This window comes from Azospirillum oleiclasticum (genome assembly GCF_013423485.1).
In the GTDB taxonomy this organism is placed as follows: domain Bacteria; phylum Pseudomonadota; class Alphaproteobacteria; order Azospirillales; family Azospirillaceae; genus Azospirillum; species Azospirillum oleiclasticum.
Genome location: NZ_JABFFR010000001.1, coordinates 844,865 through 899,055, shown reverse-complemented (window position 1 = coordinate 899,055; position 54,191 = coordinate 844,865). Strand labels below are relative to the sequence as shown.

Here is a 54,191-nt window from a genome sequence, read left to right as displayed (position 1 = left end):
CCAGGACGCGGCCCTGCTCGTCCACCAGCCGCAAGGCGAAGTCGCTGCCGATCAGCGCGCGCTTGCCGTCGGGCGACACGTCGGCGCTGAGCGCGCGCTCGGCGTCTTCCAGCCGCACCGGCTTGCCGTTCACCTTGGGCGTCGTGCTGTTCCGCCAGTCCGTCACCTTGAACGGCCCGACCGCCTCCCGCGGGCCGAGGATGCCGCTGTCGGCCGGTGGTTCCGCCGTCAGTTCACGCTGCATCACGTCGAAGCGGAAGGGGCGGAGGCCGTTCGGTTCCATCCCGAACTCCACCGTCAGCCCGTCCGCCGACACGCCGAACCGGCCGCGGTAGATGTCGCGGAAGTCGGCGACCATCGAACGGCGGTTCAACACCGGCTGTCCGCTCGCGTCGAGTCGCCCCCACACCGGATCGGCCGCAGCGAACAGCAGTCCGCCGTCCCCGTCGGCGCGCAGATGGGTGATCAGGTTGCGGCTGACCGGCACGTCGCGGAAGGCACCGCGCCCGCCGTCCGCCCACAGCCGCAGCAGCGGCTGCTTGCCGTCGGCGCTGGCCGTGCCACCGGCCGCCAGCGCCTCCGTCGGGCCACGGCCCAGCCACGCGACGGCGCTGAGGCCGCCCTTGGCGAGGCCGTTCGTCTTCACGCCATACAGCTTCTTCAGGTCGGAGGCGGTCAGCACGTCCACCTGGAGCGCCTCGGTGTAGCCGACCGCCAGCCGGCTGCCGTCGGCGGAAAAGGCCACCGAGGACGGCAGGCGCCCCTTCGGTGCCATCGCCGCCTTGCGGACGAGCTGAAACCGCTCATCGTAGAGTCGGACCTGCCCGTCGTCCGACACCGTGGCGAGCCGCCCCTGCGGGTCGAACGCCAGCCCCGTGGCGCGCGCGCCGTAGGCCTGGTCCTCTGCCACCAGGCTGAACTTCCGCCCGTCATAGACGCGCAGACCCGCCGTGCCGCCGAACACCGCGGCCACATGTTTCCCGTCCGGCGAGAAGGCGAGGTCGTAGACGACGTTCGGCTGGCCCGGCAGCCGGCCGACCATCCGCTGCCGGCGCACGTCGAAGACGTAGAGCGCGACGGTGCCTTCCCAGGATGCCGCCGTGTAGCCGGCCGCCACCGCCATGGCGCCGTCGGGCGACAGGGCCACGGCGTAGAGCCGCCCCTCCTCCCCCCGGTCGATGGGGATGCGCAGCACCCCCACCGGCTCCCCGCTGTCGCGCGACCACAGCCGCACCGTCTTGTCGTGCGACACCGTGGCGACGAGACGGCCGCTGGCGTCGGTGGCGATGCGGTTGATGCGGGCCGTGTGCTGCCCCGTCTCGATCCGCAGGAAGGGCGCGGCGGGCGCCTCCTGCCCCGGTCCTCCCTGCGCCTGCGCCGCGGCCGGCGGAGCGCCCCCGAGGGTCACGGCGACGACGACGAGGAAGGTCAGCACGGCCTGGAGCATCGGAACGTTCCGCCAGCAACGGGACAGGACAGGGACGTGGGCGCGGGTCAGCCGGAGATGACGGCCTCACCCTCCAGCCCGGCGACCGTCTGGGTCTGGGTGTTGATCAGTTCCTTCTGGACGGTGTTGGACATGGTCTGGTCCAGCATCGCCGTCTCGGTGTTCTTCGTCGGCTTGGGCGCCGTCGGCTTCTTGGTCGCCGCGGCGGCCGTCTTGATGCGCTGGGAGGAACCCGGCTTCACCTGATCGGCGGCGAACAGGTATTCCTCGTTGCGCTTGGTGACGTTCTGGTTGATGGCGGAGGCGATCTCGTAATCCTTCTTCACCTGGGTCCGGATCACCGCCATGCGCGCCTCCGCCTCCTCACGCGCGATCCGCTTGGCCTTGTAGTCGGCCTTGACCGTGTTGATCTCGGCCCGGCGGCAGTTGATCAGCTGGTCGAGAGCCGCCTGCGTCTTCTTCAGGTTGTCGTTCTCGGTCTGCAGGTCGGCCAGCGTGCCGACGATGGCCTGATCACGGCCCTGCTGCATCTTGGCGTTCCAGTAGCCGCCCGCCGCCCCGACCGCGGCTCCGACCGCAGCACCGATCAACGCGCCGCGCAGATCGCCGCCGGCAAGCCCGCCGACCAGGGCGCCGCCGACCGCACCCACCGCCGCACCCTTCAGCATGTCCTCGGCGTAGTAGTTGCCGGTGCTGTCCAGCGCCACGCGGTAGGCGTAGCAACGGTCGGAGCCGTCATTCGCCCCGATGCGATCCTCCCGCGTGGTCACGCAACCCGGCAGCGCCAGGGATCCGACCGTGAGCACGACCACCGATAGCTTTCCGACCCGAGCGAACATGTAATCCTCCGCATGCCACCGCCGGTCCGGGTCTTCTGCCCGCCGGCGCCCCCGCAAGTTCGTGCCCACCGCCAAGGTCCAGGCGGTACCACTTAGGGTGACAATACGGGTTTCGCGTCACAAGGCAAGCGACCGGCGACGATGTCACGGACGGCGATGGAACCGGCGACGGGCTGCCCGGATAGGACGTTCCGGCCGTTCCGGCTATCCCATCGGCGCCAGTTCCGCCTGTTCCGCACCCATGGGCGTCAGGTAGCTCAACGGCTCCAGGCTGGCCGTGCCGACGATGCTGCCGATCCGGCGAAGCACCCGTCCGGACGCAACTTCGAGATGCTGCTCGAGAGCCTCCGCCGCTTGCGCGACAAGGCCGGCATCCAGCGCGCACACGACGGCAAGATGCTCCTCGATGAACGGGTCGGCGCCCGCCGGGCCGCTGGTCGATTCGTAAAGGAAGGCGTTGGCGACCAGAAGCGCGTGGTAGTGCTGCAGGGTCTCCAGCAGGGTGGCATGGTCGGCGAAGGACAGCAACTCCACATGCAGTTGCCGCTCCATCCGATCGAACGCCTCGGCGGGCACCAGCTCCGGCCGCTCACGGGCGTCCTCCAGTTCGGCCCGCATGCTGGTGAGCAGGGAACGCGGGACGGCGGCCGCGGCCTTGCGCAGGGCCATCGGCTCCAGCACCCGGCGCATCTCGTACAGCTCCCCCACCCGCTGCGGCGTCAGGGCCGGCAGGTACCAGCGGGACCGGCTGTCCTTGCGGATGATGCCGATGTGGTCCAGACGTCCCAGCACCTCCCGGGCGACGGTGCGGCTGACGCCGTAATGGGCGGCCAGCTCCGTCTCGGTGATGCGCCAGCTTCCGAAGGCGGCGCGCGCCACCGCCTTGCGCGACACGTCGCGGTAGATGCCCTCCCAGCTCGCCATGGCGCTGACCCTGGCGGGACCGGCCGCCGGCGCGTCGGCCAGCCGGAGCGGCGCCGCCCCGGCCGGGCGGGTGGCGACGACGTAGCTGCGGCGGTTGCCGGTGCGGGTCACCAGTCCCGATTGCTCGAGACGGTGCAGCGCACCGCGCACCGGCGCGCGGCTGATGCCGAACTCGTCGGCCAGGCTGATCTCCGACAGGGCGGTTCCCGGCCCGAGCAGCCCTGCGGCGATCCGTCGCTCGAGTTCGTTGGCGACCTGCTCGTTCAGCCGTGGTGCGCGACCGGCGGTGGTCCCGGCGGTGGTCATGGCGCGCGCTGCATGGTTGGCTGTGTCCTCCCCGGTCCCGGAGCGAACCGACGTCGGGGGCAAGCCTAACGCAGTTCGCTCCGCCATGCACCGGGAAGTTGCCCGTCACGACGCCCCGAAGATCAGGTCGGGGATGAACAGCACCAAACCCGGGAAGAAGACCAGCGCCAGAGTGACCAGCGCCACTGCCAGGAAGAAGGGCACCGATTCCCGCGTGTACACACCGACCGGGCAGCGCAGGATCGAGCAGACCGCGTACATGGCGGCACCCACCGGCGGGGTGAAGTTGCCGATGGTGGCGGCGATGATGAACACCATGCCGAAATGCACCGGATCGCCGCCCAGATCCTTCACCAGGGGCAGGAAGATGGGAGTCAGCATGATGATCAGCACGGTGCTGTCGATGAAGAACCCGGCGATCAGCAGCGCCAGCACGATCAGCAGCATCGCCCCGTTCAGCCCGCCGGTGACCGCCATGATCCACTCGGCCACCAGATCGGGCACGCTCTCCAGCACGATGCCGTAGGTGAATATGGCCGAGAGCGCGATCAGGAACATCACCGATCCGACATCCGCCAGGCTGCCCTCCAGCGCCTCCAGGAAGCTGGCGCGGCGCAGCTTGCGGTACACGAAGACGCCGATGAACATGGCGTAGACCACCGCGAAGGCGCCGATCTCCGACGGGGTGAACACCCCCATGCGCAGGCCCACCAGCAGGAACACCGGGAACAGCAGCGCCCACAGCCCGCCGCGCAGCGCGCTCCCCACCTCGCGCACCGGCATGCGCGCCGTCCGCTCCGCCGGGTAGCCGCGCCGCCGCGCGACGATCCACACCGTCATCCCAAGCGCCGCCCACAGCAGCAGCGCCGGCGCGAAGCCCGCGGCGAACAGCCGGCCGATGGAGACCTGCCCGATGGTGCCGTAGAGGATCATGCCCAATCCCGGGGGGATCACCGGCGTGAGCAGCGACCCGAAGGACAGGACGCCGGCCGCGAAACCCTTGGACATGCCGCGCTGGAGCATGCCGGCCCCCAGCATGCGCGCCTGCATCGCCGCGTCCGCGATGGCGGACCCCGACACCCCGCCCATCAACGCCGACAGCGCGATCGACACCTGCGCCAGCCCGCCCTTCCACCGCCCGGTCATCACGGAGGCGAGGTTGAGGAGCTGTTCGGTGATGCCGGACTTGTTCATGAAGTTGCCGGCCAGGATGAACAGCGGGACCGCCAGCAGGGCGAAGTTCTGCGTCATCGAGATCGTCACCTGCACCGGGATGGTGAAGGGCAGATCCGGGTTCTGCACGAAGAACAGCGCACCCGAGATGCCGATGGCGAAGGCAACCGGCATTCCGATGAGGATGAGTAGGAAGAAGGCGACGGACACGATCAGCATGGCGGTGCATCCTCTCGCCTCACAGCGCGTGGGCCCGGTGCGTCGCGCGCCCCCGGATCTCGTCGCGGATTTTCAGACAGGTGGTGGTGAGCAGGAGAAGGCCGCCGACCGGCAGGCTCATCGTCACCAGCGAATAGCTGACGCCGGGTATGCCCTGGAACGAGCGCGCACGGCTGACCCAGCTCAGCCAGAAGCCCGAGCCGATGACGAACAGCAGGAACAGCGCGATGATGACGAGGTTGACCAGCACAAGCAGCCGCTGCCGCGCAGGCGTCAGCCGCTCGGTGACCAGCTCGATCGACATCAGCGCGTCGCGCCGCCACGCCACGTCGGCACAGAAGAAGCAGGCCCAGGCGAACAGGCAGGTGGCGACGTCGGTCGTCCAGTTCAGCGGGACGTGCATCATGCGCGCCACCCCGCCCAGGAAGATCAGAGCCACCATCACGATCAGGAAGGACCCCGCGATGGCCGCCTCGGCCTTGCAGATCAGGTCGTAGACTCGTGTCATCGTCGAATTCCCGCGGGGCTGTCGGCGTTTGGCCGCCGGTCGGGCCGGCGCTGCCGCCTGACCCGACCCGCGAGCACCGCGTGGCTTACTTGCCGATGTCCTTGTAGACGGCGGCGCGCGCCTCGGTGAGGTTCAATGCCTGGTAGGCCTTCTCACCGGCCTTGCGGAAGGCGGCGAGGTCGATGTTCTCGGTGATGGTCATGCCGCGCTCCTTGAGCTGCGCCCTGACCTTCTCCTCCGACGCCAGGATCCTGGCCGAGGTCTCCTGCCCCGCCTTCTGGCACTCCTCGACCAGCGCCGTCTGGTAATCCTTGGGCAGCTTGTCGAAGAACTGGGCGCTGACCACCTCGAAGTTGATCAGCATGATGTGCTTGGTCTCGTTGGCGTATTTCAGCACTTCGTAGAAACGGCCACCGGGGATGTTGTTGTAGACAAGCTCCACACCGTCGATGGCCTTCTGCTGCAAGGCCGGGTACATGTCGCCGAAGGCCATGGCGACCGGGGCCGCTCCCAGCGCGCGGATGGATTCCTGCCAGATCGGGGCCGGCGGCGTGCGGATGCGCTGGCTCGCCAGATCCGCCGGCGTCGTTACCGGCTTGTTGGTGAAGAAGTTGCGGTAGCCCTGCACCCAGTCGAAGCACACCACGCGCAGGCCGCGGCTGGCCGCCAACTCGTCCATCCACTTCTTGACGGTTGGCGAGGAGGAGAGCCTCTTCACCTCGTCCAGCGTCTCCACGAAATAGGGACCGTTGATGACGGCGATGCCGGGGACGTAGCTGCCGAGCCGGGCGGCGTCGGTGTTCTGGCCGACATTGGCCCCCTGGCGCATCTGCTCGATGATGTCCTCCTCGACGCCGAGCTGGGCGCTGTGGAAGACGCGCATCTTCAGGCCGCCGTTGGTGCGCTCCTCCACCCGCTTGGCCCAGGTCTGGAAGCCCTCGTGGAAGGGCTCGCTGGGCGACAGCACGTGGTTGAAGCGCAGCGTGAAGGTCTCCGCCTGCGCGCCGCCGGCAACCGCCAGCAGGCCAGCCGCCGCGCACACGGACGTCAGCCGGCGCCCGAACGATCCCATGCGTGAAACCGCCTTCTTCATGATTGTCCTCCCCTTGGCACAGGGGACCGGCGCCCGATGCGCGGCCCCCGTCATGTTCTGGTTGAGCCCCGGCGGCCGCCGGATCAGGGCCACTCCACCCCATGGGCGGCGGCGAATCCGGCAAAGGCCTCCGCACTCGTCGGATCGACCGGGATGCCGTCGACGGCGCGGCGCTCGGCCTCCGCCCACTCGCGGTCTCCGGGCGCCATCACCACGCCCCCCTCCGTCGTGCGCGAGGCGCGCAGGGTATCGCGGTAGCGTTCCATCCCCTGCTGGAAGACCTCCACCGGCAGGAAGGCCGACGGCTTGATGGCGAGCACGAAGGCCCCCATCCCGCGCGGGGTGGACAGGTCCGGCCCGCCCATCGGCAGGATGTCGAAGCTGAGCTTCATGCCGGTCAGCACCGCGCTCAGGATCTCCGCCACCCCCGCCAGCCCGGCGCCCTTGAAGCCGAATTCCCCGCCCAGCGGGGCCAGCATCTCCACCCGACGGGCGTCGGTGGTGTCGACACCGTCGATGTCGGACGCGGTGCCCTCCGGCAGCGCGCGGCCCAGGCTCTTGTAGAGCTGGACGCGGTTGTAGGGGATGGCGCTGGTCGCCATGTCCAGCAGCCAGGGCCTCTGCCCCTCCACCGGGACGGCCAGGGACAGGGGGTTGGTGCCGTGGAAGCGCTCCGCCCCCTCGTGCAGCCGCACGAAGCTGTCGGAATTGCAGGTGGCGAAGCCGATGAAGCCGCGCTCCGCCGCCGCCATGGCAAAGGCGCCCGCCGGCCCGAAGTGGCTGCTGTTGCGGATGGCGACGGCGCCGATGCCGGCGCGGTCCGCCAGCTCCACCGCCTTGTCCATGCCGGTGTAGGCGGCGAGCGCGCCGTGCGCGTGGTCGGCGTCCAGCGTCGCCACCGCCCCCATCTCCGCCACGACCCGCAGGTCCGGGCGCTTGTTCACCCGGCCACCGTTGAAAACCGACACGTAGTGCGGCAGCAGCCGCACGCCGTGGCTGTCCACACCGTGGCGGGAAGCGTGCATCATCGCGCGCGTGGCGGCGTCCGCCGTCGCCCGGTCGCAGCCGATGGCCGTCAGCACCGCGTGCACGAAGCCTTCCAGCCGCGCAGCCTCGATCCGCAGGACGGGTGCCGCCTGCTCGCCCGTCCCGCTCATAGGGTCTGTCCCCCGTCGATCACCAGAACACTCCCGGTCATGAATCCCGACTCGTCGCTTGCCAGATAAACGGCGGCCGCCGCCATCTCCTCCACCGTACCCAGCCGGCCCATGGGCTGTCGCGCCACGAAGCGACGCCGCGCCTCCTCGGCGTCGCCGCTGGCCTGCATGCGGTCCTCCAGCGAGGGCGACAGGGTGGTGCCGGGGCACAGGGCGTTGCAGCGCACGCCCTGGCCGATGACGTCGCGCGCCACCGCCTTGGTCAGCCCGATCACCGCCGCCTTGCTGGTGCCGTAGGCCGCCCGGTTCGGCACGCCGGTCAGGCTGGAGGCCACCGACGCCACGTTGACGATGGAGCCCTTGCCGCGCGCCAGCATTCCCGGCAGCACGGCGCGGATGGTGTGGAACATGGAGGTGACGTTCTGGTCGAAGCTGCGCGACCAGTCCTCCAGCGTGCAGTCGAGGATCGTGCCGTCGTGGACCCAGCCGGCGCCGTTGACGAGGATGTCCACGTCACCGGCCTCTTCGAGGATGTGCGCCACCGCCACGCCGTCGGTGACGTCCAGCCCCATCGGGGTGATGGCCGGGAACCGCGCTGGCAGGTCGTGCATCTTGGACAGCGTCCGGCTGACGGCCACCACCGTGGCCCCTTCGGCGGCGAAGGCCAGCGCGATGGCGCGTCCGATCCCCTGCCCCGCCCCGGTCACGAACGCACGCCGCCCCGCGAGCCGCCCCGCCATCGCGCTCCACTCCCTGCCTGCGCCGGCCGTCGGATGCGCCGGCCGACCCTCGTTATTGTCTGTTGAATACAGTAGACATATCGACGCGGGGGAGCAACGGGAAAAGAGCCACGCGCTGCTGCGCGGGGCTCGTCCGATCCGCGTAGGAAAAAAGTATCGGAAAGGCGTCGCACGGACCGGCCAGCGTGCTGTCGGGGCTGCGGTCGCGTGGAGGGGGGCGGCGGGACGTGTCCTCGTCTGGTATCGCGAGGTCAACGCCCGCCGCCTGGAATGGTCGCAACTCCTCCCGATCCCAGAGGCGTCAGGACGCCTTGGCCCGCCACGGCAGCATGCGCTCCAGAACATGGTCCTTCAGGATGTACTGGTGGTACAGCGCCGCCACAGCGTGCAGGCCGGACAGGATCAGGATCAGGTTGCCGGCCACCTCGTGCAGGCCTTCCAGAACCTCCCCCAGCTCCTTGTCGGGGGCGAACAGGGTGGGCAACGTGAACAGGCCGAATACCGACACCGGCCGGTCGTTGAGCTGGCTCATCACGATGCCGACCAGCGGCACCAGGATCATCAGCAGGTAGAGCCCACCATGCCCGGCTCTGGCGGCCAGCCCCAGCAACGGCGACATGCCCGCGGGCAGGCCCGGCTGCGGCCGGACGGAGCGCCACGCGAGCCGCGCGACGACGAGCGCCAGCACGGAAACGCCGATGGACTTGTGCAACCCCATCATGGCGATGCGCTCCGGCCCGCGCGGCATGTCCTCCACGATCTGGACGATGGCGAAGGCGGCGACCACCAGCAGAGCGATGGCCCAGTGCATCACCTGCATGGGCAGGTCGTAACGGTCGGGTGACGGTTGGGACATGGTTCTTCTCCCGTTCGGTCCAGGGCAATTCACGCACACACCGTAGGGATATGTGGCTGAACCGGACCTGAACGGGAGCGTGGCGTGCGGCGCAGCAGGGCTGTGCCGGCGGAATGGCTAGGCCACCGCTTCCGCCGTGCGGCACTGCACCAGAAGCACATGCTCGCAGTACATCACCGTTTCGCCGCGCTGGTTGATCACCTCGCAGGCCTCCACGACCTTGCCGAATCCGGGGCGCTTGGGCTCGAGCGCCTTGTTCTTGATGGTGACGCGGGTGCGGATGGTGTCGTTGGCGAAGACCGGCTTGGGGAAGCGCAGCCGCTCGTAGCCGTAGGTGAAGGCGACCGGGTTGATCTGCGTCGCTGTCAGCCCGATGCCGATGGTGAAGGTCATGGTGCCGTGCGCGATCCGCTGACCGAAGGGCGTGCCCTTGGCGAACTCCGCGTCCATATGGTGCGGGAAGAAATCGCCGCTGTGGCCGGCGTGGAAAACGATGTCCGTCTCGGTGATGGTGCGCCCGGTGGTCGTGCGCTGCGCGCCGACCTCGTAATCCTCGAAATACTCCAGCTTTTCCATCTGCGGTGTCTCTTCTGTTCAGACGATGGGTTTGCCGCCGATGGCGGCGGTCAAGCGCCGGCTGGCGTCCTGCAGGACCGTCTTGACGTCGCTGGGGCTGATGCGGTCGCCGATGCGGGCCAGGAACGGCACCGTCATCGCCGCCACCGCGTGGCCGTGCGCGTCGAGCACGGGGAAGGCGAGGTTCACCACACCGTGGATCTGGTAGCTCGCCATCTCCTCGTAACCGCGCTGGCGGATGGCGTCGAGATGGGCCGACAGGTCCGCCGGCTCCGGCGTGCCGCTGTGGCGCGACCACGCGGCCAGCATGCGGTCGCGCTCGTCGGGTGCCTGGAAGGCCAGCAGGATGTGGCCCGACGCGGTGTTGAGGAGATCCACCTGGGCGCCGAGGCGGACCGCGAAGCCCATGCTGCTGGGCGCGTCGCTCTGCGCCACCACCACGATGCGGCCGTCGTTGGGCATCGCCAGATGGCAGGACTGCTCCAGCGCCGTCGCCACCTCCTGCAACAGGGGGCGCGCCTCGGCCACCAGCCGCTTGGTGGGCGGGTGGCGGTTCGCCATCTCGAACAGTTTCAGCGTCAGCACGTAGCGGTCGCCGCCCGGCGTCTGGCTGATGAAGCCGCAGCGTTCCAGCGTCGCCAGCACCCGGAAGATCTCGCTGACCGAGCGGCCCAGGCTGCGCCCCACCTCCGTCTTGGTCAGGCCGTTCGGCTGATCGGCGAACAGTTCCAGGATGGCGAGGCCCTTCTCCAGCGCAGGCGCGTGGTAGCGGCGCCCTTCCTCCTCCGCCTCGCGTGATTCCGTGTCGATGCTCATGCTTTGGCCGTGCGTTTCATTTTCATCTACAAAACTATCATGCTGCCTGCGAAATCGTAAACCAAATTGTTTCCGTGACGGCATTCCGGCGACACGGCGTACCATGCCCGATGCACGCCCCCGATGCCGCTTGACAGCCGAAATGTTTCGTTCGCATATTGCGCCTACCAAAACTGGTTTTCATCTGCGAAACCAAATTGGACGGGAAAGCACACCGATCATTCCGCGGCCCGAGCCATCGCAAGCGCTTGCCGCCGGACGCATCCGTGAAGGGGGAGGGATCATGTTCATCGCCAGACTAGCCTTGGCCGCAGGCCTCTGCATGGCCGCCGTTACCGCGCAGGCGCAGTCCTACAACCTGCGTTTCGCCACCTCGACCGCCAACCAGCAGGAACCGTCCTACAAGGCGATCCAGAACTTCGCGGCCTATGTGAAGGAGAAATCCGATGGCCGCATCCGCGTCACCATCTTCCCCGGCGAACAGCTCGGCGCCCAGAAGAAGGTGAACGAGATGATCATGGGCGGCGCCAACATGGTCAACATGACCGATTACGGTCAGCTCGGCCAGTTCGTGCCCGACCTCGGCATCGTCGCCGGCCCCTATGTCTATGGCGGCATGGACGACGCGAAGAAGCTCTTCGCGTCCGACCTGTTCAAGGGCATGACGGCCAAGCTGGAAGCCCAGGGCATCAAGGTGCTGATGGCCGACGGTCTGTTCGGCGTGCGCCACATGATCGCCGACCGGCCGATCCGCCACCCGCGCGACCTCAAGGACATGACGCTGCGCGTCCCGGCCTCCCCCATCATGCTGGAGACCTTCCGCACGCTGGGCGCCCGCCCGACCGAGATCACCTGGGGCGAGGTGTACAACGCGCTCCAGGCCAATGTGGTCACCGGGGCGGAGGCGCCCTTCGGCTCCATCGTCGGCTCCAAGCTGAACGAGGTGCGCAAGGTCGTCTCCAAGACCGGGCACCAGATCATGTTCACCGCCTGGGTGACCAGCACCTCCTTCTTCAACGGGCTGCCGCCCGACCTGCAGAAGGTGCTGCTGGACGCCGGCAAGGCCGCGTCGGAGGAGCTGGCCCGCACCACCCCGGCGGCCGACGACGCCTTCGCCGAGCAGCTCAGGAAGGAAGGCATCACGATCGTCGAGGATGTGGACATCGCCGCCTTCCGCGCCATGACCCAGCCCGCCTACACCGCCGTCCGCAACCTGACGCCCGGCCTTTACGAGCAGGTCCAGGCGGTGATGGCCGCCAAATAAGGGCCGACAATCCGGCCGCCCCCGCCGCCGTCGGCGGGGGCTCCCTTCACGTTCCAAGCTCTTTCGTCCGAAGCATGGGAGCCGCACATGGATGTGCCCCAGGACGTCCCCCTCATGCGCGCGGTCGCCGACCGGCTGGGGCGGGTCGATGAGTTCATCGCCATGGCGGCCCTGCTCGTCGTGGTCGGTTCGGTGGCGTGGGGCGTGGTGACCCGCTACCTGTTCCCGCAGCCGGCCGCCTGGAGCTACGAGGTGGCGACCATCGGCTTCGCCTGGATGGTGTTCTTCGGGGCCGCCGCCGGGGTGCGGCGCCGCGCCCACGCCGACATCGACGTGCTGGTGGTGATGCTGCCGCGCTCCATGCAGCGCGCCGTCGCCGTCTTCAACTGGTGGCTGCTCACCGGATTCTTCGCGCTGCTGACGGTGCTGTTCGCCTGGCAGGCCGTGGTCGCCCACCACGTCTACACCGTGGCGCTGGTGCTGCCGCGGTCCGTGATCTACGCGCCGCTGGCCGTCGCGTCGGCGCTGATGCTGATCCAGCATCTGGCCCTGGAACGTCCCTGGCGCGTCGGCGCGGGCGTGGAGGTTCGGGTATGAGCGCCGCCCTGATTCCCTGGCTGCCGTCGATCGTGATGGCGCTGCTCTTCGCGCTCCAGACCCCGATCACCTGGGCGATGGCGATTGCCGCGCTGAGCTTCTTCGCGCTCAATATCTCGGATGTGCCGCTCGCCACCTTCGCGCAGGAGATGACCGAGGGCACCCAGTCCATCTCGCTGCTGGCCCTGCCCTTCTTCGTGCTGGCCGGCTGCATCATGAACGCCTCGGGGATCACCCGGCGCCTGCTGAACCTGGCCGAGGTGCTGGTCGGCCACATGACCGGCGCGCTGGCACAGATGTGCACGGTGCTGGGCACGCTGCTGGGCGGGCTGACCGCGTCCGCCAACGCCGACGCCGCCATGCTCGCCAAGACGCTGGGCGTGCAGATGGTGGAGCGCGGCTACGGCCGGGCCTTCGCCGCCGTGATCACCTCGTCGGCCGCCATCATCACCAGCCTGATCCCGCCGTCGATCGGCCTGATCATCTACGGCTATCTGGCGGAAGCGTCGATCGGCCGGCTGTTTGCCGCCGGCGTGGTGCCGGGGCTGCTGCTGGCGCTGGGGCTGATGATCACCACCGGCATCATGGCGCACAAGCGCGGCTACAAGCCGCAGCGCACCACCCGCGCCAGCGGGCGCGAAGTGCTGGAGGCGCTGGTCGACGGGCTGTGGGCGCTGTCGATCCCGGTCGTCATCTTCGCCGGCACCCGCTACGGCATCTTCACCACCACGGAATCCGGCGCCGTCGTCGTGCTGTACGTGCTGCTGGTCGCCATGTTCGCCTACCGCGAATTCTCCTGGCGCGAGCTGCCGTCCGTGCTATCGGAGGCGGTGCTGGACAGCAGCACGGTCATGATCATGATCTGCGCCGCGTCCGCCTTCGGCTTCTATCTGGCGTGGGAGCAGGTGCCGCAGACCATGTCGGGCTGGCTGGAGACCGCCACCGGCAACCCGATCATGCTGCTGATCCTGATCAACGTGACGCTGGTCATCCTCGGCACCGCCATCGAGGGCTCCTCGGCGCTGATCATCCTGACGCCGATGCTGCTGCCGCTGATCGACCAGGCGCACATCGACAAGGTGCATTTCGGCATCGTGATGGTGACCAACCTGACCATCGCCGGCATCACGCCGCCGGTCGGCGGGCTGATGTACATCTCCTCGCAGGTGCTGCGGGTGCGCATGGGCGACTACGCCCGCGAGGTGCTGCCCTACCTCGGCATGATGTTCGTCCTGCTCGGCATCCTGACCTTCTTCCCGCAGCTCTCGCTGTGGCTCCCGAACCTGATCTACGGCACCGCCGCGGTCCATTGACCGGCCCCGTACCCCTACGCCAGGAAACCGACCGACATGAGCACGATCACCCTCCGGGGCATGACCTGGGACCACCCGCGCGGCTACGACCCGCTGGTGCGGGGGGCCCCCCTGTTCGAGGCCGCCAACCCCGGCATCCGCATCGAGTGGGAGAAGCGCAGCCTGCGCGAGTTCGGCGAGGCGCCGCTGGACCGCTACGCGGAGCGCTACGACCTCATCATCATCGACCACCCCTTCGCCGGCTTCGCCGCCTCCCACTCCTACCTGATCGACTGGTCGGCGCATCTGTCGGCCGAGGAGCAGGCCGCCTTCGCCGCCGACAGCGTCGGACGCAGCTGGGAGTCCTACCGCTACAAGGACCGCGTCTGGGCCCTGCCCATCGACGCGGCGACGCAGGTCTCCTCCTTCCGGCCGGACCTGATGGACCGGCTGGGGCAGGAGCCGCCGCGGACCTTCGAGGAGGTGCTGCATCTGGCCGAACGCGCGCGGGCCAAAGGGCTGGCGATCACCACCACCGCCTTCCCGACCGACGCGATCAGCACCGTCATCTCCATCGCCGCCAACCTCGGCCACGCCATCGTGGACGACACGCCCGTCTTCCTGCCGCCCACCATCGGGCGCGAGGTGCTGGCGCGCTTCCACGCCATCGTCGACGCCGCCCACCCGACCGCCACCTCATCCAACCCGATCACCGCCTACGAGCTGATGACCAGCGGCGACGAGATCGCCTACTGCGTCTACGGCTACGGCTACACCAACTATTCCCGCCCGGCGCCCGGCAAGCGGCGGCTGCGCTTCACCGACGTGCCGGCGCACGGGCCCAACGGCTGCGCCGGCACCCAGCTCGGCGGCACCGGGGTCGCCGTGTCCGCCCTGTCGAAGAACGGGGACGCCGCCGTGCGCTACGGCAAATGGCTGTGTGGTCCGGCCCACCAGGGCAGCGACTATTTCCGGCTGGGCGGGCAGCCGGCCAGCCTCGCCGCCTGGACGAACCCGGATCTCAACGAGGGCTGCGACAACTTCTTCCGCAACACGCTCGCCACGCTTCAAAGCGCCCATGTCCGCCCGCGCTTCGACGGCTGGATCCCGCTGTTCGAGGAGGGCGGCGATCGCGCCACCGCCTGCATGAAGCGGGAGATCACGGACGAGGCCTTCATCGACTGGATCAACGCCGAATTCGCGCACGCGCAGGAGCGCGCCGGGGTGGGGGTGCGGGCATGAAGCCGCTCGAAGGACTGCTGGTCCTCGACTTCAGCCAGTTCCTCGCCGGCCCGTCGGCGGCGCTGCGGCTCGCCGACCTCGGGGCCGAGGTCATCAAGGTCGAGCGCCCGGTGACCGGAGAGACGGGGCGCCAGCTCTACATCTCCAATCTGGCGCTCGACGGCGACAGCACGCTGTTCCACACCATCAACCGCAACAAGCGCGGTTACGCCGCCGACCTGAAGAACCCCGAGCATCTGGAGAAGGTGCGCCGGCTGGTCGAGCGGGCCGACGTGCTGATCCAGAACTTCCGGCCCGGCGTGATGGACCGCATCGGGTTGGACTACGCCAGCGCGTCGAAGCTCAACCCGCGGCTGGTCTACGGCAGCGTCAGCGGATATGGCAACGAGGGGCCGTGGGCGGATCTGCCGGGGCAGGATCTGCTGGCGCAGAGCCGGTCCGGATTCGCCTGGCTGTCGGGCGACGCCGACGACGGTCCCACCCCCTGCGGCCTCGCCATCGCCGACATGCTGACCGGTGCCCATCTGGTGCAGGGGCTGCTGGCCTGCCTCGTGCGGCGCGGGGTGACCGGCCGCGGCGGGCTGGTGGAGGTGAGCCTGCTGGAGTCGATGCTCGACATCCAGTTCGAGGTGCTGACCACCCACCTGAACGACGGCGGCAAGCCGCCGCAGCGCAGCGCGGTGAACAACGCCCACGCCTATCTCGGCGCGCCCTACGGCATCTACCGCACGGCGGACGGCTATCTGGCGCTCGCCATGGGGTCGGTGACGCGGCTGGGCGAGCTGCTGGGCTGCGACGCGCTCGCCGCCTACGCCGACCCGGCGAGCTGGTTCACCGAGCGCGACCGCATCAAGGTGCATCTGGCCGAGCACCTGACCGGCGGCACCACGCAGGCGTGGCTGGACCGGCTGGTGCCGGCCGACTACTGGTGCGCGCCGGTGCTGACCTGGACCGACCTGATGGCGAGCGACGCGTTCCGCGTGCTCGACTTCGTGCAGGAGGTGCAGCGCGACAACGGGGTGACGCTGAAGACCACCCGCTGCCCGATCAGCATCGACGGCGCCCGCATGACGGCGCGGCGTGGCGCGCCCAAGCCCGGCGAGCACAACGCAGCCATCGAACGCGAATTCGGGCTGTGACGCGGCTGCGAGTTGCGGGTAATTTGCCTACCGACCGTCAGCGGGTGGTGCAATCATCACCCGCAACGGCATGAAGGCCGGCGGGGAGACAACGACGGCCGCCAGGAAGAGGACGACCATGGGGCGATTGCAGGGAAAGACCGCGGTGATCACCGCCGCGGCTCAGGGTATCGGGCGTGCGACGGTGGAGGCCTTCTCGCGGGAGGGGGCGACCGTCTGGGCGACCGACATCAACGAGGCGAAGCTGGCCGACCTCGCGGGTCTGCCGGGCGTGACCGTGCGCCGGCTCGACGTGCTGGACACCGCGGCGGTCAACGCCTTCGCGGCCGAGGCCGGACCGGTCGACACGCTGTTCAACTGCGCCGGTTTCGTCCACGCCGGCAGCATCCTGGACTGCACGGACGCCGAGTTCGACTTCGCCATCGACCTCAACGTGCGCTCCATGCACCGCACCATCCGCGCCTTCCTGCCGGGGATGCTGGAGCGGGGCAAGGGCTCCATCGTCAACATGTCGTCGGTCGCCTCCAGCGTGAAGGCGGTGCCCAACCGCTACGCCTACAGCATGACCAAGGCGGCGGTGATCGGGCTGACCAAATCGGTGGCCGCCGACGTGATCGCGCGCGGCGTGCGGGTCAACGCCATCTGCCCCGGCACGGTGGAGTCGCCGTCCCTGGAGGACCGGCTGCGCGCCCAGGGCGACTACGAGAAAGCCCGCGCCGCCTTCATCGCCCGCCAGCCCATCGGCCGCATCGGCAAGCCGGAGGAGATCGCGGAGCTGGTCACCTACCTCGCCTCCGACGCCGCCGGCTACACCACCGGGGCCATCCACATCATCGACGGCGGCTGGGCCGCCTGAGCCTGCATCGATCGGGGAAACCATCATGAAGCTGTTGCGTTATGGCGCCGCGGGCGCCGAGAAGCCGGGCCTGCTCGATTCCGAAGGCAAGATCCGCGACCTGTCCGGCGTGGTCGGCGACATCGCCGGCGACACGCTGCTGCCGGACGGTCTGGCCAAGCTGCGCGCCATCGACCAGGCCACCCTGCCGCTGGTGGAGGGCGACCCGCGCCTCGGCCCCTGCGTGGCGGGCACCGGCAAGTTCATCTGCATCGGCCTGAACTACTCCGACCACGCGGCGGAGACGGGGGCCACCGTGCCGCCGGAGCCGATCATCTTCATGAAGGCGACCAGCGCCATCGTCGGCCCCAACGACGCCATCGAGATCCCGCGCGGCTCCGAGAAGACCGACTGGGAGGTCGAGCTGGGCGTGGTGATCGGCAAGACCGCCAAGTATGTCAGCGAAGACGAGGCGATGGACCACGTCGCCGGCTACTGCGTCATCAACGACGTGTCCGAGCGCGCCTTCCAGATCGAGCGCCACGGCCAGTGGACCAAGGGCAAGTCCGCCGACACTTTCGGCCCCACCGGCCCCTGGCTGGTCACCGCCGACGAGGTGGAGGACCCGCAGAAGCTCGCCATGTGGCTGGAGGTCAACGGCCACCGCTACCAGAACGGCAGCACGGCCACCATGGTCTACGGCGTGCGCTATCTGGTGTCCTACCTGTCGCAGTTCATGTCGCTGCGCCCCGGCGACATCATCTCCACCGGCACCCCGCCGGGCGTCGGCCTCGGCCTGAAGCCGCCGACCTTCCTGAAGGCCGGCGACGTGGTGACGCTGGGCATCGAGGGCCTCGGCACGCAGCGTCAGGTCTGCGTGCAGGGGTAAGGCACGACACCGGCCTAACGGCCGGAAGGCAGCGGCGGGATGCGCACGAGCAGCGTGTCCCGCAGCGCCTCAGGCCGGGCGCTGCGCATCATCTTGCCGTCGGCGCGGCCGATGTAGGTTTCCGCGCAGGCGAGCAGGGCCGGAGCGGCCGTCTCCGGATCCAGGTCCGCGAACAGGAAGCTCCACTTCCCCTCCCCGGCCAGCGCCACGGCGCAGGACCGGGCGCAAGCGTTCATGCACTGCACCGGCGCCAGCGCGACGGCGTCGCGGTGAGCCCAACCCTCCATCGCCGCGGCCAGCGCCGCCAGCATCCGCTCGCCGTCCGGCGGCACAGCGGGATCGGCGGGGGCGCGGCGGCAGGTGGTGCAGACGTGGATGGCGTGTCGGGTGTGGGGGGGCACGGAACGGCTCGCGTGGTCGGTCGGTGGCGCACCCTAGCACCGGACGCGGACCTGCGACATCACAGCCGTCACTCCGGTTCCCGGCCGGACGCCAGCGCCTCCAGCCAGGCGAGCGCCGCCCCGACCGCGTGCACCGTCGGCGCTCCGGTATCCGCCGGGCGTTCGACCATCACCACGGGAATGCCAAGCCGGCGTGCCGCCTCCAGCTTGGCCGCGGTGGCGGTGCCGCCGCTGTTCTTGCTGACCAGCGCGTCGATGCGATGCTCCGCCAGCAGGGCCAGTTCCCCTTCCAGCGTGTAGGGGCCGCGGTCGAGGATCACCCGGTGGTCGGGCAGCTCCGGCGGCGGGTCCGGCGGGTCGACCGCGCGGATCAGGTAGCTCCAGTCCGGCACGGCGGCGAAGGGCGCCAGCTCCTGCCGGCCGACGGTGAGGAACACCCGCCGGCCCAGCGGCCGCAACGCCTCGGCCGCCGCGGCCATGTCGGGCACGCCGATCCAGCGGTCTCCGGGTCCGGCGGTCCAGGCGGCACGGGTCAGCACCAGCAGCGGCACCCCGGCCCTCGCGCAGGCGGCCACGGCGTTGGCGGAGATGCGGGCGGCGAAGGGGTGGGTGGCGTCCACCACCGCACCGATCCGGTTTTCGGTCAGATAAGCCGCCAGCCCGTCGGCCCCGCCGAAGCCGCCGACGCGGGTGGGCAGCGGTGGCAGCACCGGCCGCGCCGTCCGCCCGGCCAGCGATACCTCCGCCGCGATGACGGGATGGTCGGCCAACCGCTTCGCCAGAGCCATCGCCTCCGTGGTGCCGCCGAGGATCAGGGCCTTCATGCGCCGCGCTCCACTGGATCTTTCACGCCCTCGCCCGGCCCCCGCCACGGAGCCTCCCCGGCGACCCGCCCTTCCCGGTCCACCACCAGCACCTCCACCGCGATCGGCGCCCCGTCCAGCACGGCCAGAGCCGTTGCCTGGGCCAGGGCGGCCACATGGTCGGCGAGCGGCAGCCCGGCCTGCTGCACCATCCCCAGCACCTGCGCCGCCGTGTTGGCGCTCCGCGCGTTGTCCACGAGATCGGCAGGCGCGCCCAGCACCGCCAGCCGGTCGGCCAGCCAGCCGAGATCGACCACCCCGCGCTTGGAATGCAGATCCAGGATGCCCTGCGCCAGCTTGCTGAACTTGGCGAAGCCACCGGCCAGCGTCAGCCGGGGCACCGGGTGGCGGCGGAGATACTTCAGCGTGCCGCCGGCGAAGTCGCCCATGTCGATCAGCGCCTGCTCGCTGAGACCATGCCGGCGCTGGGCCGCCCCCTCCGACGCGGCCCCGGTCGCCGCGGCGACATGGGTGAGCCCGGCAGCCCGCGCCACATCCACCCCGCGCTGTATGGACGCGATCCAGGCGCCGCAGGAATAGGGCACCACGATGCCGGTGGTGCCGAGGATCGAGAGCCCGCCGACGATCCCCAGCCGCCCGTTCAGCGTCCGCTCCGCCAGCTTTTCGCCGCCGGGAATCGAGATTTCGACCAGCAGGTCGGGCGCCGTGCCGGCCTCCGCCGCGGCCTCTTCCACCGCGCGGCGGATCATGGCGCGGGGAACCGGGTTGATCGCCGGCTCCCCCACAGGCACCGGCAGGCCGGGCCGGGTCACCATGCCCACGCCCTCCCCAGCCCGGAACAGCACACCGGCCCCGGCCGGTGCCCGCTCCACGCGCGCGCGGACCAGGGCGCCGTGCGTCACGTCGGGATCGTCACCCGCGTCCTTGACCACCCCGGCCGCCGCCCAGCCGTCGCCCCGTTCGGTCCAGCCGAGTGCGAAACATGGCGTCTGGCCGCCGGGAAGCGTCACCATCACCGGATCGGGAAAGTCCCCACCGAACAGGGCCGCCGTCGCGGCGCGGGTGGCGGCCGCGGCGCAGGTGCCGGTGGTCCAGCCCCGGCGCAACGCCTGCCCGTCCCGCTCCCCGTCCATGGCACCGTCGGTCATGGCTCCCCCGTGCCTCCGCGTCCAGCAGCCCCATCGATCACGCGCGGGATGGACTACGCCAAGCCGCAACGATCGTCCATGCCGGACGTGATCGATGCATGACGATCCCCCCATGGAACGAACGGGCCGACAGCGGCTTTCACGCTGTCCGCACCCCATATTGCGGGGTGTCATCCACCATCCGGACAACGCCGATGACCAGACAGCCGCCCACCGCCCTGCCGGCCAGCAGCCTCCGCCTGTCCTTCCGGCATCACGAGTCCTTCGACCCACCGCGCAAGAAGCCGATCCGCGACAACCTGTCGGCCGTCGAGGTGATCGGGGAATGCCTGTTCATCGCCGACGACGAGGGCGCGCGGATCGACCGGCTGACCGCCACCGGGCCCGGCGGCTACGGCGGGCACGAGCCCTTCTTCCTCGGCGGCGTCTTCGATCAGTTGGAGGCGACGGAGAAGGACGGAAAGACGGTCCACGACGAGGTGGACATCGAAGGGATGGCGGCGGACAGCGGTTGGCTGTGGGTGGTCGGCTCCCACAGCCTCGTGCGTGAAAAGCCGAAGGCGACGCAGCACGACGCCGACACCGCGCTGAAGCTGCTGACCGACGTTGACCGGAAGCCCAACCGCTTCCTTCTCGGCCGCATCCCGCTCCACCCGGCCGACGGCGCCGGGCTGGTCGAGCTGCGCGCGGAGGACGGGACGCGCAAGGCCGGCTGCCTGAAGATGGGCGGGAAGTCCAACGCCCTCATCAAGGCGCTGAAGAAGGACGAGCATTTCGGCCGCTTCCTGCACATCCCGGCCAAGGAGAACGGCCTGGACATCGAAGGGATGGCGGTGCGCGGCAACCGGGTCTTCCTCGGCCTGCGCGGTCCGGTCCTGCGCGGCTGGGCCTGCATCCTGGAACTCTGCGTGGAGGCAACGAAGAAGGGGCGGCTGAAGCTGACCGTGCCGGACGGTGACGGTCTGCCCTACCGCAAGCATTTCATGGAGCTCCAGGGACTCGGTATCCGCGAACTGGCCTTCGACGGTGACGACCTGCTGATCCTGGCCGGGCCGACCATGGATCTGGACGGGCCGGTGCGGGTGTGGCGCTGGTCCGGCTGCCTGGACAGCGACGCGCCCACCATCACTCCCACGGAGCGGCTGACGCCGGTGCTGGAGCTTCCCTTCGGTGAGGACTGCGACCATGCGGAGGGGATCGCCGTGGTCCGGTCTCCGGACGGGGCGAAAACGCTGCTGGTCGTCTACGACAGCCCGTCCTCCGATCGCCGGACGGGAGCCACCGACGTGCACGCCGATCTGTTCGCCCTGTAGGGCCGAGGAAACATCCACCCTCTCCGCCCTGTTCATGCTCGCAACGACCAGGACGGAGGAATGGAATGTCGAACCTGACAAAGCTGCTGGGCACCCTGCTCGCCAGCGGCATGGCCGGCCACAGTCGCCGCGGCCCGCATTTCGCCGCGTCGCCCTTCGGCATGGGCGCCGGATTGGGCGGGCTCGGCGGTGCGGCGGCAATGGCGGCCGGCGGGCGCAAGGGCGGGTTCAAGAACGCCGCGGGCCTCGCCGCACTCGGTTACCTCGCCTACAAGGCCTACCAGGACCACCAGGACCACCAGGGCCGCCAGCCCGCCGCCGGTACCGCCCCGGCGCAATCGTCCGCCACCGGCGGTCCGTCGCTGGGCGAGCGGCTGGCCGGTCTGCTGCAGCCGGAGCAGCGGGCAGCGCCCGAGGCGGCGGTCGGCGATCAGAAGGCCTTGCTGCTGATCCGCGCCATGGTCGCCGCGGCGGCGGCGGACGGCACCGTCGATGCCACCGAGCGTCGCCGCATCCTGGACCGCATGAGCGCGGCCGGGGCCGACGAGGAGGACCGGCGGCTGATCGAACGCGAGCTGGACACCCCCGCCCCGCTCGACAGCATCGTCAACCAGGTGCACGACGCGGAGACGGCCGAGCAGGTCTACCTCGCCTCCCTTCTGGCGATCGAGGCGGACAGCCCGGCCGAGCGCAGCTATCTGCACTACCTCGCCGCCCGTCTCAACATAGGCGAGGAGCGGGCCCGGGAGCTGTCGGCGGCGGCCTAACCGCGCGCCAGCGACGCCTCCACCGGATCGGCGGCGGCCTTGAGGATCTCGGCGCTGCGGCGCAGGCCGGCGCGCTCGTCGTCCGAGAGGTCCGGCATAACCGTGCCTACCACCCCGGCCGCCGCCACCACCCGCGGCAGCGACAGGGCAACCTTGGGCACGCCCAGCACCTCGTCGTTGAGGATCGAGCAGGACAGCACCGCCCGCTCGTCGCGCGCGATGGCGCCGACGATGCGGGCGATGCCGCTGCCGATGCCGAAGGCGGTGTGTCCCTTGCCTTCGATGATGTGATAGGCGGCACGGCGCACCCCCGCGTCGATCGCGGCGCGGTCCGCGTCCGTCAGCGGCATGTCGGACTGCCGGGCGAAGCGGTCCACCGGCATGCCGGCGACGGTGGCGGTGGACCAGACCAGCACCTCCGAGTCGCCATGCTCGCCCACCACGTGGGCGTGCACGGATTTGGGCGTCACCGCCAGCCGCTCGGCCAGCAGCGCCCGGAAGCGTGCGGTGTCGAGGATGGTGCCCGACCCGATCACCCGTGACGCCGGCAGGCCGGAGATGCGCGTTGCCACCTGGGTCATCACGTCCACCGGGTTGGTGGCGACCAGCAGGATGGCGTCCGGGGCGGCAGCCAGCGCCGGGCCGATGATGGCTTCGAACACGCGGGCGTTGCGTTCCAGCAGCTCCAGCCGGGTCTCGCCCGGCTTCTGGCCGACCCCGGCCGCCAGCACGATCACGCCGGCGCCACCCAGCGCGTCATAACCGCCGTGCCGCACCGCCACCGCGTGCGCGAAGGGGACGGCGTGCGCGATGTCCTGCGCCTGCGCCGCCGCCAGCTTGGGATTGGCGTCCACCAGCACCAGCTCGCTGGCGCTGCCGCCCATCACCATGGCAAAGGCCGCGGTGCTGCCCACCGCGCCCGCGCCGACGATCCCGACCTTCATGCTCTCCTCCCTCTTGTGGTGCCGTCCCGCCGCTAGAGCGGCAGGCGCAGCCGCACGCGCAGCCCCCCGTGGGGGCTGTCGGACAGGGTGATGTCGCCGCCATGGCCGCGCACCACGTCGCGCGCGATCGTCAGCCCCAACCCCGAGCCTCCGGTCGCCCTGTTGCGCGACGAATCCAGACGGAAGAACGGCTTGAACACGTCCTCCCGGTTCCGTTCGGGGATGCCGGGGCCGTCGTCGTCCACCGTGATCTCGATGGCGCCGGCCATGCGCGACGCCTCCACCCAGATGCGGTCGGCGTGACGCCGGGCGTTGGCGATCAGGTTGGCGAGGCAGCGGCGGGTGGCGCTGGGACGGAGCGGCAGGGTCAGCTGCTCCTCGGCGGCGAGTTGCACGTCCGCACCCTCACGCCGGGCGCCGTTGACCACCTCGTTGAGCAGGCGGGTGAGGTCGGTCGGCTGCACCGCCTCCGCCCCCTCGCCGCGGGCGAAGGCCAGATAGCCCTCGATCATCGCCTCCATCTCGGCGACGTCGTCCTTCAGCTCCTCCACCTCCGGGTTCTCGCCCAGCATGTCGAGCGCCAGCTTCATCCGGGTCAGCGGGGTGCGCAGGTCGTGGCTGACGCCGGCCAGCATCTCCGTGCGCTGGCTGATCTGGCGCTGGATGCGCTCGCGCATCACCAGGAACGCCGCCGCCGCCTGCCGCACCTCGCTGGCCCCCTCCAGCTTGAAGTTGGCGACATCGCGCCCCTTGCCGAATCCGTCGGCGGCGATGGCGAGGCGGCGGATGGGCCGGATCTGGTTGCGCATGAAGATGATGGCGATGGCGAACAGCACGAGGGCCGAGCCGACCATCCACAGCAGGAAGATGTAGGTCGTCGGGCTGAACAGCCGCTTTTCCGGCGACATGACGGAGACCACGCCGGCCGGAATCTCCACTCGGATCTCGTACCAGTCCTCCACCAGCTCGGTGTTGATGGTGAAGGGCCGGCGCACCCGCTCGATCATGGCCTGGCGCAGGGTTTCGGCCACCATCCCGCGCGACCGCGTCGTTTCGGTGGCAAGCCGCTTGCCGGTCTCCAGCGTAACGATCAGGTCGGTGGTGCGCGCCGCCAGGGCCAGGGTCCGCTCCCGCTCCTCGGCGGTCGGGTCGTCCTCCAGAAGTTCCACCACCATGGCGATGTCGCCGGCGACGCCGAAGGCGAGGCGCCGGCTCATGGAATCCCAGTGGCGGTCGTAGAAGATCCAGGTCGCCACCGCCTGCGCCAGCACCACCGGCGTCACGATGATCAGCAGCGACCGGCCGAACAGCGTGCGCGGCAAGATGCGCTTGATGCCGAGGAAACCACCGCGGGGGCGGTAGGGGCGGACGGCATCGCCGGCGGTCGCGGTCATGGATCGGGTCTCAGCACATACCCCTCGCCGCGCACGGTCTGGAGATAGCGCGGCTCGCCGGGGTCCGGCTCGATCTTGCGGCGCAGGCGGGTGACCTGCACGTCCACGGCGCGGGCGTTGCCCGCCACCTTGCTGCGCTCGGTCAGCTCCTCCCGGCTGAAGGTGACGCCGGGGGAGGCCGCGAGCACCCGCAGCAGGCTGGCCTCGGCCGTGGTCAGCCGCACCACCTCGTCGCCCGAGCGCAGCTCGTCACGGTCGGGGTGGAACATCAGCGGGCCGAGCCGCACAGGTGGGGCCGTCGACGGCTCCACCGGCCGCACCGCCTGCCGGCGCAGGATCGACGTCATGCGCAGCACCAGCTCCCGCGGCTGGAAGGGCTTGGCGAGATAGTCGTCCGCACCGGCCTCGAGCCCGGCGATGCGGTCGTCGGATTCGCCGCGCGCGGTCAGCAGAAGGATCGGCACGTCGCTGTCGCGGCGCAGGGATTCGGTCAGCTCCAGCCCGCTCTCCCCCGGCATCATGATGTCGAGCACGATGAGGTCGAAGGCCAGCCCGCCCAACTTGGCGCGCGCCTCCGCCGCATCCCTGGCGGTGGTCACGAGGAAGCCGTTGGTCGACAGGTAGCGTCGCAGCAGCTCGCGCAGGCGCGTGTCGTCATCGACCACGAGGATGTGGGGCTGATCGTCGGTCATGACCGCGACTATAGCGCGCCCCGCCGCCATCCTCCACGCCCGACACCCGGTCAGGGGGCGGGCGGCGGCAGGCAGTTGGCAAGGATCGCGTAGCACAAGGTTATGTCCCGGTTCTGGTTGTAGGTCAGTTCCCGCACGCGCCCGTCGCGGATGGTGAAGGTGGCGTCGCAGCGGTAGGAGCGCGACCAGGTCGACACCTCCGGTCGGAAGACCCCGCGGCCGGCCCAGGGAAAGGGTTCGTAGTCCACGTCGCGTTCGACGATCGTCTGCTCGCGGCTGTAGGTCAGATACTCCGCACCATCGGCAGCGGCCGTGCGCTCCGGGACTCCGGCGCACGACAGCAACGCGGTCTTGGGCGTGCCGACCAGCGTTTCCGGAGCCTTCAAGGCAAGCTGTGCGCCGGGATTGGCGCAGGCGCCGAGGACGGCGAGCAGGGGAAGCAGCAGCGGTGCGCGTGATCGGATCATATGGTCCTCCCCTCGCCGTCCGCTTCCGAGATGGCGGTGCGGCGGAAACGCCCGGCTGGTGGTCCGGGTTCCTTTCATCAACCGTGCGCGTATTATCCTTTCGGAAACCACGGGGATCTAGCGTAGCGCAAAGCCCACGCACGACGATCGGAGCCGACCCCATGCCGATGAACGTCCTCGAGGTGGCCGTCTACGCGATGGTCCTCTCCAACGCCCAGCCCACAGCCTTCGAATGTGTCGCGGTGCAGCCGGAAGGCGTGAACTGCACCAACGGCCTCTACGCCAAGCCCGAGGGAGAGAGCGTCATCGCCTTCAACACGGGTGTGAAGGTGCTGAAGGGGAACAAGGGTCAGGTCTCGCTGACCAACGGGCTGACCACCTATTTCGACGCGTCGGCCTGGGTGTCGTTCAAGAACGGCAAGGGCGACACGCTCGTCAGCGTGCGCAAGACCGCCCCTTACCGTTTCCGCTTCTCCAACGGCTACACCTGTGCCATCGCCGGCAAGGAAAGCGACATCGCGACCTGCTTCAAGTCGTGAGCTGAAGCCCGCCCTGCCCACCGACGATCCGGGCGAGGTCGGCTCCCCGCAGGGTCGTCGCGTTGGTCCGGCTTCCCGTCAGATCGGCACCGTTCATCAGCGCGCGCGCCAGGCTGGTGTCGCGCAGGTCGGCGCCGATCAGGCTCGTTCCCTCCAGATTGGTCGGCCAGAACCGGCTGCCATCGCCCGACACGTCGACCGACCGCATGGTGACCCGCCACAGCTTGGCGCCAGCCAGATTGGCGCCGCGCAGGTTGCAGCCGGACAGGTCGGCGCTGGTGAAATCCGCGTCGCGCAGGTCGGCGTAGGACAGGTCCGCCATCACCAGCCGCGATCCGGAAAAATCCGCCCCGCGCAGGCCGCAGCGCCGCATCACCGAGCCGGAGAGGAGCTGGTTGGCGAAGCTGAGCCCGCGCAGATCCGCGCATTCCAGCTCGATCCGCCGCCCGGCCCGGCCGTCATGCTCCACCCAGAGCTGATGGGCGGAGATCATGTCGGCGACCCGCTCCGCCAGCGGGACCATGCCGGTGCCGTCGATGTCGATCCCGCGCCGCTCCAGTTCCGCCCGCTGGTCCTCCCGCAGCTTGGCTCCGGCCAACACGATGCCGTCGAGCTGCGCACGGTGCAGCGTCGCACCCGTCAGGTTCGCCGCCACCAGCACGGCCCCGCCGAGATCGGCCCCCGTCATGTCGGCGCCCGTCAGGTCGCAGCCGGTGAGGTCGCACTGGCTCATGCGGCAATCGGTGAGCAGCGTGCGCACCATGGTGGCGCCGATGAAGGTGGTGACGCCGCTCTGATTGCCGGCCGGCCGGCGGGCACCGGCCGGGGCCATGGCCCCTTTCCGAAGGTCGGCGCCGCGCAGGTCGGCGGAGGACAGACGGGCGCGGTCCACCCGCGCGCCGCGCAGGTCGGCCCCGCTCAGCCGCGCGCCGGTAAGGTCCGCGTGGGACAGATCCGTGCAGAAAAGGTCGGCCTGGGCAAGTTCGGCACCCGTCATCCGGGACCCGGACAGCGACGCACCCGCCAGCTTCGCCCCGGAAAGATTGATCCGGTTGAGCCCTAGCCCGGAGAGATCGAAGAAGCTGAGATCGGCCCGCCGCCCCCGCCCGCCGGTGTCGTGCTTCAGCCAGCGTTGATGCAGAATCAAAGCATCGCGAATTGCCCTCAAATGCTTTTCATCGTGCTCCGCCATGGACGCCCTCCGTCGACGTCCCCCGGCAGGACCAACTCTTGGAAACGTCAGCCATCGGATCGAAAGAATACTGTACGCGTCGGGAAACGCAACAAAGCTGAAGCGGCTACGAATTCATAGTGCGCGGCAAACGGCTGCCCGCCACGCACCCGCGTGGCGCAGCGCACGGCGGAGATCCATGCGGACCCCGTCACGTTGACGTGAGACCGCGCGTCGCAGCCCTGGACATCGTGAACGCATACACCAATATGTTCGGTAGCGACAACAGTGCTACCCGTAAACCGCTGGGGTGAAAAGGCGCGCCATGACACGTCGATCCCTGTTCGGCACCGGATTCGGAAAGCTGTCCGAAGGACTTTTCGGAAGGCCGGCCGACTCCGACTCGACCACCTACCCGGTTGGCAAAAGCGAGGAGGATTGGCGGGAGAGCCTGTCCCCTGCCCAGTATTACGTGCTTCGGGAGCACGGGACCGAGCGGGCGGGGACCAGTCCGCTCAACCGCGAGAAGCGCCAGGGCGTGTTCGCCTGCGCCGGCTGCGGGCAGGCGCTGTTCAGCGCCGCCACCAAATACGACAGCGGCACCGGCTGGCCCAGCTTCTGGGATCCCCTCCCCGGTGCCGTCGGGACCTCGGTGGACCGCAAGCTGTTCCAGGAGCGGACGGAGGTCCATTGCTCGCAATGCGGCGGCCATCTCGGGCACGTCTTCGACGACGGCCCGGCCCCGACGGGTCTGCGCTATTGCATGAATGGCGTGGCCATGACCTTCGAGCCGGACGACGGGGCATGACGGGAGACCACATCCGCAATTGCTAAGTTGTCTAAGCAAACCAATTGCCGGGTAGCGGGGCGGCTTGGCTGTGACATAAAATGTCCCCTGGCAATACACTTCCTTAACCGGTACGGGTGATCATGCTGGCGCGAGGCTTGAACAAAGGCGCGCCGCATGGTCATTTCGGGCGAATTCCTCGGAATGCTGCTGTTGGTCACCAGCGCTGCAGCGCTTGGCCTGTCCATAGTCATAGACGTGGGCAGGATCAGCGCCGAACGCGCGCGGCTGACCATGCTCCAGCGCCAGTTCGACAAGAAGCGCGCAGCGCACCGGGAATGGAACGCCAAGGCCGATCAGAAAGCGGTCGAGCTGAAGGCGCACCACACCCGACTGCTTGAATTCACCAGCCGCAAGCAGAAGGTGCAGCAGGAGATCAAGGCGCTGGAGTTCGTGCGCGTCGAGCTGGTGCATGAGCTGGGCGACCCCGCCCCCGGAGCCATGGGGTTCTGGGCGCAATTGCAGGTGATGCCGAACTTCGCCACCGTGGACCGGCACGAGGTGGTCTTCTCCCGCCAGATTTGGGAGTACCGGAACGTCGCGCATGTGTGGGCCGGCGCGTCGGAGCATGCGCAGGCGCTGCTGCGGATCGCCTTCACACAGCGCAGCGGTGTGCAGGCCACCCGGATGCTGCCGCTGGTCTTCGCACCTGACGGTGTGGAAGCGGACTCCGGCGCATACACGGGAATGGAGACCGGCGCATGATCGGGATGATGCTCTACATCTCCATGGCGCTGATGGTTCTGGCCGTCGTTTCCAACCGTTACTGGCACCGGCAGCTTCTCAAGACCCGCGACGACGTGGCGAAGCTGCGGGTCAGGGTGGAGAACATGCAGAAGGATGTGGCCTCCGTCGCCTCCGCCTACGCCACGCTGGCCCACGACACCGCCGACACGGAGCGGCGCGCCACCCGCGCCGAGCAGGAGGCCGCCGCCGCGTTGCAGGAGCTGGAGGCGAAGAAACAGGCGGGGACCGACCGCTACTACATCTTCGACCGGCTGGAGCCCCGCCCCGGCCGCTTCTGGGAGGCCGCGGTCCGCCATGTGCCCGACGCGGTGATCGACCGCTCCGCCCCGGTGAGCTGGTCGACGCCGCGCCGTTACATCCTGATCGCCGACACCGAGAAGGAGGCTCGCCGACGGGTCGCCGCCCGCATGCCGCGATCGCAGGGGTTCGACCTGATCCACGTCGTGCCCTGCCGCATCGGCAATCTCCAGGTCAGCCGCGTCTCGGAGCTGAGCACCTTCCGCAAGCCGGGAAGCGGCGGTGATGACGAGGGTGGCGGGCGGCGCGCCGCCGGCGCCCAGCGCGCCTGAGCCCCGTCGCCGCCGGGAATCGGTGGCCGCGTCCCGACCGATGCGTCATCCTGCACCGGTGCGTGCATCGGAGGGGTGAGTGCCCATGGTACCAGCGATCGGGCGGACGGCCGGACGATGGATGACCGTCCGTTACGGGCTGGCGCTCATCGTCATCGCGGTTTGCACGCTGATCGCCCACATCATGACCGAGCGGGTGATCACCCAGCACCAGGACACGCTGGAGGTGGTCAACCTCTCCGGCCGCCAGCGCATGCTGTCGCAGCGCGCCGCCCTGCTGGTCGGCAAGATCGGCAACACACCCGACGCCGAGGCGCGCGCCGCGTTGATCCCGCAGCTCGACACGGTCGTCACGATGTTCGAAAGCGCCCACCGGCGGCTGACCGGCACCGGGCCGGAGCCGGGGTTGGGACTGGCCATCCGCGACCTGTATTTCGCCGGGCCGGAGCCGTTGAACGACCAGGTCCAGCGCTTCATCGCCGCGCTGCGTGCGGTCATGGCCGCAGCGCCGGCGGGCCTGCCGCCGGATTTCGGCCCGGCGCGGCTGGTGACCGACGAGGCGCTCGGTTCGCTGCTCGACCGTCTCGACGAGATGGTCGCGCTCTATCAGGAAAACGGGGAGGAGGCGTTCCACACCCTGCGCGACCTCGGGCTGGCGGCGCTGATCATCACGCTGCTGACCCTCTGCGCGGAGGTGGTGGTGATCTTCCGGCCCATGGTGCGGCAGGTGCAGCGCCAGTTCGCCGAGATCACCCGCATGGCCGAGCGGCTGGAGCGCTCCAACGAGCATCTGGAGGAGCAGGTCCGCGTCCGCACCGCCGAGCTGCACGCCGCGAAGGACGCCGCCGAGCAGGCGCACCGCGCCAAGTCCCGCTTCCTGTCCTACGCCGGCCATGACCTGAAACAGCCGCTGGAAGCGATCGGCATGTTCACCGGGATGCTCGAACGGCAGGTGGCCGCTCCCCGTGGACAAGCCCTTCTCCGGGACATGCGGTCGGCCCAGCGGTCGATGCGCGATCTGCTGAACGCGATCCTGGAGATTTCCAAGCTCGAGTCGGGGGTGGTGGTGCCCCGCGTCCAGGCGGTGGCCCTCGCCCCGATCCTCGACCAGCTCGCCGCCGAGCTTGCCCCCGCCGCCGAGGAGCGCGGCCTGCGCTTCTCGGCCCCACCGACCGCGGCCGTCGTGCGGACGGACCCGTTCCTGCTGGAGCGGATCCTGCGCAACTTCCTGACCAACGCCCTGCGCTACACGGAGACCGGCGGCGTGTTGATCGGCTGCCGCCGTCGCGGCGGGTTGCTGTGGGTGGAGGTGCACGACACCGGCCGCGGCATACCGGAGGCCGACCGCAACCGCATCTTCGAGGAGTTCATCCAGCTCGACCGTCCCGACCGCGACCGCAGCGAAGGGATCGGCCTCGGCCTCGCCATCGCCGACCGGCTGGCGCGGCTGCTCGGCCACCCCGTGCGCGTATGGTCGCAGGAAGGCCGCGGGTCGGTGTTCGCCGTCGGGCTGACGCCGGCCGAGGCCGACCCCGCCGGTCAGACCAACCGGTCGCGCCCGAGTTCCTTGACCAGCAGCACGGCCTGAGTGCGGCTGCCCACACCCAGCGCCTTCAGCACCCCGGTCACGTGCGTCTTCACCGTGGACAGGTTGAGGCCCAGGCGGTTGCCGATGTCCTGGTTGGACAAGCCCTGCGCCAGAAGGTCGAGCACCTCGAGCTGCCGGCGCGTCAGTCCGTCGAGCGGTGCCGGCATGCGGCCGTTGCCGCGCTCCGCCGCGGTTCCGTCCGGGTCGCGTCCCGGCAGGCCGAGCACCGGCGGCACGTAGGAGCCGCCGGCCAGCACCAGCCGGAGGATGTTCAGGATCAGCACGTCGTCGGTCGATTTCGGGACGAAGGCGCGGGCACCCCGTGACAGCACCGACCGCATCTCGTCCGGCGACTCGATCATCGAGAAGATCACCACCGGCACCGGCGCCACCCGCTTCACCAGCGACTCGACGGCGTCGAGGCCGCCCATGCCGGGCATCCGCAAATCCATGATGATCAGCTCCGGCGCGGGGCCGGAGTCGAGGGCGGCGGTGAGCGCGTCGAAGCTGGTCACCGCGTCCACCGTCACGGCGTCCGCCAGTTCGGAGACGAGATGCGTCAACCCGCTGCGCACGATGGAATGGTCGTCGGCGATGAGGACGTGCATGGGGTCGGCGATCGAATTTCAGTGCTTTCTCGCGATTTCATACGCCGCTGCGGCGCAAAGCGCCAGAGTCGCTTACACTTCCCTTGTGCTTTCCAACACGATGACCGGCCCACCCGCCGCCTCCGCATCGCCGGCGTCATGCGTGACCAGCAGCGTCGGCACGCCGGCGGCCCGCGCCCGCGCGAAGACGAAGGCGCGCATCTGGTCGCGCAGGGCGGCGTCGAGCTTGCCGAACGGCTCGTCCAGCAGCAGCGCCCCGGGTTCGGCGAGCAGGGTCCGCATCAGCGCCACCCGCGCCCGCTGACCGCCGGACAGGGTGGCGGGGTCTCGCGCCGCGAAGCCAGCAAGCCCGGCGTCGGCCAGCGCCGCCTCCACCCGCTCCGCCCGCGTCCGCCGGCCACGCACCGAAGCCGGCAGGCCGAAGGCGAGATTGCCGCCGACCGACAGGTGCGGGAACAGCAGATCATCCTGGAACAGCGTTCCAACACGCCGCCGCTCCGGCGGCAGCCCCTCCAGGTCGCGGCCATCCAGCAGCACCCGGCCACGCGCCGTGAAGGCCGGGTCGAGGCAGCCGGAGATGAAGGCCAGCAGGCTCGACTTGCCGCAGCCGGACGGCCCCATCAGGGTCACCACCGCGCCGGGCGCCACCTCCAGCGTCAGCGGGCCGATCACCGGCTGTCCGGCGACGGCCAGCGACACCCCGTCGATGCGCAGGCTTCCGTTCATCCCGTCCTCATCCCCCGCCGCCGGCGGTGCATCCAGGCCGGCACGCCGACCGCCGCCGCGAAGGCCAGCAGCGGCAGCAGCGCCTGGGCAAAGGCGTAGACCGCGGTCACCCGCCGGTCGGCACCGGAGGCGAGCACCACCGCTTCCGTCGTCAAGGTCGCCACCCGGCCACTGCCGGCGAACAGCGTCGGCAGATACTGCGCCACACTGACCGAAAAGCCGATGGCCGCCGCCGTCGCCAGCGGGCGCAGCAGCAGCGGCACCCGCACCCGCAGGAAGCTGCGCCAGGGACCGGCCCCCAGCGCCCGCGCGCTGCGCTCGTAGCGCTCATCCAGCGCCCGCCAGGGATCGGCGAGCGCCAGGAACATGTAGGGAAGCACATACAGCAGATGCGCCCACACCAGCGCCGGCCAGCGCCCGTCCAGACCGGCCGCCACCAGCACCACCTGGATGCCGAAAAGAAAGCCGACCGACGGCACCAGCAGCGGCAGATAGACGAGCCACAGGGCCCGCCCTGCCAGGGCGGCCGGCAACCGCCGTCCGTTCTCCAGGCAGCCGGCAACAAGGACGAGACCCACCCCGACCGCCGCGGCACCGATCAGCAGCGTGTTCAGCGCCGGCCCCGCCAGCCCCGGCCACGCGGCGGCGAGGGTGTCGAGCGTCCAGCCCGCCGGCAGCGGATCGGCGAAGCGCCAGCCGCGCGCCAACGCCCACAGGGCGAGCACCGCGATCGATCCCGCCACCGCCAGCACCGCCAGCGCCATGCCGGCCGCGGTCACCGCGCGCAGCCCCCACCCGGACCCGCCGCGCCCGCCGGCACAGGCCCAGCGTCGGCCGATCAGGGCCACCGCACGCTCCCCACCCAGCCACAGCAGGATGGCTCCGCCCACCAGTCCCGATTGGAGCACGGCGCCAGCCGCCGCCTGGAAGCGCAGCGCCAGATCCGGATCGGCGAACCAGCGCAGGACCAGCGGCGTCAGCGGCGGCGGCAGGGTCGGGGCCAGGACCAGCGCCGGTTCCACCGCCGACAGCGAATAGGCCAGCACCGCCAGCACCGGCAGCCGCACCTGCCGGTAGACCAGCGGCAGCACCACCTTCACCCACGCCGCCACCGGCCCGTAACCCAGGCTGCGGGCCGCGCGCAGCAGCCCGTCCGCCCCGGTCTGGCCGAGCGCCGCCGCGATGGCGAGGACGAGGAACGGCACCTCTTTGCAGACCAGCGCCAGCGTGTAGGCGATGCCCCAGGGGTCCTGCACCAGCGCGATGTCCGGCGGGCGCGTCCAGCCGGTGGCCCAGGGCGACAGCAGCCGGACGATCCAGCCGCTGGGCGCCACCAGGAAGGCGAAGCCGATGGCGAAGGCCGCGTGCGGCACCGCCAGCAGCGGCGGCAGCACCCCCCGCAGTACGGCGAACCACCGGCTGCCGTGCCACGCCGCGGCGATCCCGAAGGCCAGCGCCACGGACATCAGCGTCGCCGCCACGCCGGTGATGAGCGTCAACCGGATCGAGGCCGTGAGGCCCGGCGCCGCCAGAAGGTCGCGCCACGGTTTCAGCGTCGGCTCGGTCCCGCCAAGGGCCGGCAGGATGCCGAAGGACGGGAGCAGCGTGCCCACCAGCCCCACCAGGATCGGCCCGAGGAAGACCACGACGGTGACCGCCGGGAACAGCCCGAGCCCCACCGACGGGCGGGGAAGACCGGCGAGCGCCCAGCGGGCCGCGCGCAGCGCAGCGATCACCGCGCCCCCCTTTCACGCCGAAGTGACCCGGCCCCCCGGTTCCCCCGGCCCCTCGCCCGCCCTACCTTGGGAGCCACCGAGGAACGAACCGGGGATGCGACGTGGAGTCGATCTATTACGTGCTGTGCTGGGCCTGCCACCGCCGCTGCGACCATTGCTACGAGGACCGCTTCCGCCCCTATGTGCGCGACGCTCTCGAGGCCGTGGTGCGGGAGGCGGAGGAGAACGCCCCGCGCATCATCGCGCATCTCCCCGACAGCATGCTGTACCGCGACCTCGGCGATGTGGACGAGGCCGGGGCGCCGCGGGTGAAGATGGGACGGATCATCCTGGCCGGCGGCGACGTGCTGGTCGATCCCGTCCGCGAGCGGGTGCTCTACCCCACCCTGCGGCGGCTGCGCGCCCGCTACGCCGCCACCGGCGGGGTGCGGCTGGTGGTGCAGACCACCGGCGATCTGGTGACCGAACCGATCCTGCGCGAGTTGCTGGACGCCGGCATGGATCATCTGTCGGTGTCGGGGCTGGACGATTTCCACGTCGGCATGCAGGGCGGCCGGAAGGAGACGCTGAAGGACAGCCTGACCGCGCTGTTCGAGGGGCTGGGCATGATCGCGGGCTCCGCCGCCGTCGGTGACGGGCGACCGTCCTTCGGCTTCTTCGGCGCCACGCCGGAAAGCTGGATCGGCAAGATCTGGCCGCGCGGGCGGGCGTGGCAGAACGGGTTGTCCACAGCGACGCTGGCCGACAATTTCTGCGGCCAGTGGTCGGGCGGCATAGGCTTTCTGCGCCAGGGATGGGCCGGGGCCGAGGTGGCGGTGGAGCCGGACGGCCGCGTCTATCCCTGCTGCATGAAGACGCGCAAGGCCATCGGCAACCTGCTCGACGAGCCGCTGGCCGAGATCCTCGACAGCCTCGCCGGCCACCCGGCCTTCGAGTCGATCTCCGCCGGCCGGCCGGAACGGATGGGGCTGGCCGCCGGGTGGAGCATCGACCGCTATCTGGAGGCCTGCGAGACCACCACGCCCACCGGCCAGCCCTACCGCAACCTGTGCATCGGCTGCGACCGCTTCCACGAGGAGGTGCTGGGGCCGGTGATCGACCGCATCGCGGAGGAGCGCCGGGCCCGGCGCCACCTCGCGGCTCAGCCGCGGGAATAGCGCCGCTGCCATTCGGCCTCGATCCGCTCCATCCAGCTCGGGTGCGGCTCCGGCAGCGCGGGTCCGAGGCTGCCGGCTGCCGGGGCGGCCGGGTGCTTGGGCACCGCGTCGAACAGGGCGCGCTGATCGGGCGACAGCCGATCAAGGTCGAGCACGGTGTCGGAACCCCAATGCCGCGCGTCCTGCTTGCGGGCCTGCGCCTCCGGCGACAGCAGGAAGTCGATGACCACCAGCGCCGCCGCACGGGCGCGGGCGTTGTAGGGGATCGCCAGGAAGTTGGCGTTGCCGATGGTGCCGCCGTCCAGCGCGTAGACCCGCGCTGTCTTCGGAAGCTGCCCCTCCTCGATGGCGCTGGCCGCCTCCAGCGTCGAGAAGGCCATGGACAGATCGACCTCCCCGTCGGCGAGCAGCCGCCGCTGTTCGGGGCCGGAGGATGGGAAGGCGCGTCCGCCGCGCCAGGACACGGCGTGCAACGCGTCCAGCCAGGGCCACAGCGGTGCCGTCACGATTGCGAACGTTCCCTCCGTCGCCGGGGCCATCAGCGCCGCCTTGTCGGCGGCCAGCGCGTGGAGCGCCTGCTTCAGGAAGGTGGATCCCAGGAAGTGCGGCGGCTGCGGGTAGGTGAAGCGGCCCGGATTGGCCTTGGCCCAGGCCAGCAGCGCGTCGATGTTGCGTGGCGGGTCGGGAAGGACGGCGGTGTCGTGCAGAAAGACGAATCGCGCCATGCCCCACGGCGCCTCCATCCCCTCCACCGGCACGGTGAAATCGACGATGGTCGGCTTGTTCACCGTGTCCACCAGCGCGAAGCCGGGAAGCCGGTCGGTGAAGGGGCCGTACAGAAGGCCGTGCGCCTTCATCGCCGCGAAATTCTCGCCGTTGATCCACAGGAGATCGACGGAGCCCCCCTCCGACCGCCCGGCCGTTTTCTCCGCCAGGATGCGGGATACGGTTTCTGCAATGTCGGTCACCTTGACGTGGCGCAGCTCGATGCCGTGGCGGGCCTTCACCTGTCCGGCCGCCCACTGGATGTAGGCGTTGGCCTTGGTGGAGCCGCCCCAGGCGTTGAAATAGACGGTCTGCCCGCGCGCCGCGGCCAGCGTATCGTTCCAGCCTTCGGCCGCGGCGTTGCCGGCCATCAGCACCAGCGCCGTCAGGATACCCATGAAGAAGCGCCGCATCGGCCCGTCCCTGCCCGTTCGTCCGATGCAGACCATGTCCGTGTTCCGGCGGTTCGGGCAACCCCCGGTCAGGCACGGCGCCGTCACATCACCGTGAACCCGCGCGCCAACGCCGCCAGCCAGCCGCGTCGTCCACGTCGTCCAGCGTGTCGACGAGGCCCACCGCGTGCCGGCGCGGCAGGCTCGCGACGCTGTCCGCCAGCGCGTGCGGGGAGGACCAGCGGACACCCGCGAACATCCCGCGCGGCAGGGCGCGCAGCCGCCTCACCCCGACCAGCCAATAACCGCCGTCGCCCGCCGGCCCGAACACCGCGTCGTGCCGGCCGAGCGCGCGGAAAGCGGCGACAATGTGAGGCGCCCTGATGTCGGGAATGTCGCTGCCGACCAGCACCGCCGGCCCCGGCGGCGGGGCCGCCAGCGCCCGCGCCATGCGTCGCCCGAGATCGCCGCCACCCTGCGCCACCCGCCGCCCCGCCCCCGGCGGCCAGCCGCGCATCGCCGCGGCGCGGTCGGGTGCCACCGCCACCGTCAGCGTCCAGCGCGGGTCGCCGCCCAGCCGCCGCAGCAGCGCGGCAAGGACAAGGCGGGAAAAGCGCCACGCCTCCAGCCGCCCGATCCCGGCGGCAAGCCGCGTCTTACCCCGCCCCAGCCTGGATTGCCGGGCGAAGACGATCAGGTGCCGGCGCCTCAACCGTAGATCCTCCGGATCAGGCGCGGCGGCACGCCGGCCATGTGGAGCGACAGGCACAGCAGGTTGCGCGCCGGCCGCAGCACCCACCCGTCGCGCTCGTATCGGGCGGCGGACGTCACGGCGTCGGCCTCCAGTGGCACCAGACGTCGGCGCCCGATGCGCCGGGCCAGATCGACATCCTCCATCAGCGGCAGCGGCGCGAAGCCGCCGATGGCCCGGTAGAAGGCCGCCGCGATCAACAGCCCCTGGTCGCCGTAGGGCAGGCCCAGCGCCCGCGACCGCCACGCCACCGCCCGCTCGACCCGCCGCGCGGCCGGTGCGTCCGAGTCGAAGCGCAGGCGGAAATAGCCGGCCCGTGCGGCGTTGGCCGGATCAGCCGCAAACCCGTGGGCCACGTCGCGCCAGCCGGGGGAGAGCCGGGTGTCCGCGTGCAGGAACAGCAGCCAGGGCGTGGCCATGGCGTCCGCGCCTGCGGCGAGTTGCACCCCGCGACCGCGCGGCGTGCGCAGGACGCGCGCGCCACGCTCCTCCGCCAGTCGCAGCCCGTCGTCCACGGAGCCGCCATCGCAGACGACGACCGGCAATCCCGCCACGGTGTCGAGGGTGCGACCGAGGGTTGCCGCGCCGTTCAGGCAGGGGACCACCACGCCGATCATGGTGTGCCGGGTTCCGCGACCGCCAACGCGCCTGTTGTGCGGGCGCGAAGGATATCGCAATGTGGGATTTCATGATAATCCGCTGGACAAACGAAATGGACGCCGCTCTTCCCACACCCGACGCTCCCGAGACCGCAGGCCCGCCCGCGCATGGCGAGGTGCGGGCGGTGGAGGACGGGCTGCTGTGGATCAGGCTGTCCCTGCCCTTCCGGCTCAACCATGTCAACGGATGGGCGATCGACGACGGCGACGGCTGGACGGTGGTGGACACCGGCGTATCCGACCCGCGGACGCGCGCCGCGTGGGAGGCGCTGCTCGCCGGTCCGCTGTCCGGCAAGCCGCTTCACCGCGTCATCGCCACCCATTTCCACCCCGACCACATCGGCCTCGCCGGCTGGCTGGTGGAAAAGACCGGGGCGGTCTTCGTGTCGAGCCTGACTGAATGGCTGTTCGCCCGCGCGCTCAGCGCCGACGACGGCGCCTGGCAGGCCGAGGCCTGCGCCGGCTTCTACCGGCGCGCGGGCCTGACCGGTGACCGGTTGGACGCAGTGCTGGCCCATGGCGGATCCTATACCCGCGCGGTGCCCACGGTGCCGGCGACGGTGCAGCGGTTGCGCCATGGTGACCGTCTGACACTGGGCGGCGCCTCCTGGCGGATGATCGGCAGCGGCGGACACACGCCGGAGCCGGTCGCGCTGTTTCGCCACGAACGACCGGTGCTGATCGCCGGCGACCAGGTGCTGGAGCGGATCAGCCCGAACGTCTCCGTCTGGCCGACCGAGCCGGACGCCGATCCCCTGGCCGATTTCCTGGACGGATTCGCCGCCTTCGAGTCCCTGCCCGCGGACACGCTGGTGCTGCCCTCGCACGGCCGCCCCTTCACGGGGCTGCACGCTCGGCTGGCGGAGCTGCGGGCGCATCATGAGGAACGGTTGGAGGAGGCGCTGGCGCTGTGCGCCACCGCGGTGACGGCGGCCAAGGCGGCGGACGCGATGTTCCCAGGGCCGCTGGACACCCACCAGACCGTGTTCGCGCTGGGAGAGGCCATCGCGCACCTCAACCACCTCCGGAACCGCGGCGCGGTGGAACGGACCACGGGAAGCGACGGGATCGACCGCTACCGGCGCAGGGCCGACCCGCGTGGCTGAGAGGGTGGCTCAGCCCTCCGCCACCCATTCGAAATACTGGGGATCGAGCAGGGTCGCCACGGAAATGGTTTTCAGCGTCTTGGGATCGTCGGCGCGCCGCATCTGGGCGTGCTGCGTGCCGAGACCATCCTTGCGGATCGCGACGACCTCCCACAGGCCACCGCCCGGACCGAGCTTCCGGAACGTCTGGCCTTCGATGACTTCGCGCTTCCTGCGCATTGGTAATCCTCCGACAGATGCCGAACGGGCACCCCAGTGACACCCGTCTTCTCCCTATGAACGTTCCTATCAAACACGAAACGCCCGTAGGCTGGCGATAGCCTGATGCGGAATGGCTGGTCGGCCCGACTGTTGTTACCGCGGCGCAACAAGTGCGGCGGTTGGACGCGGAAAACGCTGGACTTGCTTGCGATGCATTGCGGGAACAACGGGGCCTGGGGTAGCGTTCATACCTGCATGAAGACCGATCACGACGTGCTCCTTCTCGCGACTCGCCTGGTTGATGAACTGGGCGAAACCGCATTGCGGATCAGCCGGGTGCGGCTGGTCGAACTGACCGCGGCGAACAACCTTCGGGCCGCCGCGTTCTGGAGGGACGTGCTCCACACGTCGGAGGAGCTACTGGCGGCGAAGCCGGCTCCCGCGACGCCGGGCAGCTCCGGATTCGGTGGTCCCTTGGCCGCATCCTGAAAATTCGAAAGGCGGTGCCAAGCACCGCCTTTCGCACATCCGGTCCGTGGGAAGCGGGCGGCACCCGACCGCCCGCCGGTCGCACCGTTACTTCACTTCCGCGTACTGGCCGTTCGCCCACTTGTACCAGACATAGGCCGGCGAGGTGACGTCGCCCTTGGCGTCGAAGCCGATCTTGCCGATGACGGTGTCGAACTGCTTCTTGCCCAGCACCGCGGCCACCTTCGCCATGTCGGTCGACTTGGCCTCGGTCACGGCGGCGGCGTAAATCTGCATGGCGGCGTAGGTGTAGAGGGTGTAGCCCTCCGGCTCGTAGCCGGCCTTGCGGAACTTCTCCACGACGGCCTTCGCCTCGGCCTTCTCGCGCGGGTCGGGACCGAAGGTCATCATGGTGCCTTCACCGGCGGCACCGGTGATGGCCCAGTACTCGTTGGTGACCAGCGCGTCGCCGGAGACGATCGGGGCGGTCATGCCCTGATCCTTCATCTGGCGGGCGATCAGGCCGGCCTCGGTGTGGTAGCCGCCGACATAGACGACGTCGACCGCTTCCTGCTTCAGCTTGGACACCAGCGCGGAGTAGTCCTTTTCACCGGCGGTGTAGGCCTCGTAGACCTTCTCCTTCAGGCCGGCGGCGTTCAGCGCCTTCTGGGTCTCGTCGGCCAGACCCTTGCCGTAGGCCGACTTGTCGTGAAGGATGGCGATGTTCTTGCCCTTGTAGGTGTTCGCCAGATACTGGCCGGCGATCATGCCCTGCTGGTCGTCACGGCCGCAGACGCGGAAGACGTTCTTCAGCCCCTGCTCGGTCAGCTTCGGGTTGGTCGAGGCCGGCGACATCTGCAGGATGCCTTCCTCGTTGTAGACCTGACTGGCCGGGATCGAGGAGCCCGAGCAGAAATGCCCGGCCACGAACTTCACGCCGGCCTTGGCGAGCTGGTTCGCCACGGCGACCGCCTGCTTCGGGTCGCAGGCGTCGTCGCCCACTTCCAGCTTCAGCTTCTCGCCGAGGAGGCCGCCCGCCGCGTTGATGTCGGCGACGGCCATCTCCATGCCCTTCTTCATCTGCTCGCCGAAGGACGCGTACTGCCCGGTGATCGGGCCGGCGGTGGCGACGGCGATGTCGGCGCGGGCGGCGGTGGAGAACAGCGCCGTGACGGCCGCGGCAGCAAGGAGAGTCTTCTTCATGTGCATGGTCTTGCTTGTGCTCCCTGTCCAGTGTGATGCCTGACGGTCCCGATGGGGACCGTCGCCGCCGGCCGATGGATATCCTCCCGAGCGGCCGGGCGTGTTCCGTGCCAGTATACCGCGAACCGGGCCCGCTGCGAGAGGAGAGCGCACGCGAAGCCGGCGGCGATCGCTATTCGGCGAGTCGGCCACCCGGCCGCTCGCGCCAGCCGAAGGGTCCCGACCGCTCGTAGAGCCAGGGATACTGGCTGACCATGCGCCGGGCCCGTGCCATGCGGAAGGTCACCACGGCGATCACCGCGATGAAAGCCGTGTGCACCACGAATCCGTGCAGCGACAGCAGCGGCCCGCCGAACAGGCCATAGACCAGGAAGCGGTCGCCCAGCCCCAGAAGGACGATGTAGCCGTAGAGCGTGCTCTCCGGCTTCCACCCCTCCGCCAGCGTCTGGCCGGTGAGGAAGGCGCAGGCGCCGAACACGATCACCGTCAGCACGATGAAGGCGGCGATCGAGGAAGCGAGGATGGTCTCCATCAGTGGCCCCCTTCCAGATAGGCGGCGCGCACCTCCTCGTTCGCCAGCAGCTCCGCCCCGGTGCCGGACATGGTGATCTTGCCGGTCACCATGACGTAGCCGCGGTGGGCCAGCTTCAGCGCGTGGAAGGCGTTCTGCTCGACCATGAACACCGTCATCTTCTGCTCGCGGTTGATGTCCTTGATCACCTGGAAGATCTGCCGGACCACCAGCGGGGCAAGCCCCAGCGACGGCTCGTCCAGCAGGAGCAGGCGCGGCTGGCTCATCAGCGCGCGGCCGATGGCGAGCATCTGCTGCTCACCACCCGACATGGTACCGGCGCGCTGGTCGATGCGCTCCTTCAGGCGGGGGAACAGGTGGAAGACCCGCTCCAGCTCGGTGTTGAAGCTGCCCGGCTTGGCGGAGATGGAACCCATCTGCAGGTTCTCCAGCACCGTCATGCGCGGGAAGATGCGCCGCCCCTCCGGGCTCTGCGCGATGCCGCGGCGCACGATCTCGAAGGTGGGAAGGCGGGTGATGTCCTCCCCCTCGAAGATCACGCGGCCGGCGCGCGCCGGCGGGTTGCCGCAGATGGTCATCAGCAGCGTGGACTTGCCGGCGCCGTTGGCGCCGATCAGCGTCACGATCTCGCCGGCAGAGACCTCCAGATCGACGCCCTTCAGCGCCTCGATGGCGCCGTAGAAGGTGTGGACGCCCGATACCGTCAGCATGGATCAGACCCCCTTCCCTTCCAGATCCTTCGCCACTTCGGGCGGCAGCTCCTCGTCCTCCTCCTCGCCCAGATAGGCTCGGATGACAGCGGGGTCGTTCTTCACCTCGTGCGGGGTGCCGTCGGCGATCTTCCTGCCGTAATCCAGCACGACCACATGGTCGGAAATGCTCATGACCACGCTCATGTCATGCTCGATCAGCAGCACGCCGATGCCGTGCTCGTCGCGGATGAAGGTCAGCAGATCGGCCAGCTCGCCCGATTCGCGCGGGTTCAGACCGGCCGCCGGCTCGTCCAGGCACAGCAGCACCGGCTCCGTGCACATGGCGCGCGCGATCTCCAGCCGGCGCTGGGCGCCGTAGGGCAGATTGCCCGCCTGCCAGTCGGCGTAATCCAGCAACCGCACCCGCGACAGCCAGTAGCGGGCGAGGTCCACCGCCTGCTGCTCGGCCTTCCGGTAGGACGGCAGGCCGAGCAGCCCGGCGATGGTGAAGCCCGACGCGTTCTGGAGCTTGTTGTGCTGGGCGACCATCAGGTTTTCCAGCACGCTCATGCCACCGAACAGGCGGATGTTCTGGAAGGTGCGGGCGACGCTGGCCTTCTGCGAGATGCGGTAGCCCGGCATCTGCTCCAGCAGGAAGGTCTTGCCGTCCGGATGCCGCAGCGTCAGCCGCCCGATGGTGGGCGAGTAGAAGCCGGTCAGACAATTGAACAGCGTGGTCTTGCCGGCGCCGTTCGGGCCGATCACCGCGGTGATCTGCCGGTTCGCCGCGGCGAAGGACACGTCGTTGACGGCGACCAGACCGCCGAAGCGCATGGTCAGGTGCTCCACCGCCAGCAGCGGGGTGGTGGCGTTCGGCAGCGGCAAGGCGGCCGTCGTCATGATGGCGTCGGTCATTTCGCCCTCCCGCCGGCGATGGCTTCGCCGCCCGCGGCCGCGGTGCCGGCGGCGGGCGTGCCGCCGCCCCCGTAGCCTTGCAGACGGATGGTCGGATCACGGTGCGCCAGCAGCCCGCGCGGGCGCCAGAGCATGATCAGCACCATGCCCATGCCGAAGGCGACCATGCGGTACTGCTCCAGCTCGCGGAACATCTCCGGCAGGCCGATGACGATGAAGGTGGCGACCACCACACCGACCTGGCTGCCCATGCCGCCCAGCACCACGATGGCGAGGATGATCGCGGACTCGATGAAGGTGAAGCTCTCCGGACTGATGAAGCCCTGCCGCGTGGCGAAGAAGGAGCCGGCGAAGCCGCCGAACATGGCCGCGATGGCGAAGGCCCCGAGCTTCATGTTCGTCCGGTTGATGCCCAGCGAGGAGCAGGCGATGTCATCCTCGCGCAACGCCTCCCAGGCGCGGCCCATGGGCAGCTTGCGGACGCGCAGCGTGAACAGGTTCACGACCAGCGCCAGCGCCAGGATCAGGTAATAAAGGAAGATGATGCGATGCAGGGAGCTGAACTCCAGCCCGAACATCTCGTGGAAGGAGGGGAGGCCACCGGTGGGGTTGCGGTTGAACTCCGCCAGTCCGAAGAAGCTGGGGCGCGGGATGCCGCTGATGCCGTTGGGTCCGCCGGTGAACTGGTACCAGTTGATCAGGATGACGCGGATGATCTCGCCGAAGCCCAGCGTCACGATGGCGAAATAGTCGCCGCGCAGCCGCAGCACCGGAAAGCCCAGCAGCACGCCGGACAGCGCCGCCAGCACCCCCGCCAGCGGCAGGCATATCCAGAAACCCCAGCCGAAATAGGTCGCCAGAAGCGCGTAGGAGTAGGCGCCCACCGCATAGAAGGCCACATAGCCGAGGTCGAGCAGGCCGGCCAGCCCGACCACGATGTTCAACCCCCAGCCCAGCATGATGTAGGTGAGCAGCAGGATGCCGATGTCGATGCTGACCCGGTCGGCAATGGGCAGGAACGGGAAGATCAGCGCAAAGGCGATGCCGACCGGTCCGAGGAAGCGCGAGGCCTGCTGCACCTTGACGGCGATGCGGTCCATCGCCTTGTCACGGTCGGCCAGCGACACCGGCGCCCCGTGCTTCCTCCAGGCGTGGAGGCCGCGCCAGACGGCCACCGCCAGGGCGGCCGCTGCGATGACGGATTTGGCAACCAGCCACAGCGTCACCCCGCCGCCGAGTTGCAGCCATGGGCCGAGGAACAGCGCCACATACACCGCGGCCAGCGTGATGGCGGCGTCGCCGTTGATCTTCATCGCGGCGCGCAGGCTGATGACGAAGGCGCCGCCCATCGCGATCACCTTCAAGGCCTCCGTCGGGAAGCCCACGAAGGCGGAGACGGCGAGCGCCAGGATCGACAGCACCATCACCAGCAAGGCCCGGCCCTCGTTGACCAGGCAAAGGCCCAGGCGGCCGATGAAGACCAGCGCTGCGGCCGCCAGAACCTCGTCGAAGCGGGTGCTGATGCCCAGCCCGGTCGGGCGGTCGACGGTGCGGAAGCCCACCAGCGGAACGGTGAGGAGCAGTGCCACGAAGGCGGCGAGGCCGGACTCCCGCAGCATGGACGGCCAGGGAAGCGCCCGCCCGGCGGCGGACTCGGAAATCGCGGTCATGGCCTCACACCTTCTCGATTTCCGGCCGGCCGAGCAGACCGGACGGGCGGAAGATCAAAACCAGCACGAGGATGGAGAAGGTCGCCACATCCTTGTACTCGATGGTGAAGTAGGCGGACCAGAAGGCCTCGATCAGGCCGATGAACAGCCCGCCCAGCATGGCGCCCGGCAGCGACCCGATGCCGCCCAGCACCGCCGCGGTGAAGGCTTTCACCCCCGCCAGGAACCCGATGTAGAAATCGATCACGCCGTAATAGAGCGTGACCATCACGCCCGCCACCGCCGCCAGCGCCGCCCCCATCACGAAGGTGAGCGAGATGGTGCGGTCGACATTGACGCCCAGCAGCCCGGCCATCGTCTTGTCCTGCTCGCACGCGCGCTGGGCGCGGCCGAGTTCGGTGCGCTGGATGATCTGCGTGAAGCCGTACATCAGCGCCACGGTCAGCAGGATGATGGTGAGCTGGAGGTAGCTGATCTGGACCACGAATCCGTCGGCCCGCTCCATCAGCGAGAAGCCGCCCGGCACCACCGGCGGCAACGGCTTCACCCGCGCGCCCTGGAGAAGCTGGACGTAGTTCTGCAGGAAGATCGACATGCCGATCGCCGAGATCAGCGGCGCCAGCCGCGGCGAATTGCGCAAGGGCCGGTAGGCGATGCGCTCGATCGTCCAGCCATAGACGGCGGTGAAGAGCATCGCCATGATCAGCACGACCAGCAGCATCAGCGGCACCCAGGTGATCCCCACCGTTCCCAGGACCAGGAAGGTGATCACCGCGATGAAGGCGCCGATCATGTAGATTTCGCCGTGGGCGAAATTGATCATGCCGATGATGCCGTACACCATCGTGTAGCCGATCGCGATGAGGCCATAAATGGCGCCCAGCGTCAGGCCGTTGATCAATTGTTGGAGGAAATATTCCATCAGTTCGCCCCCCGGACTGCAACACGCAGACACATGGGCGGGCGAGCCAAAGTCGCTCGTTTGGCGGACACGTGAACCGACGCTCCCCGTTCACGGGCCCGTCCATTTCCGGCGGGCCGCGGTCATTTGGTGCTCGGACGTTATCTCACGTGCTTTACACAGGGCAAGGGGGTAACAGCCCTGCCGCCGCTGCATGACGGGGGTTCACAAAAATCGCAAGGAAGTTGCTCGAACCGCGCGGTGGCGGTACGGCAAGGGCCGTCCTGGACGAGAAAATCAGAACAGTTGTACGCCTCCCACCGTCAGGCCGATCAAAGCGGCGGTTCCCGCCAGCACGCCCAGCATCACGCTGCGCCGCATCATCAGGAACACGGCCAGCGCCAACCCCGCCGAGGCAAGCCGGTTGCCGAGGGCCGTTTCCTGCAGGGGACCGACCGGGAACAGGATCATGCGGGCGATCAGCCCGGCCAGCAGCGCGTAGGCGATGCAGGCGACGAACTGGAAGACCGGCCCGTTCGGATCGATCCGCCCGGACAGCGCCACGCCCAGCGCGCGCGGCAGGTAGGTCACGACGGCGGTCAGACCGATGACCAGCCAGATCTCCGCGTCACCCACGCAGGCTCTCCCGCCGCGTCAGGACGCGGTCGGTCGTGTAGGCCATCGCCCCCGCCAGCACACCGGTCAGCAACAGACCGTAGGTGGGGGTGACCAGATGCAGGATGGGCCCGAGCACCGCCCCCATGATCATCGCCAGCGTCCGCGCCCGCTGGCGCAGGTCGACGATGAGGATGAGCATGAAATAGAGCGGGTTGAGGAACACCAGCCCGAGCGTCACCGGAGCCGGCACCGCGCCCGCCAGAAAATAGCCCAACGCCGTTCCGGTCATGGACAGGACCCACAGCGTCAGCGCGAATCCGACGAACCAGCCGACCCGTTCCTCCGGCGGCATGCCAGGCAGTTGCCGCAAGGCCGTCGCCCAGGCGGTGACCGCCACGAAATGGGCGACCGCGTAGGTGACGCGGCGCGGCATTCCCGTATCCCGGAACAGGGGGAGGATGGTCACCACCATCGGCGTCAGCCGGGCATTCGTCAGCGCCACCGCGATCGCGATCGACAGGGCCGAGGCGCCGACCGCCGACAGCTCCACCATTGCCACTTGGCCCGGCAACGCCCAGGCGGTGGCGGTGGAGGCCAGCCCCTGCGGCAGGTCCAATCCGCTCTGCCTCACCAGCGACCCGAACCCCACATAGCTCGCGAGCAGGACCAGCCCCGGCATCCCGAGCGCCTCACGCGCCGCGGTCGCGGCACCGCGGAACGGATCGAACGGTATCGGTGACGCGGGCATACGGGATTCCGCCGGGCTTCGGAACGATGCGCCGACCCTATACGGCACTCCTCCGTCCGACGAATGGTATCAGCGCAGACGTGCCTTGCCGAAAACACGGAAGGCCGCCAACGCCTTGCGGCGCGGGCGGCCTTCCGTGTCTTCGGCAGCCTGTTGCGGGCGGTTGCCGGCCGGTCAGGGCTTCTGCGCGGTGGTGACCGTCTGCGGCTTGCCGGCGTCGGCGGCCTTGGTGGAGGGCTTGGTCGGCGCCTTGGCCGGCTTGGCCGGCGGCTTGGACGACGCGGGCGTCGCCTCCTTCGCCGGCTTGCCGCGCTGCGGGGCGGAGGCCGTGGTCACGCTGTCCGGCATGCTGGCAACCTTGACATCGCAGAGCGGGCGGGAGCTGAGCAGCAGCAGGCCGGCCGTCTTCTCGTCCGAGGTCAGGATCTTGAGGTCGTCGGCGGTGAGCGTCACCGCGTTCTTCACGCGGTCAACCAGCTCCGAGCAATAGACGCCGACGCCGATGGTCGCCGACCGGCGGCTCACCTCGTTGGCCAGCTCCGTGCGGTAGGTGTCGAAGCTCCGCGTCGCGTTGCCCGACTTGGTCTTGCGGAAGTGATCGATCAGAAGCGCTTCGGACGACGAGATCGCCGCACGGTTCTTCACCGTGAACTCATGATACTTGCCGAAGGGGTTCTGCTCCGGCACCACGGACTGGCAGGTCAGGCCGACCACCATCATTTCGGTGTGCAGGCGGATGAGCTGCTCGGCGGCATGCTCGGCGCGGCTGTAGCAGATCGGTTTCGGCGCGGGTGCGGCGGCGGCGGACAGGGCGCCCCCGGCAACGGCGACGGCAACCATCGAGGAAAGAACCGCGCGGGCGGCGCGCTGGCGGATGGGCATCGTCTGCGTCTCCGGACATCGATGTCAGCCGAGCGCCAACCGAAGGGCAGCGCTGGCCTATGCGCCGGGTTCTACCCGTTCGCCATCGGCGGTCAATTGAAATCCGGAACCCGCCGGCATTTTATGCCGGGTCGTGTCGCCGGTGCCGCCACGGCGCGCGCTTGGACGGCCGCCCGTTTGTGTGTATGACCGACGTCATGAATCGCATCGGCATCGATCTCGGCGGCACCAAGACCGAGGGAATCGTCCTGGACGGCGCCGGCCACGTGCTGGCGCGCCGGCGCGTTGCCACGCCGCGCGGCGACTATGACGGCACGCTCTCCACCATTCGCGACCTGGTGGGCACGCTGGAGCGGGAGACCGCCGGCGGCGGGCGTGCGACCGTCGGCGTCGGCATTCCTGGCATCGTGTCGCCCGCGACCGGGCTGGTGAAGAACGCCAACTCGACCTGGCTGATCGGCCGTCCCTTCGACCGCGATCTCGCCACCGCGCTCGGGCGGCCCGTGCGTGTGGAGAACGACGCCAACTGCCTCGCCGTGTCGGAGGCGGTGGACGGCGCCGGGGCGGGAGCCGGCGTGGTCTTCGCGGCGATCGTCGGCACCGGTTGCGGTGCCGGGATCGTGGCGCACGGGCATGTGCTTTCCGGACGCAACGCGGTGGGCGGTGAATGGGGCCACAACCCCCTGCCCTGGCCGCGCGACGACGAGCGTCCGGGGCCGGCCTGCTATTGTGGCAAGCGCGGCTGTCTGGAGACCTTCGTGTCCGGTCCCGCGGTGGCCGCCGACCATCGTCGGGTCTCCGGCGCGGATCTGACCATGGAAGGGATTGTGGCGGAGGCGGCGGATGGGAAGGCCGATGCGTTGGCAACCCTGGACCGGCTGGCCGATCGGCTGGCACGGGGGCTGGCCGCGGTGGTCAACCTGCTCGACCCCGACGTGATCGTGCTGGGCGGCGGGCTGTCGAACGTCGAGGCGCTGTACGCCGAACTGCCCCCGCGGATCGAGACGTACGCCTTCTCCGACCGCATCGACACACCCGTACGCCGCGCGGTGCATGGCGATTCCAGCGGCGTGCGGGGAGCCGCCTGGCTGTGGCGACCGGAGGAAGCTGCCGGGGCGTGAACGCCCCGCCGGTCACCGGGGCTTGGGCGGGGCCAGATTGCGCTGCGGCGGACGCTCGCCCGGCCTGTTGGGGTTCAGCCCCAGCGAACGGGTGTTGGAGTAGAAGCGCCCGGCGTTGTTCACGTCCGTGCCATAGGTGCCCCCGGCGCGGAACTGGCCGGCGGTGCCCATGGCGTTCCAGTGGCTGCGCGGCTGCTGCGCCGTACCGGCCGGCTGGTCGAAGCCGTAGGGGTTGGTGACCGTCCGCTCCTGGAATTGGGCGGCCGCCGGCGTTGCCAGCGCCGCGACCGCCAGGGCGGCGGCGAACGGCAGGGCGGAGAGACGTATGCGGGGAAGGTTGCGGGTCATGGCGGCGGCCTTCCGATGGCTGTGGTGTTCCGGTCCCCAGGGAACAGCCGAAACGATCGGACGTCCACGACGCGTGCGCGTTACCCTGTCGGTGCGGCCACCGCGGGGGCCGGCGCCAGCCGGTAGAGGGTCAGCGCGATGCGCCGCCCGTTGTTGTAGTTGAAACCGCGCACCGTGCCGAGCGCTGTGGCGCCCGCCCCGGCCAGCGCCGTGCGGAAGGCCGCCTCTTCCCGCCCGTCCACCAGCGCCAGCGCGCAGGAAGGGTCACCCAGCAGGTGGCGGGCGGCGCCGTCACCGCGGGTCAGCAGCGTGTCCGTCCCCACCGCGAAGACCAGGCTCGGCTCCGAATAGCCGGCCGAGGCCACCCGGGTGGAGGCGCAGGGGCGGTTCGCGGCGACGAGCACGCCCGCCTCCCGCCCGACCCACAGGCCGGGCACACCGGGCAGCACAATGGCGTAGGCCACCGCGTACAGCAGCACCGCGCCGGCCAGCGCGACCGCCACCGCCCCGCGCGGTTTTCCGGCGAAGCGTTGCCGCACCGCCAGCACGGCCAGCGCCACCACCGCCGGCAGGATGATCCAGGCCGCCCACGCCACATCGCCGTCGACCAGCCACGGCACGAGCGCCACGGCCAGCGCCAGCGCCGCCATGGCACCCACGCCGAGGGCGGCCGATGCCCAGCGCAGCACCCGGCCGGCGGTCGGCGCCGCAGCGTCCAGCGCGGCACCCGCGGTGAGCAGCGCGACCGCGGGGAACACCGGCAGCGTGTAGTGCAGCAGCTTGGTCGGCACCACCTCGAACACGATCCAGGTCGGCAGGATCCATGCTATGCAGAAGCGTACGGCGTCGTCGCGGCGGTTCCGCCAGATCCAGGGCAGCGCCAGCAGCGTCAGGAACGACCAGGGGGCGAAGGTGATGAAGAAGGTGCCGAGGTAATAGCCGGGCGGCAGTCCCTTGCCCTCCTGGCCGCCGGCGACCTTGCCCATCATGTCGTGCCCGACGGATTCGGTGAAGAAGGCGCCCTGCGTCTTCAGCGTGATGGCGATCAGCCAGGGTGCGGCGATGAGGAGGACGATCCCCAGCCCGGCCAGGGGCCTCAGGCGCGCCAGCCACCCCGCCCGCCGGTCCCACAGCGCCAGCATGGCGACCGTGCCGCCCGACACCAGCGCCACGATGGGGCCCTTCACCAGCACGCTGAGCCCCACCGCGATCCAGAACAGCAGCGGCAGTCCCCAGCCGGGCCGCTCGCCATGACGGCCGAGATAGACGGCGGCCAGCGCCGCCTGGGCGACCGTGATGGTGGCGAGCATGACCGCATCGGTCTTCGCCATCCGCGCCTCGACCCCCAGCACCACGCAGCCGGCCAGCATGACCGCGGCCATGGTGCCGACGGCCGGGCCGAACTGGCGCGCGCCGAGCCAGGCGGTGGCGAGCACCGCGGCGACGGCACCGAGCAGCGACGGCACCCGGTAGGTCCAGATGGCCTTCTCACCGGCGGTGCCGAGCAGCGCGGTGCTGGCCGCCTGGAGCCAATAGATGCCGACCGGTTTCTTGTGCCGTGCCTCATCCTGGAAGCGGATATCCACAAGATCGCCGCTCTCCAGCATCTGGAACGATGCCTGGGCGAAGCGGGACTCGTCGCGGTCGAAGGGCGGAACGCTGGTGAAGCCCGGCGCGTACAACGCCACGCACAGCAGCGTCAGCAACGCGTACACCACGGCCGACAGACGGCCGGCGGACGTCCCCTCGGCCCAGCCCGCCGCCACGATCACGGCTTGGCCGCGCCCGCGCGCACGTCCGGCTCGACCGGTGTGCCGTTTTTCCGGTGCGCGTAGATGAAGTAGATGTTGCGGCTGTAGATGACCACGCCCATCGCCTGCCCCAGGATGAAGACGGGGTCGACGCGGTGGATGGCGTAGGCGAGCAGCATGATGCCGCCGCCCATGCTGAAGTACCAGAAGGTCTCCGGCACGATGCTGCGACGGACCTTCTCGCTGGCGATCCACTGCACGATGAAGCGCATGGAGAAGAGGAGCTGGGCGAAGGTTCCGATGCCGAGCCAGACGATCTCGGTCGTCGTGCGTTCGTTGAACCAGGTGACGAGGGCGTCGAGCATTCTGGTGTTCCGCGTTCGTCCGGACCGGCCGGAACCTGTGTGACTGTGCCTGTGTGACTGTGAATCAGGGACGCTGACCGTCAGCGGTCCTCGACCGCGGCCGACAGCTTCGTGCGCCGCTTCAGCCAGTAGACGCCGAGGAGATCCACCACCCCGACCAGCCCGCGCTGCAGGTTCGTGTATTTCGACGTGCCGCGGCGCCGCGGCCTGTGGTTCACCGGCACATAGGCCACCGGATGCCCGTGCGCCCGGAACAGGGCGGGCAGGAACCGGTGCATGGCCGCGAAGTACGGCAGGTCGAGGAACGCCTGGCGGTCGAACAGCTTGATCCCGCAGCCGGTGTCGGTGCAACCGTCCTTGAGGAGCGCCTGTCTTATCCCGTTGGCGAAGCGCGACGCCGCCCGCTTCGACCAGGTGTCGCGGCGGCTGAGCCTCAGCCCGCCGACCAGCAGCGGCGCGTCGGCACCACCTTCCGCTGCCCGCCGCAGCAGGTTGGGAATGTCGGCGGGGTCGTTCTGTCCGTCGCCGTCCAGCGTGGCGATCCAGGCGCCGCGCGCCGCCTTGGCGCCGGTGCGCACGGCGGCACTCTGTCCGGACCGGTCGAGATGGCGCACGAGGCGCACCCGCCCCGCGGCGATGGCCGGGGCAAGCCGGGCGCGCGTGTCGTCGGTCGAGCCGTCATCGACGAAGACGACTTCGAACGGCTGCCCGCCGGCCAGGGCGTGCTCGATCTCGTCGAGAAGCGGCAGCACATTGTCCGCCTCGTTGAAGATCGGGATCACGACCGACAGCCGCACCGGCCCCTGATCCGCGGGAAAGCTCGTCACAGGTGGTACGCCCCCTTGGCCAAACGGCCGGCAAAATACAGCCGGTTCCGCGCCAAGGGTAGCGCAAAAAGCGGACCGCTTGCGCAGCCCTGAACGTCAGCCCGGTCCACCCTCCACCGGAACCGGGACGTAGCGGAGTTCGCCCTGACGGTCGATGAGCATCAGCACGCTGCGCCGCCCTTCCCTTTTGGCCTCCTCCACCCGCTCCTGCACCTGCTCCGGGTCGCCGACCGGCTGCTGCCCGGCCTCCACGATCACGTCGCCGGCGTCGATGCCGCGGTTCGATGCCGCGCTGTCGCCGTCCACCTCGGTGATGACGACGCCCTGGGTTTCAGGCCCGATCGCGAAGGTTTCGCGCAGTTCCGGAGTCAGGGGCGACAGGCTGAGCCCGAGCGTGCGGGAGGTCTGTGGTGCCGTGGGTGGCGCACCCGTCGTCGGGCCGCTCGACCCCGCCGCGACCTGCTGCTCCGGCTCCAGCCGGCCGACCGTCACGGTGAGCGTCTGGTTGTCGCCATTCCGCAACAGCTCCAGCGGCACCGATTTGCCGATCGGGGTGCGGGCGACGATCCGCGGCAGGTCGCGCATCTTGTCAACGGCATGGCCGTCGAAGCCGATGATGACGTCTCCCTGTCGGACACCCGCCGCCTCGGCCGGACCGCCGGACGTGAGCGCGGTGACCAGCGCGCCATCCGGCTCCGCCATGCCCAGCGTCTCGGCGATGTCGGGCGTTACCCGCTGCACCTGCACGCCCAGCCAGCCGCGCCGCACCTGCCCATGCTCGCGCAGTTCCTCGATGATCGGGCGGGCAAGGGCGGACGGGATGGCGAAACCGATGCCGATGCTGCCGCCGGTCGGTGAGTAGATCGCCGTGTTGACACCGACCACGCCACCCTCGGTGTCGAACAGCGGCCCGCCGGAATTCCCGCGGTTGATCGGCGCGTCGGTCTGGAGATACTCGTCGTAGGGACCCTGCTGGATGTCGCGGGCGCGCGCCGACAGGATGCCGGCGGTGACGGTGCCGCCAAGCCCGAACGGGTTGCCGATAGCGACCAGCCAGTCGCCGACGCGCAGCCGGTCGCTGTCGCCCCAGCGGGTGCTGGTCAGCGGTTTGCTGCTTTCCACCTTCAGCAGGGCCAGATCGGTGGGCGGATCGGCGCCGACCAGGGTCGCGGGCAGCCGGGTGCCGTCGTGCAGAGTCACCGCGATCTCCTCGGCGTCGGCGACGACGTGGTTGTTGGTGACCACATAGCCGGACGGGTCGATCACGAAGCCGGAGCCAAGTGCCGAGACGGGCGGGCGCTGGGGCTGCGGCGCGCCCTGGCGCTCGCGGAACTGGCGGAAGAACTCCTCGAACGGGGATCCAGGCGGGAACTGCGGCCCGCCGGGCACGCCCGGCGCCTCCTCATTCGGCGTGGGCGCGGCGGTCGGCGTCGCCTGACGCGTCGAGATGTTCACCACCGTGTCGATCTGCGACTCCGCAAGGTCCGCGAAGGAGTTGCGCGCGGCATCCGACGCCAGCACCGGCGACGATACGCCGCCGACCCCGCAGAGGACCAGTGCGCCGGCCAGCGCGATGCACGGCAATCGCCGATTCGTGGAGAAGATCTGCGGCATGGGTCGTTGTCTCCGGCAATCAGCGGCGGGCGGCCCCAGAGCCCCCGCAATTCAAAACATCGCTCGCGGCGTTTCGATCCCGGACTTTCAAAGATCATCGCCACAACCATCG

The 54,191-nt window shown here is 69.8% G+C and carries 58 protein-coding genes; 18 read left to right on the top strand and 40 right to left on the bottom strand.

Annotated features, from left to right (window positions below; genetic code table 11):
* The 11 genes from HL658_RS04250 to HL658_RS04200 form a co-directional block, all read right to left on the bottom strand.
* Positions 1-1,447 (bottom strand): WD40 repeat domain-containing protein (locus tag HL658_RS04250; protein ID WP_425485314.1); only part of this gene is annotated, 1,447 nt, incomplete at its 3' end.
* Positions 1,448-1,494: 47 nt separating this feature from the next.
* Positions 1,495-2,286, bottom strand: a complete 792-nt coding sequence (locus tag HL658_RS04245; RefSeq protein WP_180280607.1) for a YMGG-like glycine zipper-containing protein — start codon at positions 2,284-2,286, stop codon at positions 1,495-1,497.
* 204 nt (positions 2,287-2,490) lie between these two features.
* Positions 2,491-3,516: a GntR family transcriptional regulator gene (locus HL658_RS04240; RefSeq protein ID WP_180280606.1), complete on the bottom strand. Its 1,026-nt coding sequence runs from the start codon at positions 3,514-3,516 to the stop codon at positions 2,491-2,493.
* A gap of 105 nt (positions 3,517-3,621) precedes the next feature.
* Positions 3,622-4,908, bottom strand: coding sequence for a TRAP transporter large permease (locus HL658_RS04235; RefSeq protein WP_180280605.1), 1,287 nt, complete (start codon positions 4,906-4,908; stop codon positions 3,622-3,624).
* Between the two features lie 19 nt (positions 4,909-4,927).
* Entirely contained in the window at positions 4,928-5,416 is a 489-nt protein-coding gene (locus HL658_RS04230) for a TRAP transporter small permease (RefSeq protein WP_180280604.1), read from the bottom strand.
* Positions 5,417-5,501: 85 nt separating this feature from the next.
* Complete coding sequence (locus HL658_RS04225; protein ID WP_246337261.1) at positions 5,502-6,509, bottom strand: C4-dicarboxylate TRAP transporter substrate-binding protein; 1,008 nt, start codon at positions 6,507-6,509, stop codon at positions 5,502-5,504.
* Positions 6,510-6,592: 83 nt separating this feature from the next.
* The gene (locus tag HL658_RS04220; protein ID WP_180280603.1) at positions 6,593-7,666 is read right to left on the bottom strand and encodes an Ldh family oxidoreductase; all 1,074 of its coding nucleotides are present in this window, start codon (positions 7,664-7,666) and stop codon (positions 6,593-6,595) included.
* Positions 7,663-8,406: an SDR family oxidoreductase gene (locus tag HL658_RS04215; protein ID WP_180280602.1), complete on the bottom strand. Its 744-nt coding sequence runs from the start codon at positions 8,404-8,406 to the stop codon at positions 7,663-7,665. The genes HL658_RS04220 and HL658_RS04215 overlap by 4 nt, the downstream gene beginning before the upstream one ends.
* A 301-nt stretch (positions 8,407-8,707) precedes the next feature.
* Positions 8,708-9,262: a cytochrome b gene (locus HL658_RS04210; RefSeq protein ID WP_180280601.1), complete on the bottom strand. Its 555-nt coding sequence runs from the start codon at positions 9,260-9,262 to the stop codon at positions 8,708-8,710.
* A 117-nt stretch (positions 9,263-9,379) separates the two neighbouring features.
* Positions 9,380-9,838 (bottom strand): MaoC family dehydratase, encoded by a 459-nt coding sequence (locus HL658_RS04205; protein WP_180280600.1) that lies wholly within the window; start codon positions 9,836-9,838, stop codon positions 9,380-9,382.
* Positions 9,839-9,856: 18 nt separating this feature from the next.
* The gene (locus HL658_RS04200; RefSeq protein WP_180280599.1) at positions 9,857-10,654 is read right to left on the bottom strand and encodes an IclR family transcriptional regulator; all 798 of its coding nucleotides are present in this window, start codon (positions 10,652-10,654) and stop codon (positions 9,857-9,859) included.
* Positions 10,655-10,976: 322 nt separating this feature from the next.
* On the opposite strand from HL658_RS04200, the gene HL658_RS04195 reads away from it, so the two are divergent.
* The 7 genes from HL658_RS04195 to HL658_RS04165 all read left to right on the top strand — a co-directional run bounded on the left by HL658_RS04195 (position 10,977) and on the right by HL658_RS04165 (position 17,912).
* Positions 10,977-11,918 carry a C4-dicarboxylate TRAP transporter substrate-binding protein gene (locus HL658_RS04195; RefSeq protein ID WP_180280834.1) on the top strand — a complete coding sequence of 314 codons (942 nt, stop codon included), beginning with the start codon at positions 10,977-10,979 and terminating at the stop codon, positions 11,916-11,918.
* 87 nt (positions 11,919-12,005) lie between these two features.
* Positions 12,006-12,515 (top strand): TRAP transporter small permease, encoded by a 510-nt coding sequence (locus HL658_RS04190; protein ID WP_211109646.1) that lies wholly within the window; start codon positions 12,006-12,008, stop codon positions 12,513-12,515.
* Positions 12,512-13,828 carry a TRAP transporter large permease gene (locus tag HL658_RS04185; RefSeq protein ID WP_180280598.1) on the top strand — a complete coding sequence of 439 codons (1,317 nt, stop codon included), beginning with the start codon at positions 12,512-12,514 and terminating at the stop codon, positions 13,826-13,828. Before HL658_RS04190 ends, HL658_RS04185 begins: the two co-directional genes overlap by 4 nt.
* Positions 13,829-13,864: 36 nt before the next feature.
* Positions 13,865-15,049, top strand: a complete 1,185-nt coding sequence (locus HL658_RS04180) for an ABC transporter substrate-binding protein (RefSeq protein ID WP_180280597.1) — start codon at positions 13,865-13,867, stop codon at positions 15,047-15,049.
* Positions 15,046-16,188 carry a CaiB/BaiF CoA transferase family protein gene (locus tag HL658_RS04175; RefSeq protein WP_180280596.1) on the top strand — a complete coding sequence of 381 codons (1,143 nt, stop codon included), beginning with the start codon at positions 15,046-15,048 and terminating at the stop codon, positions 16,186-16,188. Before HL658_RS04180 ends, HL658_RS04175 begins: the two co-directional genes overlap by 4 nt.
* A 118-nt stretch (positions 16,189-16,306) precedes the next feature.
* Entirely contained in the window at positions 16,307-17,044 is a 738-nt protein-coding gene (locus HL658_RS04170; protein ID WP_180280595.1) for an SDR family oxidoreductase, read from the top strand.
* Positions 17,045-17,069: 25 nt separating this feature from the next.
* Positions 17,070-17,912, top strand: a complete 843-nt coding sequence (locus tag HL658_RS04165; protein WP_180280594.1) for a fumarylacetoacetate hydrolase family protein — start codon at positions 17,070-17,072, stop codon at positions 17,910-17,912.
* Positions 17,913-17,926: 14 nt separating this feature from the next.
* Here HL658_RS04165 and HL658_RS04160 read toward each other — a convergent pair whose 3' ends face one another.
* The 3 genes from HL658_RS04160 to HL658_RS04150 all read right to left on the bottom strand — a co-directional run bounded on the left by HL658_RS04160 (position 17,927) and on the right by HL658_RS04150 (position 20,270).
* The gene (locus tag HL658_RS04160; RefSeq protein WP_180280593.1) at positions 17,927-18,313 is read right to left on the bottom strand and encodes a DUF1636 family protein; all 387 of its coding nucleotides are present in this window, start codon (positions 18,311-18,313) and stop codon (positions 17,927-17,929) included.
* Between the two features lie 68 nt (positions 18,314-18,381).
* On the bottom strand, positions 18,382-19,137 hold the full coding sequence (locus tag HL658_RS04155; RefSeq protein WP_180280592.1) for a cobalt-precorrin-6A reductase: 756 nt from the start codon (positions 19,135-19,137) through the stop codon (positions 18,382-18,384).
* The gene (locus HL658_RS04150) at positions 19,134-20,270 is read right to left on the bottom strand and encodes a cobalt-precorrin-5B (C(1))-methyltransferase (protein WP_180280832.1); all 1,137 of its coding nucleotides are present in this window, start codon (positions 20,268-20,270) and stop codon (positions 19,134-19,136) included. Before HL658_RS04150 ends, HL658_RS04155 begins: the two co-directional genes overlap by 4 nt.
* 209 nt (positions 20,271-20,479) lie before the next feature.
* Here HL658_RS04150 and HL658_RS04145 point away from each other — a divergent pair, with 209 nt between their 5' ends.
* Positions 20,480-21,598 (top strand): DUF3616 domain-containing protein, encoded by a 1,119-nt coding sequence (locus HL658_RS04145; protein ID WP_180280591.1) that lies wholly within the window; start codon positions 20,480-20,482, stop codon positions 21,596-21,598.
* A gap of 65 nt (positions 21,599-21,663) precedes the next feature.
* The gene (locus HL658_RS04140; RefSeq protein WP_180280590.1) at positions 21,664-22,365 is read left to right on the top strand and encodes a tellurite resistance TerB family protein; all 702 of its coding nucleotides are present in this window, start codon (positions 21,664-21,666) and stop codon (positions 22,363-22,365) included.
* On the opposite strand, the gene HL658_RS04135 is transcribed toward HL658_RS04140, so the two are convergent.
* From HL658_RS04135 to HL658_RS04120, 4 genes are read right to left on the bottom strand one after another with little or no spacing between them, the layout of a single operon-like run.
* Positions 22,362-23,309: an L-lactate dehydrogenase gene (locus tag HL658_RS04135; RefSeq protein WP_180280589.1), complete on the bottom strand. Its 948-nt coding sequence runs from the start codon at positions 23,307-23,309 to the stop codon at positions 22,362-22,364. The two genes, HL658_RS04140 and HL658_RS04135, sit on opposite strands and share 4 nt — an antisense overlap.
* A 32-nt stretch (positions 23,310-23,341) precedes the next feature.
* Positions 23,342-24,703 (bottom strand): ATP-binding protein, encoded by a 1,362-nt coding sequence (locus HL658_RS04130; RefSeq protein ID WP_180280588.1) that lies wholly within the window; start codon positions 24,701-24,703, stop codon positions 23,342-23,344.
* Entirely contained in the window at positions 24,700-25,395 is a 696-nt protein-coding gene (locus HL658_RS04125; RefSeq protein ID WP_180280587.1) for a response regulator, read from the bottom strand. The genes HL658_RS04130 and HL658_RS04125 overlap by 4 nt, the downstream gene beginning before the upstream one ends.
* Positions 25,396-25,445: 50 nt before the next feature.
* The gene (locus HL658_RS04120; RefSeq protein ID WP_180280586.1) at positions 25,446-25,862 is read right to left on the bottom strand and encodes a hypothetical protein; all 417 of its coding nucleotides are present in this window, start codon (positions 25,860-25,862) and stop codon (positions 25,446-25,448) included.
* Between the two features lie 161 nt (positions 25,863-26,023).
* Between HL658_RS04120 and HL658_RS04115 the strand changes: the two genes are divergently transcribed.
* The gene (locus HL658_RS04115; RefSeq protein ID WP_180280585.1) at positions 26,024-26,401 is read left to right on the top strand and encodes a hypothetical protein; all 378 of its coding nucleotides are present in this window, start codon (positions 26,024-26,026) and stop codon (positions 26,399-26,401) included.
* Here HL658_RS04115 and HL658_RS04110 read toward each other — a convergent pair.
* Complete coding sequence (locus HL658_RS04110; protein ID WP_180280584.1) at positions 26,391-27,593, bottom strand: pentapeptide repeat-containing protein; 1,203 nt, start codon at positions 27,591-27,593, stop codon at positions 26,391-26,393. The two genes, HL658_RS04115 and HL658_RS04110, sit on opposite strands and share 11 nt — an antisense overlap.
* Positions 27,594-27,897: 304 nt before the next feature.
* Here HL658_RS04110 and msrB point away from each other — a divergent pair, with 304 nt between their 5' ends.
* From msrB to HL658_RS04090, 4 genes are all read left to right on the top strand, one after another.
* A complete protein-coding gene (gene msrB / locus HL658_RS04105; RefSeq protein WP_180280583.1) occupies positions 27,898-28,380 on the top strand; it encodes a peptide-methionine (R)-S-oxide reductase MsrB in 483 nt (160 codons plus the stop codon).
* Positions 28,381-28,536: 156 nt separating this feature from the next.
* Entirely contained in the window at positions 28,537-29,124 is a 588-nt protein-coding gene (locus tag HL658_RS04100) for a hypothetical protein (RefSeq protein ID WP_180280582.1), read from the top strand.
* Positions 29,121-29,735 carry a hypothetical protein gene (locus tag HL658_RS04095; protein WP_180280581.1) on the top strand — a complete coding sequence of 205 codons (615 nt, stop codon included), beginning with the start codon at positions 29,121-29,123 and terminating at the stop codon, positions 29,733-29,735. The genes HL658_RS04100 and HL658_RS04095 overlap by 4 nt, the downstream gene beginning before the upstream one ends.
* A 121-nt stretch (positions 29,736-29,856) precedes the next feature.
* The gene (locus HL658_RS04090) at positions 29,857-31,323 is read left to right on the top strand and encodes an ATP-binding protein (protein ID WP_246337260.1); all 1,467 of its coding nucleotides are present in this window, start codon (positions 29,857-29,859) and stop codon (positions 31,321-31,323) included.
* Here the strand turns inward: HL658_RS04090 and HL658_RS04085 are convergent.
* The 3 genes from HL658_RS04085 to HL658_RS04075 all read right to left on the bottom strand — a co-directional run bounded on the left by HL658_RS04085 (position 31,275) and on the right by HL658_RS04075 (position 34,393).
* A complete protein-coding gene (locus HL658_RS04085) occupies positions 31,275-31,931 on the bottom strand; it encodes a response regulator transcription factor (protein ID WP_180280580.1) in 657 nt (218 codons plus the stop codon). The genes HL658_RS04090 and HL658_RS04085 overlap by 49 nt on opposite strands.
* Before the next feature lie 72 nt (positions 31,932-32,003).
* The gene (locus HL658_RS04080; RefSeq protein WP_180280579.1) at positions 32,004-32,657 is read right to left on the bottom strand and encodes an ATP-binding cassette domain-containing protein; all 654 of its coding nucleotides are present in this window, start codon (positions 32,655-32,657) and stop codon (positions 32,004-32,006) included.
* Positions 32,654-34,393 carry an ABC transporter permease gene (locus tag HL658_RS04075; RefSeq protein ID WP_343054998.1) on the bottom strand — a complete coding sequence of 580 codons (1,740 nt, stop codon included), beginning with the start codon at positions 34,391-34,393 and terminating at the stop codon, positions 32,654-32,656. Before HL658_RS04075 ends, HL658_RS04080 begins: the two co-directional genes overlap by 4 nt.
* A gap of 101 nt (positions 34,394-34,494) precedes the next feature.
* Here HL658_RS04075 and HL658_RS37945 point away from each other — a divergent pair, with 101 nt between their 5' ends.
* Positions 34,495-35,550 carry an SPASM domain-containing protein gene (locus HL658_RS37945; RefSeq protein WP_180280578.1) on the top strand — a complete coding sequence of 352 codons (1,056 nt, stop codon included), beginning with the start codon at positions 34,495-34,497 and terminating at the stop codon, positions 35,548-35,550.
* On the opposite strand, the gene HL658_RS04065 is transcribed toward HL658_RS37945, so the two are convergent.
* The 3 genes from HL658_RS04065 to HL658_RS04055 all read right to left on the bottom strand — a co-directional run bounded on the left by HL658_RS04065 (position 35,535) and on the right by HL658_RS04055 (position 38,075).
* Complete coding sequence (locus tag HL658_RS04065) at positions 35,535-36,728, bottom strand: ABC transporter substrate-binding protein (protein WP_180280577.1); 1,194 nt, start codon at positions 36,726-36,728, stop codon at positions 35,535-35,537. The genes HL658_RS37945 and HL658_RS04065 overlap by 16 nt on opposite strands.
* Positions 36,729-36,816: 88 nt before the next feature.
* Entirely contained in the window at positions 36,817-37,419 is a 603-nt protein-coding gene (locus HL658_RS04060) for a TIGR04282 family arsenosugar biosynthesis glycosyltransferase (protein ID WP_180280576.1), read from the bottom strand.
* Positions 37,416-38,075: a TIGR04283 family arsenosugar biosynthesis glycosyltransferase gene (locus tag HL658_RS04055; RefSeq protein ID WP_180280575.1), complete on the bottom strand. Its 660-nt coding sequence runs from the start codon at positions 38,073-38,075 to the stop codon at positions 37,416-37,418. Before HL658_RS04055 ends, HL658_RS04060 begins: the two co-directional genes overlap by 4 nt.
* A gap of 95 nt (positions 38,076-38,170) precedes the next feature.
* Between HL658_RS04055 and HL658_RS04050 the strand changes: the two genes are divergently transcribed.
* Positions 38,171-39,223, top strand: coding sequence for an MBL fold metallo-hydrolase (locus HL658_RS04050; protein ID WP_180280574.1), 1,053 nt, complete (start codon positions 38,171-38,173; stop codon positions 39,221-39,223).
* 9 nt (positions 39,224-39,232) lie between these two features.
* Here the strand turns inward: HL658_RS04050 and HL658_RS04045 are convergent, their stop codons facing one another.
* On the bottom strand, positions 39,233-39,442 hold the full coding sequence (locus HL658_RS04045) for a hypothetical protein (RefSeq protein ID WP_180280573.1): 210 nt from the start codon (positions 39,440-39,442) through the stop codon (positions 39,233-39,235).
* 237 nt (positions 39,443-39,679) lie between these two features.
* Between HL658_RS04045 and HL658_RS04040 the strand changes: the two genes are divergently transcribed.
* Positions 39,680-39,913, top strand: a complete 234-nt coding sequence (locus HL658_RS04040; protein WP_180280572.1) for a hypothetical protein — start codon at positions 39,680-39,682, stop codon at positions 39,911-39,913.
* Between the two features lie 87 nt (positions 39,914-40,000).
* On the opposite strand, the gene HL658_RS04035 is transcribed toward HL658_RS04040, so the two are convergent.
* From HL658_RS04035 to HL658_RS03995, 9 genes are all read right to left on the bottom strand, one after another.
* Positions 40,001-41,101: a branched-chain amino acid ABC transporter substrate-binding protein gene (locus HL658_RS04035; RefSeq protein WP_180280571.1), complete on the bottom strand. Its 1,101-nt coding sequence runs from the start codon at positions 41,099-41,101 to the stop codon at positions 40,001-40,003.
* A gap of 166 nt (positions 41,102-41,267) precedes the next feature.
* Complete coding sequence (locus HL658_RS04030) at positions 41,268-41,627, bottom strand: DUF6867 family protein (protein ID WP_180280570.1); 360 nt, start codon at positions 41,625-41,627, stop codon at positions 41,268-41,270.
* Positions 41,627-42,337 (bottom strand): ABC transporter ATP-binding protein, encoded by a 711-nt coding sequence (locus tag HL658_RS04025; protein WP_180280569.1) that lies wholly within the window; start codon positions 42,335-42,337, stop codon positions 41,627-41,629. Before HL658_RS04025 ends, HL658_RS04030 begins: the two co-directional genes overlap by 1 nt.
* 3 nt (positions 42,338-42,340) lie before the next feature.
* On the bottom strand, positions 42,341-43,234 hold the full coding sequence (locus tag HL658_RS04020; RefSeq protein WP_281378657.1) for an ABC transporter ATP-binding protein: 894 nt from the start codon (positions 43,232-43,234) through the stop codon (positions 42,341-42,343).
* Positions 43,231-44,904: a high-affinity branched-chain amino acid ABC transporter permease LivM gene (livM, locus tag HL658_RS04015; RefSeq protein ID WP_180280568.1), complete on the bottom strand. Its 1,674-nt coding sequence runs from the start codon at positions 44,902-44,904 to the stop codon at positions 43,231-43,233. Before livM ends, HL658_RS04020 begins: the two co-directional genes overlap by 4 nt.
* 4 nt (positions 44,905-44,908) lie before the next feature.
* On the bottom strand, positions 44,909-45,826 hold the full coding sequence (locus tag HL658_RS04010; RefSeq protein ID WP_180280567.1) for an ABC transporter permease subunit: 918 nt from the start codon (positions 45,824-45,826) through the stop codon (positions 44,909-44,911).
* A 276-nt stretch (positions 45,827-46,102) separates the two neighbouring features.
* The gene (locus HL658_RS04005) at positions 46,103-46,441 is read right to left on the bottom strand and encodes an AzlD domain-containing protein (RefSeq protein ID WP_180280566.1); all 339 of its coding nucleotides are present in this window, start codon (positions 46,439-46,441) and stop codon (positions 46,103-46,105) included.
* Complete coding sequence (locus tag HL658_RS04000; protein WP_180280565.1) at positions 46,434-47,171, bottom strand: AzlC family ABC transporter permease; 738 nt, start codon at positions 47,169-47,171, stop codon at positions 46,434-46,436. The genes HL658_RS04005 and HL658_RS04000 overlap by 8 nt, the downstream gene beginning before the upstream one ends.
* Positions 47,172-47,345: 174 nt before the next feature.
* Positions 47,346-48,053, bottom strand: a complete 708-nt coding sequence (locus tag HL658_RS03995; RefSeq protein WP_180280564.1) for a hypothetical protein — start codon at positions 48,051-48,053, stop codon at positions 47,346-47,348.
* Positions 48,054-48,238: 185 nt separating this feature from the next.
* Between HL658_RS03995 and HL658_RS03990 the strand changes: the two genes are divergently transcribed.
* Positions 48,239-49,174 carry an ROK family protein gene (locus HL658_RS03990; protein ID WP_246337259.1) on the top strand — a complete coding sequence of 312 codons (936 nt, stop codon included), beginning with the start codon at positions 48,239-48,241 and terminating at the stop codon, positions 49,172-49,174.
* A gap of 12 nt (positions 49,175-49,186) precedes the next feature.
* Here the strand turns inward: HL658_RS03990 and HL658_RS03985 are convergent, their stop codons facing one another.
* From HL658_RS03985 to HL658_RS03965, 5 genes are all read right to left on the bottom strand, one after another.
* Positions 49,187-49,522, bottom strand: coding sequence for a hypothetical protein (locus HL658_RS03985; RefSeq protein WP_180280563.1), 336 nt, complete (start codon positions 49,520-49,522; stop codon positions 49,187-49,189).
* A gap of 80 nt (positions 49,523-49,602) precedes the next feature.
* The gene (locus HL658_RS03980; protein ID WP_343054997.1) at positions 49,603-51,294 is read right to left on the bottom strand and encodes an ArnT family glycosyltransferase; all 1,692 of its coding nucleotides are present in this window, start codon (positions 51,292-51,294) and stop codon (positions 49,603-49,605) included.
* A complete protein-coding gene (locus tag HL658_RS03975) occupies positions 51,291-51,638 on the bottom strand; it encodes a lipid-A-disaccharide synthase N-terminal domain-containing protein (protein ID WP_180280562.1) in 348 nt (115 codons plus the stop codon). The genes HL658_RS03980 and HL658_RS03975 overlap by 4 nt, the downstream gene beginning before the upstream one ends.
* An 80-nt stretch (positions 51,639-51,718) precedes the next feature.
* Positions 51,719-52,465, bottom strand: a complete 747-nt coding sequence (locus HL658_RS03970) for a glycosyltransferase family 2 protein (RefSeq protein WP_343054996.1) — start codon at positions 52,463-52,465, stop codon at positions 51,719-51,721.
* 96 nt (positions 52,466-52,561) lie between these two features.
* Positions 52,562-54,079: a DegQ family serine endoprotease gene (locus tag HL658_RS03965; protein ID WP_180280561.1), complete on the bottom strand. Its 1,518-nt coding sequence runs from the start codon at positions 54,077-54,079 to the stop codon at positions 52,562-52,564.
* Positions 54,080-54,191 lie beyond the last annotated feature (112 nt).

What these genes read in the sequence shown, in the direction of transcription:
- HL658_RS04245 (WP_180280607.1), bottom strand. Translation starts at nt 2,286, where the DNA reads ATGTTCGCTCGGGTCGGAAAGCTATCGGTGGTCGTGCTCACGGTCGGA.
- HL658_RS04240 (WP_180280606.1), bottom strand. Translation starts at nt 3,516, where the DNA reads ATGACCACCGCCGGGACCACCGCCGGTCGCGCACCACGGCTGAACGAG.
- HL658_RS04235 (WP_180280605.1), bottom strand. Translation starts at nt 4,908, where the DNA reads ATGCTGATCGTGTCCGTCGCCTTCTTCCTACTCATCCTCATCGGAATG.
- HL658_RS04230 (WP_180280604.1), bottom strand. Translation starts at nt 5,416, where the DNA reads ATGACACGAGTCTACGACCTGATCTGCAAGGCCGAGGCGGCCATCGCG.
- HL658_RS04225 (WP_246337261.1), bottom strand. Translation starts at nt 6,509, where the DNA reads ATGAAGAAGGCGGTTTCACGCATGGGATCGTTCGGGCGCCGGCTGACG.
- HL658_RS04220 (WP_180280603.1), bottom strand. Translation starts at nt 7,666, where the DNA reads ATGAGCGGGACGGGCGAGCAGGCGGCACCCGTCCTGCGGATCGAGGCT.
- HL658_RS04215 (WP_180280602.1), bottom strand. Translation starts at nt 8,406, where the DNA reads ATGGCGGGGCGGCTCGCGGGGCGGCGTGCGTTCGTGACCGGGGCGGGG.
- HL658_RS04210 (WP_180280601.1), bottom strand. Translation starts at nt 9,262, where the DNA reads ATGTCCCAACCGTCACCCGACCGTTACGACCTGCCCATGCAGGTGATG.
- HL658_RS04205 (WP_180280600.1), bottom strand. Translation starts at nt 9,838, where the DNA reads ATGGAAAAGCTGGAGTATTTCGAGGATTACGAGGTCGGCGCGCAGCGC.
- HL658_RS04200 (WP_180280599.1), bottom strand. Translation starts at nt 10,654, where the DNA reads ATGAGCATCGACACGGAATCACGCGAGGCGGAGGAGGAAGGGCGCCGC.
- HL658_RS04195 (WP_180280834.1), top strand. Translation starts at nt 10,977, where the DNA reads ATGGCCGCCGTTACCGCGCAGGCGCAGTCCTACAACCTGCGTTTCGCC.
- HL658_RS04190 (WP_211109646.1), top strand. Translation starts at nt 12,006, where the DNA reads ATGGATGTGCCCCAGGACGTCCCCCTCATGCGCGCGGTCGCCGACCGG.
- HL658_RS04185 (WP_180280598.1), top strand. Translation starts at nt 12,512, where the DNA reads ATGAGCGCCGCCCTGATTCCCTGGCTGCCGTCGATCGTGATGGCGCTG.
- HL658_RS04180 (WP_180280597.1), top strand. Translation starts at nt 13,865, where the DNA reads ATGAGCACGATCACCCTCCGGGGCATGACCTGGGACCACCCGCGCGGC.
- HL658_RS04175 (WP_180280596.1), top strand. Translation starts at nt 15,046, where the DNA reads ATGAAGCCGCTCGAAGGACTGCTGGTCCTCGACTTCAGCCAGTTCCTC.
- HL658_RS04170 (WP_180280595.1), top strand. Translation starts at nt 16,307, where the DNA reads ATGGGGCGATTGCAGGGAAAGACCGCGGTGATCACCGCCGCGGCTCAG.
- HL658_RS04165 (WP_180280594.1), top strand. Translation starts at nt 17,070, where the DNA reads ATGAAGCTGTTGCGTTATGGCGCCGCGGGCGCCGAGAAGCCGGGCCTG.
- HL658_RS04155 (WP_180280592.1), bottom strand. Translation starts at nt 19,137, where the DNA reads ATGAAGGCCCTGATCCTCGGCGGCACCACGGAGGCGATGGCTCTGGCG.
- HL658_RS04150 (WP_180280832.1), bottom strand. Translation starts at nt 20,270, where the DNA reads ATGGACGGGGAGCGGGACGGGCAGGCGTTGCGCCGGGGCTGGACCACC.
- HL658_RS04145 (WP_180280591.1), top strand. Translation starts at nt 20,480, where the DNA reads ATGACCAGACAGCCGCCCACCGCCCTGCCGGCCAGCAGCCTCCGCCTG.
- HL658_RS04140 (WP_180280590.1), top strand. Translation starts at nt 21,664, where the DNA reads ATGTCGAACCTGACAAAGCTGCTGGGCACCCTGCTCGCCAGCGGCATG.
- HL658_RS04135 (WP_180280589.1), bottom strand. Translation starts at nt 23,309, where the DNA reads ATGAAGGTCGGGATCGTCGGCGCGGGCGCGGTGGGCAGCACCGCGGCC.
- HL658_RS04130 (WP_180280588.1), bottom strand. Translation starts at nt 24,703, where the DNA reads ATGACCGCGACCGCCGGCGATGCCGTCCGCCCCTACCGCCCCCGCGGT.
- HL658_RS04125 (WP_180280587.1), bottom strand. Translation starts at nt 25,395, where the DNA reads ATGACCGACGATCAGCCCCACATCCTCGTGGTCGATGACGACACGCGC.
- HL658_RS04120 (WP_180280586.1), bottom strand. Translation starts at nt 25,862, where the DNA reads ATGATCCGATCACGCGCACCGCTGCTGCTTCCCCTGCTCGCCGTCCTC.
- HL658_RS04115 (WP_180280585.1), top strand. Translation starts at nt 26,024, where the DNA reads ATGCCGATGAACGTCCTCGAGGTGGCCGTCTACGCGATGGTCCTCTCC.
- HL658_RS04110 (WP_180280584.1), bottom strand. Translation starts at nt 27,593, where the DNA reads ATGGCGGAGCACGATGAAAAGCATTTGAGGGCAATTCGCGATGCTTTG.
- msrB (WP_180280583.1), top strand. Translation starts at nt 27,898, where the DNA reads ATGACACGTCGATCCCTGTTCGGCACCGGATTCGGAAAGCTGTCCGAA.
- HL658_RS04100 (WP_180280582.1), top strand. Translation starts at nt 28,537, where the DNA reads ATGGTCATTTCGGGCGAATTCCTCGGAATGCTGCTGTTGGTCACCAGC.
- HL658_RS04095 (WP_180280581.1), top strand. Translation starts at nt 29,121, where the DNA reads ATGATCGGGATGATGCTCTACATCTCCATGGCGCTGATGGTTCTGGCC.
- HL658_RS04090 (WP_246337260.1), top strand. Translation starts at nt 29,857, where the DNA reads ATGACCGTCCGTTACGGGCTGGCGCTCATCGTCATCGCGGTTTGCACG.
- HL658_RS04085 (WP_180280580.1), bottom strand. Translation starts at nt 31,931, where the DNA reads ATGCACGTCCTCATCGCCGACGACCATTCCATCGTGCGCAGCGGGTTG.
- HL658_RS04080 (WP_180280579.1), bottom strand. Translation starts at nt 32,657, where the DNA reads ATGAACGGAAGCCTGCGCATCGACGGGGTGTCGCTGGCCGTCGCCGGA.
- HL658_RS04065 (WP_180280577.1), bottom strand. Translation starts at nt 36,728, where the DNA reads ATGCGGCGCTTCTTCATGGGTATCCTGACGGCGCTGGTGCTGATGGCC.
- HL658_RS04055 (WP_180280575.1), bottom strand. Translation starts at nt 38,075, where the DNA reads ATGATCGGCGTGGTGGTCCCCTGCCTGAACGGCGCGGCAACCCTCGGT.
- HL658_RS04050 (WP_180280574.1), top strand. Translation starts at nt 38,171, where the DNA reads ATGGACGCCGCTCTTCCCACACCCGACGCTCCCGAGACCGCAGGCCCG.
- HL658_RS04045 (WP_180280573.1), bottom strand. Translation starts at nt 39,442, where the DNA reads ATGCGCAGGAAGCGCGAAGTCATCGAAGGCCAGACGTTCCGGAAGCTC.
- HL658_RS04040 (WP_180280572.1), top strand. Translation starts at nt 39,680, where the DNA reads ATGAAGACCGATCACGACGTGCTCCTTCTCGCGACTCGCCTGGTTGAT.
- HL658_RS04035 (WP_180280571.1), bottom strand. Translation starts at nt 41,101, where the DNA reads ATGCACATGAAGAAGACTCTCCTTGCTGCCGCGGCCGTCACGGCGCTG.
- HL658_RS04030 (WP_180280570.1), bottom strand. Translation starts at nt 41,627, where the DNA reads ATGGAGACCATCCTCGCTTCCTCGATCGCCGCCTTCATCGTGCTGACG.
- HL658_RS04025 (WP_180280569.1), bottom strand. Translation starts at nt 42,337, where the DNA reads ATGCTGACGGTATCGGGCGTCCACACCTTCTACGGCGCCATCGAGGCG.
- HL658_RS04020 (WP_281378657.1), bottom strand. Translation starts at nt 43,234, where the DNA reads ATGACCGACGCCATCATGACGACGGCCGCCTTGCCGCTGCCGAACGCC.
- livM (WP_180280568.1), bottom strand. Translation starts at nt 44,904, where the DNA reads ATGACCGCGATTTCCGAGTCCGCCGCCGGGCGGGCGCTTCCCTGGCCG.
- HL658_RS04010 (WP_180280567.1), bottom strand. Translation starts at nt 45,826, where the DNA reads ATGGAATATTTCCTCCAACAATTGATCAACGGCCTGACGCTGGGCGCC.
- HL658_RS04000 (WP_180280565.1), bottom strand. Translation starts at nt 47,171, where the DNA reads ATGCCCGCGTCACCGATACCGTTCGATCCGTTCCGCGGTGCCGCGACC.
- HL658_RS03995 (WP_180280564.1), bottom strand. Translation starts at nt 48,053, where the DNA reads ATGCCCATCCGCCAGCGCGCCGCCCGCGCGGTTCTTTCCTCGATGGTT.
- HL658_RS03990 (WP_246337259.1), top strand. Translation starts at nt 48,239, where the DNA reads ATGACCGACGTCATGAATCGCATCGGCATCGATCTCGGCGGCACCAAG.
- HL658_RS03985 (WP_180280563.1), bottom strand. Translation starts at nt 49,522, where the DNA reads ATGACCCGCAACCTTCCCCGCATACGTCTCTCCGCCCTGCCGTTCGCC.
- HL658_RS03975 (WP_180280562.1), bottom strand. Translation starts at nt 51,638, where the DNA reads ATGCTCGACGCCCTCGTCACCTGGTTCAACGAACGCACGACGACCGAG.
- HL658_RS03965 (WP_180280561.1), bottom strand. Translation starts at nt 54,079, where the DNA reads ATGCCGCAGATCTTCTCCACGAATCGGCGATTGCCGTGCATCGCGCTG.